Raw genomic sequence first — 56,646 nt, 5'->3', positions numbered from 1 at the left:
CTACCTGATCACCGGCGGGTACGGCACGCTCGGCCTGCTCGCCGCGCGCTGGCTGGCAGGCAGGGGCGCGGCCCGCGTCGTGCTGAACGGCCGGTCGGGCCCCTCGCCCGAGGCCGCCGCCGAGCTGGCGCGCATCGGCGTGGCCGAGGTGGTGACGGGTGACCTCGCCGCCTCGGGAACGGCCGAGCGGCTGGTGGAGGCGGCGACCCGCGGAGGGATACGGCTGCGCGGCGTCGTCCACGCGGCGGGCGTGCTGGACGACCGCCTGATCGCCGACCTGACCGCCGAGTCCGTGGAACGGGTGTGGCGGGCCAAGGCGCTGGGCGGCCTGCGGCTGCACGAGGCCACGCGTGGAGCCGGCCTCGACTGGTGGGTGGCCTACTCGTCGGCGGCGGCACTGCTGGGCTCGCCGGGCCAGGCGGCCTACGCGACGGCCAACGCCTACCTGGACGCGCTGTGCGAGCTGCGCAGGGCCGAGGGTCTTCCCGGGGTGTCGATCGGCTGGGGGACGTGGGCGGGGGCGGCCCCGCTGCCGGCCGTCACGCCGCTGACCCCTTCCGAGGGGATGGAGGCGCTGGAGGCGCTGTTGCGCGGGGAGCTGTCGGCGGGAGTGGTGCGGCTGGACCCCGCGACGGCGGTGGCGGTGTTCCCCCGGGTGGGACGCATGCCGTACTTCTCCATGGTGGTGGAGGGGACGGCGGCACGCGAGGACCTCTCGGCGCTGGGACACGACGAGGCGCTGGAGGTGATCGTGGGGCGGGTCAGGGAGCGGGCGGCAGGGGTGCTGGGGCTGGACGCCCTGGGCCTGGGGGAGGGCGTCGCGCTGACGGAGCTGGGCCTGGACTCGCTGGCGGCGACGCGGCTGAGGGGGACGATCGAGCACGACTTCGGGGTGGCGCTGCCCGCGGGACCCCTGCTGAGAGGCGCGACCCTCGGGGAGATCGCCCGGATGGTCGCCTCGGAGCTCGGCAGGGGGCCGCAGGAGGCGGGGCCGAGGGACGCGGCGGAGCGGCTGGTGGTCAGGGTGGCGGAGGAGGTGCTCGGCCGGGCCCCCGCGATCGGCGAGAGCCTCCCCGCCGAGGCGCTGCCCCTGGTCGCGGAGGGCCTGGCGGAGGAGCTCGGCCAGCGGGCCCTGATCGAAGGGGCGGCGACGGTGGCCGAGGTGGCGGACGCGGTGCGGGAGTGGGACGAGCGCGAGGCAGGCAGAGGGGTCGTCAGAGCGCTCACCCCGGGGACGGCTCCGCCGTCGACCGCGAGGCCGCTGTTCCTCGCCCACCCCGCGGGAGGCACCACAGGGGTGTACACCAGGCTCGCGGCGCTCCTCGACGTCCCCGTGCTCGGGTTGGAGAGGCTGGAGGACACCGCGGATGTCTCCGACCGGGCCGCCGTCTACGCCGACGCCGTCAGGCGCATAGCGCCCGCCCCCTACCGGCTCGGCGGCTGGTCGTTCGGCGGGATCCTGGCCTTCGAGATCGCCAGGCAGCTCGGCGACGACGTCGAGCTGGTCGCGATGATCGACTCGGGGCTGCCCGACGAGCTGGCCGAGGACGAGCTGCGGGCGGCCCACGCGCGCAGGTATGTGGATTTCTCGCGGTACCTGAGCGAGACCTACGGCGCCGCCGTCACCCTCTCCTACGAGGAGCTCGCCCACCTCGGCGAGCAGGCCCAGCTCGACCTGACCGAGCGGCGGATCAAGGAGTCGGGCGTGCTCGAAGGGCTCAGCCCCGCCATCCTGCGCCACCAGCGGACCTCCCACGAGGACACCAGGGCGATCGAGCGCTACCGCTGCCTGCCGTACGGCGGGAAGGTCGTCCTCTACCGCTCCACCGAGCCGACCCCGTGGGCCGTGCGGGACGCCCGTTACGCCCACGAGAACGATCCGGCCAGGGGGTTCGCCCCCTACGCCAAGGATCTCGAGATCGTCCCCGTCGAAGGGGCGCACCATCTCAACCTGCTCGACCCCCCGTACGTAGAGATCGTCGCCGCACACCTGAGAGGTCTCCTATGACGCTGGCACAGGCAGTCATCGAGGGCGCGGACCCGGAGGAGCTCCTGCGAGCAGAGGTTCCGCCCGTCTACAGAGCCGCCCACATCCGCAGGGAGGAGGTCGGCATGTTCGGCCGTGCGCCCCACGGCACGATGGGCGTGGACAAGGACGTGCGCAGGTCGCTGCACGTGGGCGAGGTGCCGATGCCGGAGCTCGCGCCGGACGAGGTGCTCGTCGCGGTCATGGCCAGCGCGATCAACTTCAACACCGTGTGGTCGGCGATGTTCGAGCCGATCCCGACCTTCGCCTTCCTCGAACGCCTGGGCAGGAGCGATCCGCGCCACGACCTGGACACGCACGTGCTCGGCTCGGACGCCTCGGGGGTGGTCGTGCGGAAGGGCGCCGCCGTACGGCAGTGGCACGTCGGCGACAGGGTGGTGACCAGCCCCGCGTACGTGGACAGCGAGGACCCCGTCGCCCACCACGACTCCATGTTGGCCGCCGACCTGCGCGCGTGGGGGTTCGAGACGAACTTCGGCGGGCTGGCGGAGTTCGCGGTGGTGAAGGCGACGCAGCTGCTGCCCAAGCCGCGCCACCTGAGCTGGGAGGAGGCCGCGTGCAACATGCTGTGCGCCTCGACCGCCTACCGCATGCTGGTCGGCGAGCACGGCTCGCGGATGAAACAGGGCGACGTGGTGCTGCTGTGGGGCGCGACGGGCGGCCTCGGCGCGTACGGCGTGCAGCTCGTCAGGAACGGCGGCGGCATCCCCGTCGGCGTGGTCAGCTCCAGGGAGAAGGCCGAGCTGTTACGCGGCATGGGCTGTGAGTACGTCGTGGACCGCACCGACTTCGAGCACCTGGACGACGAGAAGGCCTGGCGGCGCTTCGGCGCCGAGGTGCGCAGGCAGGTGGGGGAGGACCCCGCGATCGTCTTCGAGCACACCGGCAGGGAGACGTTCGGCGCGTCGGTCTACGTCGCGAAGAAGGGCGGGTCGGTGGTCACCTGCGGGTCCTCCAGCGGCTTCGACCACGCCTACGACAACCGGCACCTGTGGATGAAGCTCAAGCGGGTCATCGGCTCCCACGGCGCCAACTACCAGGAGTGCGCCGAGGTCAACAGGCTCATCGCGCTCGGCGCGATCCACCCGACGCTGTCGCGCGTCTACCCCCTGGAGCGGGCGGCGGACGCGGCGCGGGCCGTCCAGACCAACGAGCACGTCGGCAAGGTGGGCGTGCTGTGCCTGGCTCCGGGGGAGGACCTCGGGATCGAGGACCACGCGCTGCGCGAGCGCATCGGCGAGGACAGGCTCAGGCTCTTCCGCTCATGAGGGGCGCGCTCCCTCACGCGCGGCCTGCCTGGCCCGCAGGACGATCTCCAGCTCGAAGCGGATGTCGGGGTCGCCGAGCTGCTCGCCGTACAGCTCCTCGAGCTGGCGCAGCCGGTAGCGGACGGTCTGGGGGTGGACGTGCAGCCTGGCGGCCACCTCGCCCGCGCCCCTGCCGTACCTCAGCCAGGCGAGCAGGGTCTCGGCCAGCCTGTCCTGCTGGGAGGGGCGCAGGTGCGCCAGTGGGGCGAGCCTGCTGGCGGCCAGCGCGCCGACCAGCTCCTCGTCCTTGAAGACGATGAGCGTGGCCATGTGGTCGGAGCAGCGCAGCGGCCCCCGCCCGCCGGGCAGCACACCGCGGCGGGCCAGCTCCAGCGCCTCGGTGGCCCAGCGCAGCGAGGTGGCCGCCCGCTCCAGTGGCACGGCGGGCCCGATCGCCGCGCGCCATCCGCGCAGGCCCTTCTCCAGCATCTGCGGCTGGCCTGGACCGTTGGGGTCGGGGACGAGGAGGCAGGGCTGCGGCCGCTCGAGGCCGACCAGGATGTCGGGAGGCAGGGACGGAGTGCCGTTCTGGTCGTCGAGGGCGACGCCCGCGACGGTGCGCGGCAGCCGCCAGCCCGCCGCCTTGGCCAGGTCGGAGATCGCCTCGGCGGCTGCGGGGGGCTGCGACAGCAGCAGGTCGAGCAGGCGGTGGCGGCGTCGCTCCATTTCGCCCGCCGCGTGAGCCCTCGCCTCGTCGAAGCCTTCAGCGGCCGCGTCGGCCAGCTGGTCGAGGTAGACGAAGATCGCCTCTCCGAGGTCGTAGAGCGACTGGGGCGACAGGCCGAGCGGCCCGGCGATCTCCGTCAGACGCCGCCATCCGACCCTGGCGCCCAGGCGCATGGCGGTCTGGAGCGGCTCGAGGTTGCGGCCCTCGGCGGCCTCGCCCCTGCCGATCATGCGGAACGGTTCGGGGTCCCACGGGGCGTCGGGGTCCTCGATACGGTCGAGGAAGCGGCCGATGGCCTCCTCGACCGCCAGTCGCACGACCTTGATGTAGATCTCGTCGGAGGGCCTGGCGTACTCGGGGATACGGGTCTGGATCTCCTCGATGACCTCGTCGGAGACCTTGGCTATGCCAGGGCGCAGCGCGTGCGCGATGCCGGAGGGCACGGAGTCCCACAACCTGCGCGCGTCACCCAAGTCACCCTTCATGCCCTTTTCCCCTCCCGCCGCTTAGTGTTGCTTATCCGACAGGAGGACTGGAAGCAAGTGCTTGGTCAATTGTCAGTGGAGGAAGCGGGCGAACTCCTCCAGTGAGATGAGGCCGTCGCCGTTGCTGTCGAGCTTCGCCACGCCGGCCTGGGCTGCCTCCAGCGTGATGGGCTGGCCGAGCACCTCCATCAGGCGGACCAGCTCCTCCGCGGAGATGAGGCCGTCCTTGTTGGCGTCGACGAGGTCGAACGTGATCGCATAGTCGCTCATGGCGTGAGGTTAGCCGGATTTGTCGCCCATCGCCGCTCACTCACCCAAGCTCGGCGCCCCAGCGCCCTCATGGCGTGGATACGGCCAGGCGGGCGGCTATCGTCGGATTTCATGGAGTTCATCGCATCCGCCCCCAACCTGCGTGACATCGGCGGCCACGTCACGGCCGAAGGGCGTAAGGTCCGCACCGGGCTCGCCTTCAGGTCGGGCGCGCTCGACCGCCTCACCTCCGCCGACCACGAGGCGCTGCTGGCGGGCGGGGTGCGGCTGGTGTGCGACCTCCGTACGGCCGGCGAGCGCGCCGCCCAGCCCGACCGCCTGCCGGACGGCGTCGACTACCTGGTGCTCGACGTGCAGCGGCAGGGAGGCCACGGCGCCGACATCGCGGCCCTGTTCGACGACCCGACGCTCATCGAGTCGCTGACCTCCCCCGAGATCTCCGAAGGCTTCCTCGTCGAGGTCTACAGGGGCATGGTAACCACGCCCGACGCGCACGAGGCGTACGGCGACCTGCTGCGCGCGCTGGCCCGTCCCGGCACGCTGATGCACTGCACCGCGGGCAAGGACCGCACGGGCTGGGGCGCCGCGCTCCTGCTCACCCTGCTCGGTGTGGACGAGCGCACGGTCATGGACGACTACCTGGCCAGCAACGAGCACCTGGCGGAGTCCGCCGCCAAGATCTACGCGCTGCTCGACGGCACCGGCGTCCGCCAGGAGATCGTCAGGCCCCTCCTGGAAGTACGCGAGTCGTACCTGAACGCCGCCTTCGAGACCGTCACCGCCACCTACGGCGATCTCGACACCTACGTCCGGCAGGCGCTCGGCCTCACCGAGGCCGACGTGGCCGCCCTGCGCGGGCTCTACCTCCACTGACCGGCGAGGAACAGCAGGTGGGACACCGTCTCACCGCCGTTCCCATGAGTGCGAGCCCGTCGGAGGTTTGGCCCTCCGCTACCTGGTCATGAGCCTGGCGATGGAGAAGAGGACAGCCGTGACCACGCGGCGCAGGCCCCACCGGATGCGGCGGGAACTCGACTCCTTCGCCGATGGTGCGGCCCTGCCCCTGCTCGACGGGTCGGGCGGCAGCGTCCTGCTTCCCTGGGAGGGGCCATGGGACGGGGTTGGCGAGCCGGTGACGCGTGTGGCGCGCGCGGGCCGTACGGAGCCTCGATCCGGCGGACGACCACCACGTCCAGCGCATCGGCGCCGCCCTGGCCGCCAGGCGGGTCCGGGTCTGAAGGAGAATGAGCCCCATGCCGACGCCGATCAGGGTACTTCTCGTCGAGGATCACGACATGGTGGCCGAGGCTCTCGGCATGGCGCTCGACATGGCCCAGGGCATCGAGGTGGTGGCCAGATCGGCGTCGCTCGAGGGCGCGATCGCCGATCTGGGCCGCTGGCGACCCGACGTCGTGGTGCTCGACCGCCGCCTGCCCGACGGTGACGGCGTCGAGGCCATCGGCAGGTTCACCTCGGCGACCGAGGGCGTACGAGTTCTCGTGCTGACGGCGGAGGCGAACGCCTCGGTGGCCGCGAGGGTGGTCGAGGCCGGTGGCGCGGGGTTGGTGGTGAAGTCGTCGGGACTGCGGGCGCTGGAGTCGGCGGTTCGCGAGGTGGCCTCGGGCGCCGTGTCGTTCGCGCCCGAGATGCTGCCCGAGGTCCTCGACAGGCTGGCGGGCAGGGCAGGGCCGCACGGCGCCGAGTTGACGGCCAGGGAGAGGGAGACACTTGAACTGCTGGGCCAGGGGGCGAGCACGGTCGAGATCAGCCAGCGGCTCGGGGTCGCCCGAAACACCGCGCGCAACCACGTCCAGCGGGTGCTGGAGAAGCTCGGAGCACGATCGAAGCTGGAGGCCGTGGTCGTCGCTCGCAGGACCGGGCTGCTCGACTGATGCATTTGCACTAGGCCGTAATGGGCCAGTCGCATCTCGTGGTGGCTCCCAGCCTGCCGGACATTAAAGGGATGGCACACCGGACCGAGCAGCGGCTGGCAGAGGAGCTCGACAGCATCACCGCTGCGAGGGAGATCGCCGGGCGTTTTCTGAAGGATGCCGGGTACGGCGGCGCGCACGACGACGTGCTGCTGGTGGTCTCCGAGCTGGTGACAAACGCGTTGCTGCACGGATCGGGGGAGCCGCTGTTCCGCATGAGCGCGAGCGCCACCACGGTGCGTGTGGAGGTGGGCGACTCGGCGGCGAAGCTGCCCGTCCCCCGTGAGCCAGGACCCCGCGACGGCTGGGGCCTGCAGGTGATCCAGCGAGTCTGCTCCTCTTGGGGCGCCTCCCCGCACGAGGGCGGGAAGGTGGTGTGGTGTGAGCTCGTCTCCTCTCCTGCTCCGGCCACGACCAAGGCGGGTGTGGAGCTGGCCTGAACGTCAAGCCGTACCGCGAGTGGGGTCCGGCGTGCGAAGCTGCGGTATGGCCGATGCGGACCGAGACCTTCATCTGCTGGTGCAGAGCGTCGTCGACTACTCCATCTTCATGCTGGATCCCGACGGGCACATCGTCAGCTGGAACGAGGGCGCGCAGCGGATCAACGGGTACACCGCCAAGGAGATCATCGGCTCGCACTTCTCGGTGTTCTTCCCGCCCGAGGACGTCGCCTCGGGCAAGCCGGAGTGGGAGCTGATGACGGCGACCACCGAGGGGCGGGTGGAGGACGAGGGCTGGCGGGTGCGCAAGGACGGCACCAGGTACTGGGCCAATGTGATCATCACCCCCTTCTTCGACGAGACCGGACAGCTGCGCGGCTTCGGCAAGGTCACCCGCGACAGGACCCAGCACCGCATGGCCGAGCATGCTCTTCGAGAGAGTGAGGAGCGCTTCCGGCTGCTGGTGCAGAGCGTCGTCGACTATGCGATCTTCATGCTCGACACCGAGGGTCACATCGTCAGCTGGAACGCGGGCGCGCAGCGGATCAAGGGCTACCGCGCCGACGAGATCGTCGGCTCGCACTTCTCGGTGTTCTATCCGCCCGAGGACGTCGCCTCAGGCAAGCCGGATCGGGAGTTGGAGATCGCCGTCGTCGAAGGACGCCTGGAGGACGAGGGCTGGCGGGTCCGTAAGGACGGCACGAGGTTCTGGGCCAATGTGATCATCACCGCCCTCTTCGACGAGACCGGACGGCTGCGCGGCTTCGGCAAGGTCACCCGCGACCTGACCGAGCGGCGCATGGCCGAGCGCACGCTCGACGAGCGCGGCCGGCTGCTCGCCCACCTGGTGCAGGCCCAGGAGATGGAGCGGCGCCGCATCGCGTGGGACGTCCACGACGACACGATCCAGTCCATGGTCGCCGTCGGCATGCGCCTGCAACTGCTGGCGTCGCGGCTGCCCCCCGAGCACGCCGCCACCGTGGAGAGGCTGGACGAGGCGGTCAGCAGCGCCGTCCAACGCCTGCGCGGTCTCACCTTCCGCCTGCGCCCGCCGGGTCTCGACGGCGACGGCCTGGCCCAGGCGGTCGACGGCTACCTCGCCCAGGCCATCTCGGGCACCGGACTGACCTACACGTTCACGCACGACCTGCGGCGCGAGCCGCCGCCGGAGAGCGCGATCACGATCTTCCGCATCCTCCAGGAGGCCCTGACCAACGTGCGCAAGCACGCCATGGCCACGTCGGTGTCGGTGTCGATGAACGCGGTCGACCACGGCGTGCTCGTGCGGGTCGTCGACGACGGCGTCGGCCTCGCGCAGCCCGTTGAACGGCTCGCGGGCCGCGACCACTTCGGCCTGCTGGAGATGCGCGAACGCGCCGAGACCGCCGGCGGCTGGTGGAGCGTCAGCGGCAGGCAGGGCGAGGGCACCACGGTGATGTTCTGGGTGCCCGCGCTGATGTACGGAGAGGGCGGGGTGTCGTGACCAGGCTGACCGTCCTCATCGGTGACGACGAGCCGATGATCAGAGAGGCGCTCTCCGAGGTGCTGGCCGCCGAGCCCGACCTGGACGTCGTCGCCATCGCCTGCGACGCGGAGGAGTCCATCGCGCTGGCCGTACGACACGAGCCCGCCGTCGCGATCCTCGACATGCGGATGCCGGGCGGTGGCGCGCACGCCGCCCGTGAGATCCGCAACCGCTCGCCGCGCACCAGGATCATGGCCTTCTCGGCCTACGGCGACGCCAGGTCCGTCGAGGAGATGGGCAGGGCGGGCGTCACGGAGTACGTACTCAAAGGGGTGCCGAACAGGGACATCGTGGCAGCGGTGCGCAGGGTGGCGGCAGGGGCCGCCTAGGGCGCGGCCTGTGCCGCGACCGGCAGGCCCGGCTCCTCCACGGTGACCAGCGTGGCGACCCTGTCCACGCCGAGCATGCGCAGGTGCGCGCTCTGCCCGGGGGAGGCGAGGATCGACAGAGGCTCGCACCTGGCCGCGGCCACCAGGCCGAGCTGGGCCATCGACCGCACGTCCAGGAACGACATGCCGCTGATGTCGATGACCGCCTCCCCGTCCGGCAGCGCGCGGGTCAGCGCCTGCCACGCGAGCAGGTTGGTGTGGTCCGCCTCGCCGGTGAAGGTCACACCCCTGCCCGTGGGCCGGTATCGCAGGCAGGCGCCCTGCCGGCCGACGGGGTGGGCCTGGTGGAAGCGGGCGAGCTGGGCGGAGGGGAAGAGCCTGCTGTCGTAGTGGCAGATCGCGGTGAGCCGCCCGTCCGAGAACAGCGTATTCAGCCCGCACTCCGCGGCCACCAGCTCCTCGGGGTCGATCCCGCGCGCCCAGCTCATCTCGACGCTGGTCCACAGGCCCGACAGGCCCTCGGCCACCGCCTGCCGTACCGCCTGGGCGTAGAAGTCCCTGAGGCCGTCCAGCGTGCCCCTGGGCTCGGCGAGCTGGACCCCTGGGAGCACCCGCGCAAGGCGCGGGGCGGCGAGAACGAGCACGCGGGCGCCTGCCCGCCGACCACGCTCGGCGAAGTCGAGCGTGGTGGCGGCGAGCGAGTCGTCGTCGTCGAAGGTGACGCCGACGTGGTCGCCCGGCTGGATGGGCTGCGGATCCGTCACCTTTCGGATATTACGCCCTTACTCATAGTGACGGTCCGACTACCCTCCCGCAAGGGTCACACGACGGCTCCAGAACCCTCGCGCGTGCGGGGATCGCGCCGCTTGGCCGGCTCGGGCGGCGGCTGCTTGCTGTGCCTCTCGAGCTCGATCGCCAGCGGACCCGCCACGAACGACGAGGTCAGCGTGCCCACGACGATGCCGATGAGCAGCGCGATCGCGAAGTCGCGCAGCGAGTCGCCGCCGAACACCGCCAGCGCGGCCAGGATGAACAGCGCGCCGAGACCGGTGTTGACGGTGCGTGGCGCGGTCTGCAGGATCGCCTGGTTGACGATCTGGGGGAAGGGCGTCTTCCTGTGCGCCGTCCACAGCTCGCGCACCCTGTCGAAGACCACGACCTTGTCATTCACCGAGTAGCCGATGATCGTCAGCATCGCCGCGAGGAAGACGCCGTCGATCGGCTTGCCGAGCCACGCGAAGGCGCCGACGACCGCCGCCGTGTCCACGAACAGGGCCAGCACCGCGGCGGCGCCGAAGGTCCACCTGAACCTGACGGCCAGGTAGAGCAGCTGGGCCGCGAGCGCCACGCCCAGCGCGATCAGCGCGTTGCGGCGCAGCTCCTCGCCGAGCGAAGGGCCGATGAGCTCGTCGCGCACCTTGTCGACCCCGCCGCCGAGCGACTGCTGGATGCGGACCACGTCGTCAGCGCTGATCTGTCCCGTGCGGACCGAGATGCCCTCGTCCGAACTCTGTACCACGGCCGAGGGGAAACCGGCGGTCGCGACCGCCTGCCTGGCGGTGTCGGCGCTCATCGGCGTCGCCGTCGTGAACTCCACGAGGCGCCCTCCGGTGAACTCCACACCGAAGTTCAGCCCGCGCGAGAGCAGGCCGCCGACCGCGACCACGACGATCACCGCCCCGACCGCCAGCCAGCGCCGCGCGTGGCGCATCACGAAGGGGTTCTTCGCCGTCAGCCAGGTACGCACCCTGCCGATGGAGCCGAGACCCGAGAGGCGAGGCGGCACCCTGCCGATGATCCACTGGGTGAGCGCCCTGGTGATGAGCATGGCCGAGACGAGCGAGGCGAGCACGCCGATGGACAGCGTCACGCCGAAGCCCTTCACGGGGCCGGAGGCCAGCCAGAACAGCAGCCCCGCGGCCAGCAACGTGGTGATGTTGGAGTCGGCGATGGCGCTCCAGGCGTTCTTGAAGCCCCTGTCGAGCGCCGCCTTCAGGCCCTTCTGCGGGGAGGCGCCGTACTCCTCCCTCGCCCTTTCGAAGACCAGCACGTTGGCGTCCACGGCCATGCCGATGGCCAGCACGAAACCGGCCAGGCCCGGCAGGGTGAGGGTGGCGCCGAGGGCGACCAGCGCGGCGTAGGAGATGAGGCCGTAGGAGGCCAGAGCGATGGCGGCGAGCAGGCCCACCACCCGGTAGACCAGGATGATGAAGGCGCCGGTCAGCAGGACGCCGACCACGCCGGCCTTGGCGCTGGCCGCGATGGCGTCGGCGCCGAGCGTCGGGCCGACCGTCCGCTGCTCGACGATCTCCAGCGGCACGGGGAGCGAGCCGCCCTTGATCAGGACCGCGAGGTTCTGCGCCTCCTCGGGGGTGAACGAGCCGGTGATCTCGGTGGAACCGCCGGGCATGCCGGTACGGCACGGCGTCCCCTCGTTCACCTGCGGCGAAGAGATGATCTTGTTGTCGAGCACGATCGCGACCCTGCGCTTGGGGTCGCCCACGGGCTCGCAGGCCGCCGCGCCCGTCAACTTCTGCCAGGCGGCGGACTCTCGAAAGTCCACGGTGACGAACCACGAGACGCCGCGCTGCGGATCGGTGCGGGCGGCCGCGTCGGTGACGCCGTCGCCGCTGATCACCGCGGGGCCGAGACGGAGCGGCTGACCGCTCTCGTCGGGCAGCCCCTTGGGGTCGTCGGCGCCGAGGACGGCGTGGAAGGAGAGCTGGGCGGTCCTGCCGATCACATCGGCGGCCTTGCGCGGGTCGAGCACGCCAGGCAGTTCGACGATGATCCGCTTCTCGCCGGAGCGGACCAGGGTCGGGTCGACGACGCCCAGCGCGTCCGTCCTGCGCTGGAGCACCTCCAGCGTTCTGTCGGTGGCCGCGGCGTCGGCCTTCACGGTGGGCGAGTCCTTCGTCTCGAAGACGAGCTGGGTGCCGCCGCGCAGATCGAGGCCGAGGCGCGGCGACATGGTCAGGGCTAGGTACAGGGAAGTCGCGATGACGGCAAGCGCCGCCACCGCACGCCACACGGGCGCACGGGACATGTGTCCTCCACAGGGCTCTTACAGGGATGTGGTGAGAGCGGTGGAGGTGGGAGGCGCGCGGGCGGGGGCCCTTCTGTGGTGCTCACGGCCCTGCGCGCGGCGCAGGGCGTCGGGGGCGGCTGACAGGCGGGCGCGCGTGCCGTACGAGAGCCTGGCGGCCAGGACGGCGACGCCGCCCGTGGCCGCGTGCACGCCCTTGCCCGCGTGGGCCTGGGGCCTGGAGGGGTCGGGCAGGATCTGGTGGTGATCGGCGGCCCTGAACGTCTTGGCGTGGACGGCGGGCGCACCGGAGGCGGGCGGAGTCGTCCCGCCGGCCAGGAAGAGCGTGGACAGCAGGAGCAGCAGCGCAGCAGGCAACCTGGTCCGCACGCGTTCACCATACGCCTGATCGGGTAGCGGGGGCGTCATGCGGCTCACGTACACAAGCGACCTTTGGTACAAGAACGCGGTCATCTACTGTCTTGACGTCGAGACCTACAAGGACGGCAACGGCGACGGGGTGGGCGACTTCCGCGGCCTCACCCAGCAGATCGACTATCTGCACAGCCTGGGCATCACCTGCCTGTGGCTCATGCCCTTCTTCCCGACGCCCAACAAGGACGACGGCTACGACATCACCGACTTCTACAGCATCGACCCGCGCCTCGGCACGCTCGGTGACTTCGTGGAGTTCATGCGCACCGCGAAGGACCGGGGCATCAGGGTGATCGCCGACCTGGTGGTCAACCACACCTCCGACCAGCACCCCTGGTTCAAGGAGTCGCGGTCGAGCAAGGATTCGCCGCTCCGCGACTGGTACGTGTGGAGCGACAAGCCCGAGCCCGACGACCCCAGCCAGATCGTCTTCCCCGACAAGGAGAACTCGATCTGGCAGCTCGACAAGAAGACGGGCCAGTACTACCTCCACAGCTTCTACCGGCACCAGCCCGACCTCAACGTCGCCAACCCCGAGGTCCGCGACGAGATCGCCAGGGTGCTGGGCTTCTGGATGGAGCTGGGCCTGTCGGGGTTCAGGGTGGACGCGGTGCCGTTCCTCATCGAGAACGTCGGCGACAAGCTGCCGGACCCGCACGCCTTCCTGGCCGATCTGCGCGCCTTCATGAGCAGGCGCGAGGGAGGCGCGGTCCTGCTGGGCGAGGTCAACATGCCCTACAAGGACCTCGTCGGCTACTTCGGCGACGGCAACGGCGACCAGCTCACGATGTGCTTCGACTTCATCGGCATGCAGCACGCCTGGCTGGCCTTCGCCAGGAGCGAGGCGGGGCCGATCAACCAGGCGCTGGGCGACAGGCCGAAGCCGCCCAAGGACTGCCAGTGGGCGACCTTCCTGCGCAACCATGACGAGCTGACCCTCGACAAGCTCACCGACGAGGAGCGGCAGGAGGTGTTCGACGCCTTCGGCCCCGACAAGGACATGCAGATCTACGGCAGGGGCCTGCGCCGCAGGCTGCCCTCGATGTTCGGCGGCGACCTGCGCAGGATCAAGATGGCCTACAGCCTGCTGTTCTCCATGCCGGGCACCCCGGTGATCTTCTACGGCGAGGAGATCGGGATGGGGGACAACCTCGACGAGGAGGGCAGGATGGCCGTCAGGACCCCGATGCAGTGGTCGCAGAGCGGCGGTTTCAGCGACGCCCCACCGGTGCGCGGGATCCCCGGCGGCTCTTTCGCACCCGAGCGAGTGAACGTGGCCGACCAGAAGCGGGACCCCGACTCGCTGCTGCGCTGGTTCCAGCTGCTGATCGAGCGTTACAGGGAGTGTCCCGAGCTGGCGTGGGGCGACAACACGGTGCTGGAGACCGGCCACCCCTCGGTCTTCGCGCACCGCTGCGACGCCGACGGCGCGACCGTGGTGGCCGTCCACAACCTGTGCGACACCGCGACGGAGATCGACCTGGCGCTGGAGGGGCTGGACGGCTCCGTGCTCACCGACCTGCTCGCCGACGAGACGATGGAGGTCGCCGACGGCACCGTGCGGCTGCCGATGTCGCCCCACGGCTGCCGCTGGCTGCGTGCGGCCCCGCGCGGTGACATGCCTCCCGAGGACGCCTCGATCATCGCTCACTAGCGGGGTAGGCCAGCATGGCCAGCTCCGCCACCCTCTCCAGCTCCTCGCGGGTGGCGCCGTCACGGGCCTGGGTGGACATGCCCTGGATCACCGAGGCGTAGAAGGTGGCCAGGGCGGGCGCGTCGGGGCCGTCGATCCTGGCCTCCAACGCCGCCTTGGCCGCCTCCCTGAACCCGCGTAGCCACTCCTGCACCTCGGCGGATTCCGGCCCGCAGTTCACGGCCCCCGAGATGATCAGGCAGCCGGGCGGGTGCGCGGGGTCGGTGTACTCCGCCGCCGTCTCCATCAACAGCCGCCGGATCGCCTCGCGCCCGGTGGTCTCTTCGGCCAGCGCCCGCGTGCTGAACGCGCCGTGCGTCTCCCTGTAACGCAGGACGGCCTCCTGGAAGAGCGCCCGCTTGTCGCCGAAGGCGGCGTACAGGCTGGGCGGGCGGATGCCCATCGCCTGCGTGAGGCTTGCCACCGAGGTCGCCTCGTAGCCGTGCCGCCAGAACTCCTGCACCGCGCTCTCCAGCGCCTGGTCCCTGTCGAACGACCGCTGTCTCGCCATGGGTTCATTCTATAGCGATCGCTATGCTATGTTTCTGTATCGATCGCTAAAGAAAGGTGCGCGAGATGAGAACTGCCCTGGTGACAGGTGCGAGCAGGGGGATCGGAAGAGCCGCCGCCGTACGGCTGGCGCGTGACGGATTCCACGTGGTCGTGAACTACGCCGAGGACGAGGTGGCGGCCTCGGAGGTGGTGTCGTCCATCGAGCGGGAGGGCGGCAGCGCGGTCGCCGTACGGGCGGCCCTCGGCACGCCCGGAGCCGTCACCGCGCTCGCCTCCGAACTGACCTCCCTCGACGTGCTGGTCAACAACGCGGGGGTGGGGCTGCCGAAGCCGCTGTCGGAGGTGACGCCCGAGGAGTACGACCGGGTGTTCGCGGTGAACGTGCGCGAGCTGTTCTTCCTCACCCAGCGGTTGCTTCCCCTGATCCCCTCAGGAGGCCGGATCATCAACGTGACCTCGGGGGTGACCAGGATCTCCTACCCCGAGGGCATCGCCTACGCGATGACGAAGGGCGCCGTCCAGACCTTCACGCTCGCCCTGGCCAAGGAGCTCGGGCCGCGCGGCATCACGGTCAACAACGTCGCTCCCGGCATCATCGACACCGACGCCAACGCCTCATGGCTCGACGAGGGCGGCAGGGCCTACGCCGCCTCCCGCCACGCGGTGAACAGGGTGGGAGAGCCGCACGAGATCGCCGACGCGATCGGCTTCCTGGCCTCTCCGCAGGCCTCGTTCATCACCGGCACCACCATCGACGCGACCGGCGGAGGCAACCTGTGAACCTCGTCCTCGTCCACGGCACCGGCGGCGACCCCGCCACCAACTACGGGCACCTGGTGGACGGCTTCGCCGACGTCCGCCACGTGATCACCCCCGACTACTCGCGGCTCACCGGCGAGCTCAGCGTGGACCAGCTCGCCTCCCACGTGACCGCCGACCTGCCCGACGAGCCGTACGACCTCGTCGGCTTCTCGCTGGGCGCGGTCGTGGCGGCGGCGATCGCGGCAGGCGACCCTGCCAGGGTGCGCAGGCTCGTGCTCATCGCGGGATGGGCCGACAACTCCGACTTCCGCCTGCACCTGGGCTTCTCCACCTGGGCCAGGCTCGCGGCCACCGACCCTACGTCCTTCGCGGCCTTCGGGCCTCTGGTGGCCTTCAGCCCGGCGTTCGTCAGCGCGATGGGGGAGGGCGCGACCAAGGGCACCCCGCCGCCCGGGACGGTGTCGCAGATCGAACTGGACGCGCGGGTGGACATCCGCGACCGCCTCCCGCTGATCACCGCGCCGACGCTGGTCGTGGGGTGCTCGCAGGACCATCTGGTGCCCGTGTCGAACGCCAGGGCGTTGCACGAGGGGATCGCGGGCAGCTCCTACGCCGAGCTGGACAGCGGACACGTCGTCCTCCTCGAACGCCCCGCCGAGATCACCACCCTGATCCGCGACTTCATCCTCACCTGACCCCACCTTCAAGGAAGCCCCCCCGGGACCTCACACCCGTGACCGCCCGCTCAGGTGCGGGTGGGTGTGGGGTGAGGTCCCTCGGGGGCGAGGGGCGGGGGCTCAGAGGTAGGACGGGCCCGTGACGCGGGCTCGGAAGGTCCACCAGACCCACGCCTGCGCCGCCACCAGGAACGGGATCAGCGCCAGCGTCACCGGCACCAGGAGCGACAGCGTGGTGGCGTCGGCGGCCGAGGCGGCGAGGTCCAGGTCGGCGCCCGCCAGCACCCCGAGCGCCGTCAGGGCCGCCGCCGTCAGCGCGTACGTGCGGCCCTCGCCGGACCCGCCGGTAAGCCGTACGGCCCGCTCCCGCAGCTCGCCCGTCAGCCGCAGCCCCGCGAACGCCAGCCCGTGCATGGCGAACAGCAGCGCCACCATCACCGCCGCCACGAGGGGCACCGGCAGGATCTGGGTGAAGATCACACCCCAGGCCAGCGCCAGCGTCCACGAACCGCCGACGACGGCTCCGTCCCAGAAGGTCTGCCAGCGCGCCCCCGGCATCCTGCCGCGCAGCCACAGCCCCATGTCACGGATGACCCAGCCGACCAGCAGCGCCACCACCGCCAGGTAGTTGCCGCTCAGCAGCTCGCCCTCCAGCAGGGGGAACAGCCCCGCCAGCACCCCTGCCGCGGCGACCAGCCACACCTCGTTGCCGAGGAAGAAGGGGGCGATGGCGGCGATGACCGTCCTGCGCTCGGCGGCGGTCCTCCCGAGGTACGGCAGCAGCATGCCCACCCCGATGTCGGCCCCCGCGAGGATCAGGTATCCGAGAGCGAAGAAGCCCAGGATGAAGATCTCCACGATGTCTCCTCAGAAGGTCAGGGCGGGGGCGGGGGTCTCGGCGGGGCGGCTGCCCAGGGCCACGGCGTCGGGCCCGCGCCTGGCGTGCCTTGCCAGCAGCCAGTAGTTGACGACGATGAGCAGGCCGAAGACGGCGCAGAAGGCGATCAGCGAGACGCGCATCTCCAGCGGGGTGACGTGCGACATCGCATGCTGGGTGGTCAGCAGGCCGTACACGACCCAGGGCTGGCGGCCGACCTCGCGGAAGACCCAGCCCGCCAGCATGGTGACGAACGGGACGGGGATCATCGCGGTCAGCAGCCAGTGCCAGATCCGCAGCCTGCGCACGGCGGGCCTGAACAGCATGAGCAGGAAGCTGACAGCCGAGAAGACGAGCATGACCACGAACAGCAGCATCATCACGACGCCCGCGGTCCGCACCAGCTCGACGGGTGGCAGGTAGTCTCCGGGGCCGAAGCGCGCGACCATGTCGGCCTGCACCTGGGCGAGCTCCTTCGCGCTGCCCGACCAGGCCGCCGCCTTGGTCGGCTGCATCGTGGCGAAGCCGAGGCCGCCGAAGACCCCGGCGACCAGCGTGGCGGGCAGCGCGACGGCGAGGCCGATCCGCAGCGACTTGCGGAAGAACTCCTGCTCTCGGGTGCGCCTGCGCAGGTGGTAGGCGCTCACCCCCGCCATGAAGAAGCCTCCGACGACCATGGCGCCGCTCAGGACGTGGCCGAAGGCGACCAGCGAGGCGGGGTTGGCCGTCAGCGCGCCGAAGTCGTTCAGCTGGAGCACGCCGTTCACGACCTCGTGGCCGACGGGGTTCTGCAGGAAGCCGTTGGCGATCAGGATCCAGAAGGCGCTGGCGTAGGCGGTCAGCGTGACGACCCAGATCAGCGCGAGGTGCGCCCAGCGGTTCAGCCGGTCCCAGCCGAAGATCCACAGGCCGAGGAAGGTCGACTCGATGAAGAAGGCCACCAGCGTCTCGATCGCCAGGGCGGCGCCGAAGACGTTGCCCGCGAAGTGGGTCAGGCCGCTCCACGACATCCCGAACTGGAACTCCATCACCAGCCCCGTCACGATGCCCATGGCGTAGTTGATGATGTAGAGCTGGCCCCAGAACCTCGTCATCCGCAGGTGGATCGGGCTGCGGGTCAGTGTCGCCCTGGTCTGCAGGACCGCGACCAGGGTGGCGAGGCCGAGCGTCAGCGCGACGAAGAGGAAGTGCGCCCCCGCGGTCAGCGCGAACTGCAGGCGGGCCAGGTCTACCGTTTCCATACCTCAGACGATCCGGGTACGGCATGGCCCGCCGCGTCAGCCCACGGTTGTGCAGGCCGTACACCCTAGGGTGTAAGCCATCCGGGGGTGATGACGCCCGCCTCGTAGGCGAGCACGACCAGCTGCGCCCTGTCGCGCACGTCGAGCTTGGTCATGATGCGGCTGACGTGCGTCTTCGCGGTCGCGGGGCTGAGCACGAGCCTGGCCGCGATCTCGTCGTTCGACAGGCCCTGCGCGACCAGCTCCATGACCTCCCTCTCGCGCTCGGTCAGGGCGTTCATCTGCGGCCCTGGCGCGGGCCGCTTCACCCTGCCGGCGAACTCGGCGATCAGCCGGCGGGTGATGGAGGGCGCGATGAGCGCGTCGCCGCGCGCCACGACCCTGACGGCGTGGATGAGCTCGGCGGGCTCGGTGTCCTTGACCAGGAAGCCGCTCGCTCCGGCCTTGAGCGCGCCGTAGACGTAGTCGTCGAGGTCGAAGGTGGTCAGGATGACGACCCTCGTGCCGCTCAGCCGGGGGTCGGCGGCGATCTGGCGGCTGGCCTCCAGCCCGTCGAGCTCGGGCATCCTGATGTCCATCAGCACCACGTCGGGGCGCAGCTCGCGGGCCTTGGAGACGGCCTCGCGGCCGTTGGCGGCCTCGCCGACCACGTCGAGGTCGTCCTCGTCGGACAGGATGGACCGGAACCCCGCCCGCACCAGTGTCTGGTCGTCGGCCAGCAGCACGCGGATCACAGCGGCAGCTCGGCGACGACCCGGTAGCCGCCCTCGGGACGGGGGCCCGCCACGAGGGTGCCGCCCAGCGCGGCGGCCCGTTCCTTCATTCCCTGCACGCCGTACCCGCTTCCTCCCGCGAAGACGACGGAGGGGCCGTCGTCTTCAACCGTGATGACCATCTTTCCGGATATCTCGGCGACTGACAGCCGCGCCCTGCCCGCCGAGGAGTGGCGGGAGACGTTCGTCAGCGCCTCCTGGATGATCCTGGCCGCCGCGAGATCGACCTCGACGGGCGGCGGCTCCCCGACGCTGATGTCGCTGTCGACGGCGAGGCCGCTCCTGCGCACCACCTCGTCGAGCTGCCCGAGGCTCGCGGTGGGGCTGGTCGGGGCGCCTTCGTCCACCTGGCGCAGCACGCCCAGCGTGGCCCGCAGCTCCCTCAGCGTCTCCTTGCTGGTCTCCTTGATCGCCTGGAGCGCGGTCTCGGCATCCTCCGGACGCTTCCTGATGCCGTGCAACGCGGCCCCCGCCTGCACGTTGATCAGGGAGATGTTGTGGCCGAGCACGTCGTGCAGCTCGCGCGCGATGCGCAGCCGTTCCTCCGTCGCCCTGCGCCTGGCCTCCGCCTCCCTGGAGTGCTCGGCGTCGGCGGCCCGCCGTTCGACCTCCTCAAGGTAGGCGCGCCTGTTGCGGGTGACGCCTCCCGCCGCGACGGCCGTCGCCAGCCAGCCGGCGATCATGAGGAACAGCCCGTTGTCGACGTGCCTGACGCCGCCGGCTTCACCTACGCCCATGCCGAGCAGCAGCGCCCCCGCCACCGTTCCCGCCGCCACCAGGTGACCGAGGTCGGCGGCGGTGTAGAGGGCGAGCAGGGCGCCCAGGAGGATGGGGCCGTCGTAACGGGCGAAGGGGTAGTAGGCAGCGCAGGCGATCATCACCACCAACAGCACCGCGACGGGATGCCTGCGTCGCAGGAACAGCGCCCCGCAGACGACCAGCGGCAGGATGAGGTCGAGGGCGTTGGGGCTCACCCCCGGCCTTGTCAGCACGGCCACCACGCAGCCCACCGCTATGACCGCCACCACGCCCGCCGTCACCTTCACAGGTCCATTCTGTCGCGACTCCTGTAGACGATGTACGGCCTGAAGAGATAGCCGATCGGGGCGGAGAAGGCGTGCACCAGGCGGGTGAAGGGGAACAGCGCGAACAGCAGCATCCCGATCAGCGCGTGGAGCTTGAAAGGCCAGCTCGCCAGCGACATCGCCGCCGCGTCGGGCTGCAGCGCGACGACGCCGCGAAACCAGGGCGAGACCGTCTGGCGGTAGTCGTGGCCGTGCTCGAACTGGCTGGCGACGGTCGTGAACAGCCCGGCGACGATCGCGGCCACCAGCACCACGTACATCGTCTTGTCGTTCTTCGTCGTGGACAGGAAGACGGGGCCCGTCCGCCTGCGACGGTAGATCAGCAGGGCGATGCCCGCCAGCGTGCAGAAGCCCGCGATGGCCCCCACCACCAGCGCGTTGAGGTGGTAGAGCCGGTCGGAGATCCCCACCGCCTCGGTCCAGCTCTCGGGGATCAGCAGGCCGACCACGTGACCGAGGATGACGAACAGCAGCCCGAAGTGGAACAGCGGGCTCCCGACGCGCAGCAGCCTGCTCTCGTAGAGCTGCGAGGAGCGCGTGGTCCAGCCGAACCTGTCGTAGCGGTAGCGCCAGATCAGCCCGCCGACCAGGATCAGCAACGTCAGGTACGGCCCGACGATCCAGACTGCCGTCTCGCCCCAGCTCATCGGTAGACCCCCACCGACTCGGCGGGCGGCCCGGCGGCGGCGAGCCGTTCGGCGGCCCGCAGGTCACCGGCGCTCGCGGGGGGCAGCGTGGCGCACACCGTCGAGACCACCGACTCGTACGGCGAGCCCTCCTCGGCCAGCGCCGCGCGCAGCAGCTCGAGCCCCGCCCTGTGCTCCTTCAGCACCTGCTCGCCCGAGGGATCGAGCGCGGCGAACTCCAGCACCACCGGCAGGAAGTCGGGCAGCTCGTCGTCGCACAGCTCCCAGCCCGCCGCCCGGTAACGCGCCTTCAGCCGCGCCAGCGACTCGCCGCGCCGCCGGGTGTCGCCGTCGGCGTAGTAGGTCAGGTAGAGGCAGCACCTGCGCTTGAGGTCGAAGACCTCGACGTAGTGCGCGGCCAGCTCACCGTGGCCCATGCGGGCCACCCGGTCGAGGAAGGCGGGGAAGTGCGGCTGGGCGGCCTCGCGGACGAGCGGGAGCCTGGCCCAGAAGCGGTCGTCGGGATAGGCGAGCAGGTGTGCGGCGGCCTGCCGTACGACGGGGTGGTTCATAGCTTCTCCGGAGGTGTGCCCTTGCCGTCCCAGTTGAGGAGCTGAGGGCGGTCGTGGCTGATCTCCTCGCTGGTCTGGCGCTGTTTGAGACCGTGGAAGCTCTCGATCGAGACCGGCACGGGACCGCCCGACGCCTCCCCGAAGGGGCCCTGGGCGCCTGGGCCGCCGTCGTAGTCGAGGCTGCAGCCGATCTCGTCGACCGAGCCGGGCGTCACGCCCGCCGCGGTGGGGATGACGTAGCGCTCCTCGTACTTGGCCAGGGCGAGCAGCCGGTACATCGCGTGCAGCTCCTCGTCGGGGATGCCGACCTGGGGCGGCCGCGTGCCGAGGTTGACCGCGCGCATGTACGAGCGCATCGCGGCCAGGCGGCGCAGCGAGGCCGTCACCGGGGCGGGGTCGCCCGCCGTGAAGAGCTCGGCGAGGTAGTCGACGGGGATGCGCAGCGACTCGATGGCGGCGAACAGGTTGTCGGCGTCCTCGCCGTCGTGGCCGGAGGTGGCCAGCGCGTCCACGACGGGGGAGAGCGGCGGGACGTACCAGACCATCGGCAGCGTCCGGTACTCGGGATGCAGGGGGAGCGCCAGGCGGTACTTCACGATCAGGTCGCGGACCGGCGATCTGCGGGCCGCCTCGATCCAGTCCGCAGGCAGGCCTGACCCTGCGACGGCCGGGTCGTCGGGGTCGACGAAGAGCGACAGCTGCGCCTCGTAGAGGTCCTTGTCGTCGGGGGTGGCGGCCACCTCCGACACGCGGTCGGCGTCGTAGAGCATCACCCCGAGATAGCGCAGCCGTCCGACGCACGTCTCCGAGCAGACGGTCGGCAGGCCCACCTCCACTCGCGGATAGCAGAACGTGCACTTCTCGGCCTTGCCGGTCTTGTGGTTGAAGTAGACCTTCTTGTACGGGCAGCCGGTCACGCACATCCGCCAGCCCCTGCACCTGTCCTGGTCGACCAGGACGATCCCGTCCTCGCTGCGCTTGTACATCGCGCCGGAGGGGCACGAGGCGACGCAGGACGGGTTGAGGCAGTGCTCGCAGATGCGCGGCAGGTAGAACATGAAGGCGTTCTCGAAGTCGAGCTTGACCTGGTCCTGGATCCTGCCGAGCAGAGGGTCCGGCGAGGGGTCGCCGCCCAGGTTGTCGTCCCAGTTGGCGCTCCAGCGCACGGTGGTCGGCTCACCCGTGATCAACGAGCGGGGCCTGGCCACGGGGACGTCGTCCGACAGCGGGGCCCTGGTCAGGTTCTCGTAGTCGTAGGTCCACGGCTCGTAGTAGTCGTCGATCGAGGGCATGAGCGGGTTGGCGAAGATGCCGAGCAGCTTGCGCAGCCTGCCGCCCGCGCGCAGCCTCAGCCGTCCCTTGGCGTCGACCTGCCAGCCGCCGCGCCAGCGCTCCTGGTCCTCGTAGCGCCGGGGATAGCCCTGTCCCGGGCGGGTCTCGACGTTGTTGAACCAGACGTACTCGACGCCCGGCCTGTTGGTCCAGGTCTGCTTGCAGGTGACCGAGCAGGTGTGGCAGCCGATGCACTTGTCCAGATTCATGACCATGGCGATCTGCGCCATCACCCGCGGGCTCATCAGTACGCGACCTCCTGCGATCGGCGGCGGATCACGGTGATCTCGTCGCGCTGGTTGCCCGTGGGGCCGAGGTAGTTGAAGCCGTAGGACAGCTGCGCGTAGCCGCCGATCATGTGCGTCGGTTTGATCAGCACCCTGGTCAGCGAGTTGTGGATGCCGCCCCTGCGCCCCGTGGCCTCGGACTTCGGCACGTCGATGACCCGCTCCTGCGCGTGGTACATGTACACGGTGCCCTCGGGCATCCGATGGGAGACGACGGCCCTGGCCACCACCACGCCGTTGCGGTTGACGGCCTCGATCCAGTCGTTGTCGGCGACCCCGATCCGCTCCGCGTCCCGCACCGACATCCAGATCGTCGGCCCTCCGCGTGACAGCGTGAGCATGATCAGGTTGTCCTGGTACTCCGAGTGGATCGACCACTTGGAGTGCGGCGTCAGGTAGCGCACGACGAGCTGACCGGCGCCGCCCTCGCCGAACAGCGCCGCCATGTCGAGCGGCGGACGGTAGACGGGCAGGGCCTCGCCGTACTCGTGCATCCAGTCGTGGTCGAGGAAGAAGTGCATCCGCCCGGTCAGCGTGTGCCACGGCTTGTCGTGCTCCACGTTGATGGTGAAGGGGGAGTATCGCCTGTCGTGCGACTCCTTGCCCGACCATTCGGGGCTGGCCGCGACGTGCTGCGGCCTGGCCTGGGTGTCGGAGAACTCGATCCGGTGACCCTCGTGCGCCAGGCCGCCGAGGTCGGTTCCCGTCCGCTCGGCCAGCTGCGCGAACCCCTGGACGGCCAGCCGCCCGTTCGAGGTGCCCGACAGGGCCAGGATGGCCTCGCACGCCTTGGCGTCGGTGTCGAGCAGCGGCCTGCCCTTGGCGGGGCCGTGGGCGGCCAGCCCGTTGCGCTGCCCGAGCCAGGCGACCTCGTGGTCGGGACGGAACGTCACGCCCTTCACCGGGAGGCCGAGCCGTTCGGTCAGCGGCCCGAGCGCCGCCAGCTTCGCCGCGACCGCCCCGTAGTCACGCTCGACCACCACCAGCTTCGGCGCCACCTCCGCGGGCGCGCGCCCGCCGGGCTGGGCGGTCTCTCCAGGCGTGTCGTGCTGGTACGGCACCGCCACCACGTCCCTGCGCGTCCCGAGATGGTCGCGGGCCAGCCCGCTGAAGGCTCTGGCGATCGCGTGGAAGGCCGAGAAGTCGGTCTTCGTCTCCCACGGCGGGCTGATCGCGGGGTTGAAGGCGTGCACGAAGGGGTGCATGTCCGTGGAGGACAGGTCGTGCTTCTCGTACCAGGTCGCCGCGGGCAGCACGATGTCGGAGAACAGCGTCGTGGAGGTCATCCTGAAGTCGAGCGTGACCAGCAGGTCGAGCTTGCCTCGCGGGGCCTGCCCGTCGGGCTCGGGCAGGTTGGAGTCGGCGCCCAGCAGGTGGTGCAGGAAGTACTCGTTGCCCTTGGCCGACGAGCCGAGCAGGTTGGAACGCCAGATTGTCACCACCCGAGGCCAGTTGCGCGGATCGTCGGGCTGCTCGGCCGCGTAGCGCAGCCTGCCCGAGCGCAGCTCCTCCAGCGTGAACGCCACGGGGTCGGCGGCCTCACCCAGCTCCAGCGGGTTGCGGTCGAAGGTCGGCGCCATCGGCATCCAGCCGTTGCGCACCGCCTGCGCCACGAGGTCGGCCGTGCGCAGCCCCGCGAACCTGCCGGTCCCGAGCGGCGAGCACAACTCGTCCGCGTCGAACCTGTCGTAACGCCACTGGCCGGTGTGCAGGTACCAGAACGGCGTGGCAGGCGTCTGCCTCGCCGGCCTCGACCAGTCGAGCGCCCCCGCCAGCTGCGCCCACCCCGTCTGCGTGCGGCACTTCTCCTGCCCGACGTAGTGCGCCCAGCCGCCGCCGTTGACGCCCTGGCAGCCGGTGAGCAGCAGCAGCGTCAGGAACGAGCGGTAGATCGTGTCGCCGTGGAACCACTGCGTGGTGCCCGCGCCCAGCACGATCATGCACCGCCCGCGCGTCGCCTCGGCGGTTCTCGCCAGCTCTCTGACGATCTTCTCCGCCCTCCGCGCGGGCACCCCCGTGATCGGCTCCTGCCAGGCCGGCGTGTACGGCTCCGCCGCGTCGTCGTAGCCCTGGGGCCAGCCGCCCGGCAGCCCGGGGCGCCCGACGCCGTACTGCGCGAGCATGAGGTCGAAGACGGTCGTGACCAGGTGCCCGCCGACCCGCGTGACCGGCACGCCCCTGCGGAGCACGCCCTCCTGGTCGAAGCGCGGGAGCAGGACCTCGGCCGTCTCCCCGCCGAGAAGGGTGAGCCTGGGCAGGTTGTCCAGCCTGAGGTTCCACCGGCCCTTGCCCGAGTCGGTCCAGCGGAAGCCGACCGAGCCGTTGGGCGCCACGGGCTCGCCCGCCGCGTCGAGGAAGACGGTCTTCCACTCGGCGGCCTCGTCGGTGGAGCCCAGGTCGGCGGCGGTGAGGAACTTGTCGGGCACGTGGGCGCCGTCGCGCTCGGCCAGCCGGACGAGGAAGGGCAGGTCGGTGAAGCGGCTGACGTAGTCGGTGAAGTACGGCACCTGCCGCTCGACGAAGAACTCCCTGAGCAGCACGTGGCCCATCGCCATGGCCAGCGCGCCGTCCGTGCCGGGATTGACCGCAAGGAACTCGTCGGCGAACGTGGCCGCGTCGTTGTAGTCGGGAGCGACCACGACGACCTTCTGGCCCCTGTAGCGCGCCTCGGCCATCCAGTGGGCGTCGGGGGTGCGGGTCACAGGGACGTTCGCGCCCCACATCATCAGGTAGGCGGCGTCCCACCAGTCGGCGGACTCCGGCACGTCGGTCTGGTCGCCGAACACCTGGGGGGAGGCGACGGGCAGGTCGGCGTACCAGTCGTAGAAGGAGAGCATGGTCCCGCCGATCAGCGAGACGAACCGCGAGCCGATCGCGTGGGAGACCATCGACATGGCCGGGATGGGGGAGAACCCGGCCACGCGGTCGGGGCCGTAGGTCTTGATGGTGTGGACGTGCGCGGCGGCGATCAGCTCCGTGGCGAGGTCCCAGGTGATCCTGACCAGGCCGCCCTTGCCGCGAGCCCGCTGGTAACTGTCGCGCTTGTCTCGGTTCGTGGTGACCTCGGCCCAGGCTGCCACCGGGTCCAGCCCCGCGGCCCTGGCCCGGCCGTACAGCTCGACGAGGACGCCTCTGGCGTACGGGTAGCGGATCCTGGTGGGGGAGTAGGTGTACCAGGAGAAGGCGGCGCCGCGCGGGCAGCCGCGCGGCTCGTACTCGGGACGGTCGGGACCCATGCTCGGGTAGTCGGTCTGCTGGGTCTCCCAGGTGATGATCCCGTCCTTGACGTAGACCTGCCAGGAGCACGAGCCCGTGCAGTTGACCCCGTGCGTCGAGCGGACGACCTTGTCGTGACTCCACCTGTCGCGGTAGAAGGCATCGCCCTTCCTGCCGCCCGACAGGTGGACCGTCCGCAGATCGTCGCTGGTGACCGACCTGCGGAAGAACCTGCCCGTCTTCAGTAGGAGATCCTCCGCCTCACTCATGGACCCACTTCATCACACTGAGTGATGATCTGTTACACAGGGTGCATGTACAAAGGTCAAACGGTCAATCTGGTTCTCGCCACGATCGCCTTCGCCGTCACCTTCTGGGCATGGAATCTGATCGGGCCGTTGTCGGGCACCTACAGCAGGCTGCTGGAGCTCTCACCGACCCAGACCTCGATGCTGGTCGCCATCCCCGTGCTGGTCGGCTCGCTGGGCAGGATCCCCGTGGGCGTGCTGGCCGACAAGCTCGGCGGGCGACTGATGTTCGCGGCGCTCTGCTTCATCACGATCGTGCCCGTCCTGTTCGTGGGCTGGTCGGACTCCTACGGGGCGCTGCTGTTCTGGGGGTTCGTGCTGGGCGTCGGCGGCACCTCGTTCGCGGTCGGCATCCCCTTCGTCAACGCCTGGTACGAACCCGCGCGGCGCGGCTTCGCCACCGGCGTGTTCGGCGCGGGCATGGGCGGCACCGCGCTGTCGGCGTTCCTGACCCCGCGTCTGGTGGAGTCCATGGGCCGCGCGCAGACCCACGTGCTGATGGCCGCCCTGCTCGCGCTGATGGGCGTCGTCGTGCTGGCCGCCGGCAGGAACGCGCCCGCATGGTCTGCCTCGAAGGAGCCGGCGATGCCGCGCATGCGGGAGGCCATGAAGGTCAGGGCGACCTGGCAGTGCGCCTTCCTCTACGCCGTGGCCTTCGGCGGGTTCGTCGCCTTCTCCACCTACCTGCCGACCCTGCTGCAGAACGTCTACGCCTTCGCCCAGACCGAGGCGGGCCTGCGCACGGCCGGATTCTCCGTCGCGGCGGTGGTCGCCAGGCCGCTGGGCGGCATCCTGTCCGACAGGGTGGGGCCGGTGCGGGTGCTGCTGCTGTCCTTCGCGGGCACGGCGCTGATGGTTGTCGTGCTGGCCTTCAAGCCGCCCGTCGAGATCCCCGCGGGCATCAGCTTCGTCGCCGTCGCCTTCTTCCTCGGGCTCGGAACGGGCGGTGTCTTCGCCCTGGTCGCCAAGCTCGTCGAGCCCTCGAGGGTCGGCACCGTGACCGGTCTGGTCGGCGCGGCGGGCGGGCTGGGCGGCTACTTCCCGCCCCTGGTCATGGGCGCCGTCTACACCGCCACCGACGCCTACACGATCGGCTACCTGCTGCTCGCCCTCACCGCCCTGGCGGCGCTGCTCTACACATTGAAGGCATTTCGCTCGGGTAGAGGTGGGAGATGAGCACACAGGACGAACTTCGCCAGCTCGAAGAGGACCTGGCGAGGTTGAAAGCATCGACCGCGGACCTGCGCAGCCAGATCAGTGACATGGGCGCCACGGACGCGGTGGAGAGGTCGGCCATGCTGAGCATGGCCGACGAGCAGGACGGTCTGATCGCCGAGCTGGAGTCGAGACGTGACGAGCTACGCTCGCGCCTTGACCTTTCGTAGGGGCTCGCCGACCTCGTGAAGGTGGCGGAGCGCCTGGCCGTAGGAGCTGATCAGCCCCGACTCCAGGTAGTCCACGCCCAGCTCCGCGCAGTGGGCCATGACGATCGGCTTCGCCTTGCGCAGGTTGGGCGTGGGCATGTTCGGGAACAGGTGGTGCTCGATCTGGTAGTTGAGCCCGCCCAGCGCCACGTCCACGATCCAGCCGCCCCGCACGTTGCGTGAGGTGAGCACCTGCTTGCGCAGGAAGTCGAGCTCGTCCTCCTTGGTGAGGATGGGCATGCCCTTGTGGTTCGGCGCGAACGTGCAGCCGAGATAGACGCCGAAGACGGCCTGGTGCACCAGGGTGAACACCACGGCCTTGCCGAACGGCAGCACGGTGAAGATGAGGCCGAAGAACCAGACGAAGTGCACCACCAGCAGCGCGGCCTCCAGGCCCCTGTGCCGCATCGACTCCTTGGCCAGCGCCTTGAAGCTGGCCACGTGCAGGTGCCAGCCCTCCAGCGTCAGCAGCGGGAAGAACAGCCACGCCTGCCTGCGGGCGACGAACCTGGGCAGTCCCTTCACCCGCTCCGCCTGCTCCACCGACCAGACGATCACCGCGGGCGACACGTCGGGATCATGGTCCTCGTGGTTGGGGTTGGCGTGATGCCTGGTGTGCTTGTCGGTCCACCAGCCGTAGCCCATGCCGATGAACAGGTTGCCCGCGATCCTGCCGGCTATCTCGCTCGGCCTGCGGTTGCGGAACACCTGCCGGTGCGCCAGGTCATGGGCGACCAGGGCGAGCTGCGCGAAGGCGACAGCCGACGCGAAGGCGACGAGCAAGGTCCACCACGAATCACCCACCAGGGCGAACGCCACCCAGCCGCCGACGAAGGCGACGGCCACCAGGCTCAGGCGGAGTGTGTAGTAGAGGGGCCGTCTGTCCAGCAGGCCGGCTTGGTTGATCTTTCGTGCCAGTCGGGCGAAGTCGCTGCCTCGGGCTTCGACGGTGACGGGTACGTCGGTCACGGGGCTCCTCATGAGCGTTGGGCAATGGCCCCACACTGACGTGCCACACCATATGGGGGCAATAGATCGTCAGTTCGGTGACTGATGTCTCCCCCGAATCATCGCACTTCTTGGCATGTGCTCGGTCCCGCCGACGTGCGCTTGCCGTCCTGCAGACTGTTGGAGTGATCTACGCAGACATTCCGCTGACCTTCGCGATCCGCCAGGCTGTCGCCGTCACCTGGGGCGTGTCCGACGGCGAGGGCGTGCGCCTGCACGGCGGGGAGGAGTCGGCCGCCTACCTGCTCGGCGAGCACGTGGTGCGCGTGGGCCCCACCTGGCGCACCACCGCGGAGGCCGAGTGGTGCCACGCCATCGGCCGTGCGGCCGCCGAACGGCTCCCCGAGGCGGTGGCTCCCCTTCCCACCCCCTCGGGCGACACCGTCATCCGTGTCGCGGGCCGTCCGATCTCGCTGTGGCCGTACGTCGAGGGTTCCTGGCCCGACTCCGACCTGCCCGAGCAGCGCGTCCAGGGCGCGCGCCTGCTGGCCAGGCTGCACACCGCGCTGGCCGGCGTCCGCCCGCCCCCGCGCCCGAGGCCCGCCTTCCAGGAAGAGGGCCTGGACGGCACGCCGCCCTCCGACGCCGCTGACCTGGCCGACCCCACGCTGGACCGCTGGCTGGCCGCCTTCCACAGGGAGCGCCCGCGCCGCCACCCCCTGCACGGCGACTTCTACACCGGCAACACCCTCGCGAGGAACGGCACGATCGTCGCCGTGCTCGACTGGGACGAGACGTTCGTCGGCGCCCCCGAGCTCGAACTGGCCGCCGCCGCCCTCGAATGGGGCGACGACGAGCTCGGCCCGAGCAAGGAGTTCGTCGAGGCCTACCTCGAGGAGGGCGGCACCGCGGCACCGCTGACGGAGGAGGAGCTGGCCCAGCTGGTCAGGCACAAGCTACGCAGGGAGTACGCCTACTTCCACAAGGCCGTCGCCGCCGGCGTCGTCCACGACGAGGACGACCTCGACTACCACGAGCGCCGCGTGGCGCTCTTCCACTCGCTGGCCCGCTAGCCTGCCGTCAGGCGGCGACCTGGAGCCTGCGGAACAGCACCGAGTCCCAGATCGCGACCGCCCAGACCACCAGCATCCCCGCCGTGCTGATCACCAGCGGCGGCGCGACCAGGGCCAGCAGCCCCAGCGCCGCCAGCGCGGCCACGGCCGCCACCCGGTTGACGGGCACGTAGCCGAACACCGCCCGCTTGAACATCGCGTGCCCGACCAGGAACAGGGCGGGACCGCCCAGCACGGTCAGCGCCGTGGCGAGCGAGGTGTGCCCGCCGGGATGGGCGATCACCAGCTCGTCGCCGACCGCCGAGACGATGATGCCCAGCACCATCGGGATGTGGATGTAGGTGTAGGCGGAGCGGCCGAGCCGTCCAGGGTCGTCGGAGTCGGCGATGGCCTCTGCGGCGGCCTCGGCGGTGCGGTCGAAGTACACCCACCACAGGGCCACGCTGCCGAGGAAGGAGACGACGAAGGCGGCCACCGCGCCGGCGTTGAAGTCGTGTCCCGCCAGCGTCGCCCCGGTGACCAGCACGGATTCGCCGAGCGCGATGATGACGAACAGCTGGCAGCGCTCGGCCATGTGCGAGCCGTCGATCGTCCAGTCGGTCGTGACCGACCTGGGCATGAACGGGGTGGGATAGCCGATCGCCGGCGCGGCGTACTCGACCGCCAGGGCGGCCAGCCACAGCAGGACCTGAGCGGTGCCGCCGACCAGGGCTCCTGCGATCCAGAGCACGGCCGACAGCAGGAGCCAGACCAGGACCCTGATGAAGACGGCCTGCAGAGCGGTGCCCCTGGACAGGACCGTGACCGCGATGGTCCGCCCCACCTGGATCATCACGTAACCGCCGGCGAACCACAGGGCGTGCTCGCCGAAGGCGTCCGGCAGCGCCGCCGCCATCACCAGCCCGCCGACCATCACGCCGACGAGCGTGAACCGCATCCCCGGGTGGTCGGGCTGCAGGTAGTTGGTGCTCCACGCGGTGTACATCCACGCCCACCACACGGCCAGCGCCAGGATCAGCGTCAGGCCCACACCCTGCAGGTCGAGATGCTTGAGCAGCAGGTGGGAGAGCTGGGTGATCGCGAAGACGTAGACGAGGTCGAAGAACAGCTCGATCGGCGCGACCCTGCCGCCCACATTGCTCCGGGACCTCAGGATCTCGATCGCCACAGTGTCGCTCCTCGCCCCGCATGGGAAACCTAGCGGGGTATTTCTACTTCCATGGCGGTATGCCCGTCTACCGGGTTGGACCTCCAGCTCGGCCGAAGCGTTCAGCTCAGGACGAAGTCGGCGATGTCGGAGGCGAAGCGCGGGTGGGTGAAGCTGCCCATGTGGCTGGCGCCGGGGTAGACGATGTGGCGGCAGTCCGGGATCCCCTCGGCCGTCTCGCGGAAGATCTCGGGGGTGTAGGCGAGGTCCCTGTCGCCGTTGACGACCAGGGTGGGCGCGGTGATCTCCGACAGGCGGTCGCGGATGGAGAAGGAGTCCTCGGCCCTTGCGAAGGCCAGCGGGTCCGCGGGGTCGCTCGGGCGCATCATCGGGTCCATGAGCCAGAGCGCGGGCGTCAGGGCGAGCTGCCCGAGCCTCGACCCGGTCATCAGGGGCGCGAGCAGGTGCAGGCTGCGCCGGCCCGTCGCCGCCACCTCGGTGTAGCGGCGCTGCACCCGCCGCGTCAGGTCGGTGAGCCGGTGCCCCGCGCCGGCCACGACCAGCTTGCGGACGGTGTGCGGGTGGTCGGCGGCCAGTTGCAGCGCCAGCGAGCCGCCCGAGGACAGGCCCAGGACGTTGACCGGCTCGCCGAACTCCTCCATGAGCGCCTCGGCGTGCTGGGTCGCGATCTCGGCCATCGTGGTGCCCTGGCGCATGCCGGGGGCCCTGGTGACGGCGTGGACCCTGAAGCGCTCGGCCAGCGGCTTGACGATCTTCAACTCCAGCGGGCGCTCCATCCCCTTCGGGTTGGCGTGGTTGGCGGCGAACCCGCGCAGGACGATCAGCGGCTCGCCCGACCCGAGCGAGAAGCGGGGCAGCCCGTGGGGGAGCGTGCTCTGCTCGATGCGAAAGTGGGGCATGACCCCGATGCTCGCACGCGGGGGTGGGGGACCAGAAGGGGACCTCGTCGACTGCTCGCCCGCGGGAGCGGGTCTAGAAGGCGACCTCGTCGACCTCGACGACGCGCCCGCCCGCCTCTGACAGCTCCTTCTCGACCGCGAGCGAGACCTCGTGGGCGGGGCGCGGGTCGTCGTAGGTGGCGTGGGCCCCGCGCACCAGCGTGACCTCATGGCCGAGCGCCAGCGCGGTGAGCGAGGTCTCGCGCACGCACCACTCGCTCTGCATGCCGGCCACGACCACCTGGCTGGAGGGCGGCAGCAGGTCGCCGAGGTCGGTGTTGGCGAAGGCGTCGGGGACCGACTTGTCGATGACCACCTCGCCCGCCGCGGGTTCGTGGACCAGCTCCCAGCCTCGCGTGCCGCGGACGTCGGGGTCGCCGGGCCCACCGTTGTTGCGGACCCACACCACGGGCTCACCCGCCGCGCGGGCGCGTTCGAGCAGGGTGGCGATCGCCGCGGACACGTCCTTCCACGCGGGCACGGGCTGGGGAGGCTCGAGCATGTTCCGCTGGACGTCGATGAGGAGAAGCATGCGAACATTCTATCGAATGAAAGGGATCACCGCAGCCTTCTGCCCATCCTGAAGACCGCGAAGGGGCGCTGGAGCGCGCTGATGTCGGCCAGCGGGTCGCCGCTCACGGCCACGAGGTCGGCGTCGTACCCCTGCATGATCCGCCCCTTCCTGTCGGCCACCCTGCACGCCCTTGCCGCCCTGGAGGTGACCGAGCGCAGCACGTCGAGCGGCGCGTATCCGAGGTCGACCAGCATCCGCGCCCCGTACGGCAGGACACCGTGCGGCTTGCCAGGCCCGATCCCCGCGTCGCTGCCGATCACGAAGGCCACGCCTGCCGCGTGCAGCGCCATGAGCGCCGCCATGATCCCCGGCATGCGCTTCGCGATGCCGGGCGGCGGCGGCCCGCCCGTGGGCACGATGCCCGCGGTGAGCGAGACGATCACGTCGGAGGCGGCCAGCCTGGCGATGATCGTCTCGTCGTGCTCGGCCGCGTGCTCGGTCATGAACGAGCAGTGCTCGATCGTGTCGAAGCCTGCCGCCAGCGCGTCGGCGATGCCCTCGCCGGCGTGCGCGTGCGCGGCGATCGGCAGGCCGTGCGCGTGGGCCTCCTCCACCGCCGCGCACAGCTCGGCCAGGCCGTACTGCCTCAGGTGGGAGAAGGTGCCAGGGGTCATCTCGCCGCCGGTCACCATCATCTTCACCACGTGGACGCCGCGCTCGGCCCGCTCGCGCACGGCCGCGCGCACCCCCTCCACGCCGTCGGCCTGCCCGCCGAGGAACCAGCAGTGGCCCCCTGTCGTGGTGATCGGAGGCCCCGAGGCGAGGATCTCGGGCCCTTCTGTGACACCGAGCTTCTCGGCGAGCCTGAGCGCCAGGTAGCCACGGTCACCGAGGTCTCTGACGGTCGTGACGCCCGCGGCGACCGTCCTGGCCGCCTCCTCGCGCATCCTGTCGAGCACCTCCTCGTCGCTCGACTCCCTCAGGTGGCCGACGGGGTCGGCGCTGGCGTCGAAGACGAGGTGGACGTGGCAGTCGATGAGCCCGGGAAGGAGGGTGACGTCGCCGAGGTCGAGGTCGGCGGGGCCGTCCACGGTGACGGCGGTGATCTTTCCATCGGTGACGTGGACGACCCGCTCGCCGAGCAGCTCCCTGCCGTCGAACAGGCGTCGTGCGCGTATGGCTGGCATGGCCTGACTGTCGCAGCGGCCCAGGCGGGCGTCATGAGTAGCCCGTACTCACCCCTGGCGCCCGGGTGGGGAAGGCGCGGCGACGCCTCCCTCGCGGCCTGGCCCATGAACCTGACCTAGGCGTGCGGTCCCACGGTGATCTTGTCGATCGTGAGCCGGGGGACGCCCTCCATGATCTCGCCGACCCGCTCGACCTGCTCGCCGAGCCGCGCCATCTGCCACGCGTCCAGCTCGGCGAGCGGCTCGACGGTGATGTCGATCTTCCGGCCCGAGCGGCGCTGGTGCCAGACCCCCGCCACGACGCCGTCGACCAGCAGCACCGGGTAGTTGCCCGCCTGGCCGCGCGCCAGCGCCCGCTCCCACGCCTGGCCGGGGAAGAGCTGCTCGCGCGGGTGCGAGCCGACGACGAAGGCGTCGAAGTACGGCAGCAGCCGTACGCCCCTCACCGGCTCGTCCGGCGCCCTGGTGTCGCCCCGGTTCACCCAGCCGCCCTCGACCTTCTCCGGCGCGACCTCCTCGAACAGCCTGGAGGCCCAGGTGACGGGGGCCGACAGCCAGCGGGCGAAGTGCTGAGGGGTGGAGGGGCCGTAGGAGTGCAGGTAGTGCCTGAGCAGCTCGGCCTTCGCGCTGTCGCTGTCCGCGGGCTTGACTCCCGGGTTGATGTAGGTGACCTTGCGGCCCCTGGCGGGGCCGAAAGCGAGCACGCCCCTGTGCGCGGCCAGGTGGACGGCCTGCCGCCAGCGCGGCCACTTCGTCTGGAACGCGTCCATGACCCTGTCGCCCGCCCACGGTCCCGCGATGGCGGTGACGGCCTCGTCCAGCTCGTCGATGACGAGCGCGCCGTCCTTCAGCGCCACGCCGACCGCCTCCACGACCCGCTCGATCTGGTCGGGGGTGAGCAGGTCGATCCTGCCGGCGGGCAGGCTGGACAGGGCGCCGGTCCACATGGCCAGGTCGCGGGCGGGAAGCAGGTGCACGGTGCCGCGCGGGCCGTAGGTCTTCACCAGGCTGCGCTCCTCCCACAGCGCCTCGCGGACCTCCACCCTGGTGACGCCCGGCATCCGCAGGCCGATCGACAGTTCGGCCGCCGACATCACCTGCGCGTGCGCGCCGCACATCGCGGCCACCACATCGGCGGCGGTCGCGGGGTTGTCGGGGAAGTGGCGGGCCAGACGGCGGGCGTTCCAGTTCATGGTTGCAGCGTAGAAGCCAATGCGGCACATTCCGTTCCGCATTGGCCCGCGGAGCCGCCACGACCTCGCGGGCCTGATGCTCCGTAGGGTGGGTGGCATGAGAGCGATCGTGATGGAGGAGTTCGGCGGCCCCGAGGTGCTGAGGGCGCGCACGGTGGAGGATCCGGTGCCGGGTCAGGGCCAGGTGCTGGTCAGGGTGGAGTTCGCGAGCATCACGTTCGTGGAGACCCAGGTGCGGGCGGGCAAGGGGCCGTTCGCGCCGCCGTCGCTGCCCCGCATCCCCGGCAACGGCGTGGGCGGCACGATCGTGGCGGTCGGCGAAGGGGTCGACGAGGGCCTGGTCGGCACCGTCGTCGTGACCACCACGGGTGGCACGGGCGGCTACGCGTCGCTGGCGAGGGCCTCCGCCGCGGACGTGGTGCCCGTCCCCGAGGGGGTGGCGTTGCGCGACGCGGTGGCGCTGCTGGCCGACGGGCGGACCGCGGTGATGCTCCACGAGCAGGCGAAGATCCAGCCGGGTGAGCGGGTGCTGGTGCTGGCGGCGGGAGGCGGGGTCGGCGGGCTGCTCTTGCAGCTGGCCGCCGCCGCGGGCGCCGAGGTGGTCGGCGCCGCGCGCGGCAAGCGGGAGCTGGTGGAGCGCTTCGGCTCCTACGTCGACTACTCCGAGCAGGGCTGGGCGCGCTCGGTGGAGGCCGACGTGGTCTTCGACGGCGTGGGCGGGGCCGTGGGAACCGAGGCGATGACCGCCCTGCGCCCCGGCGGCAGGGCCAGCATGTACGGCATGGCCAGCGGCTCGTGGTCGGAGGTGGACGGCCTGCCGATCACCGTGCTCGAGCGCCCGGGGCCGCCCAGCCCCGAGGAGCTGAGGGGGCTGGTGGCCACGGCGCTCGAGCTGGCCGCGCAGGGCCGTCTGCGCCCGACGATCGGGCAGACCTATCCGCTGGAGGAGGCGGCCTCGGCGCACAGGGCGATCGAGGCCCGCCAGACCACGGGCAAGACGCTCCTGGTCATCTGATCGCGCCGAACGCGACCGCGGTGGTCGAGGCGATCACCGTGGTCAGCACGACCATGACCAGCACCGAGCGCATCGGGTTGCGCCGAGCCGGCTTCGGCCTCTCGGCCCTGACATAGGTGCGCGCCTGCGGGACGGGCGTCTTCGGCGGTGACGGCGTGACCCGCGGAGGCTTGGGCGGCACGACCACGGGGCGCGGAGCCACGGCCGGCTGGGGCACGGGCCTCGGGCTGACGACCCTGGGCGGCTGGCTCGGCGGAACCGGGGGTGTCGGCGGCATCGGCGGAACAGGCGGGACCGGGGGCATCGGTGGCGCCGGCGGCACCGGGGGTACCGGGGGTACCGGGGGTACCGGGGGTACCGGGGGTACCGGCACAGGGGGAACCGGCGGAACCGGTGGCATCGCGGCGGGTGGCGGCGTGGGGCTGGGCGTGGATGCCGGAGGGTGGCACTCACCCACCTCGACGACCACGACCAGCAGGCCGACGCAGACCGAGACCTCCACGGTGACGGGCAGCGTGATCGGGTCGAGGTGGGCCACGGGAGCCGGATGCGGAAGAAGGCTCGCCTTCGGAAGGGGGTCGACTTCGACCTGGCTCGGCGCGCTCGCCTTCGTCACCGGGTCCTGCGCGAAGCTCGCCTTCGTCACCGGGTTCGGCGCAGGGCTCGTCTTCGGGCCGGGGTCCTGTGGGGGGCTCGCCTTCGTGGCAGGGTTCGGCGCGAGGCTCGTCTTCGAGAGCAGATCCGGCCTGGCGACGAGGCTCGGCTTCGTGGCCGGACGGGGTTGAGGGGCGGCGTTCGGCTGGGGGACGGGGCTCGGGTGAGAGACGGGGACGGGGACGGGGTCCGAGGCGGGGGTGGGCGCGGGGGCGAGGGCGGGTTCGGGGGTGGCGGGCAGTCCGGCCCCGACGCAGAGGAGCGCGCCCGCCAGCAGCGCCGCCGCCGCCCTCACGCGCCCTCCGCGATCCTCTGGAACTCCTGCAGCGCCGCCTGCAGGGCGTCGGGGCCCACCGCCAGCGCTCCCGCGAAGGCGTAGGAGATGTTCCAGGTGAGGTAGACGCCGACGCCGAGCATGCCCGCCATCACCATCAGCGGTGCCAGCGTCAGCCCTCGAGGTCGCGCGCCCGCGAGGAAGGGGAAGATGATCACGACCACGCCGGTGAGGATCGTCAGCGGCAGCAGGCCCGAGGGCGGAACGGTGCCCGCATCGGCCGCTCTCCTGCTGCGCGCCGCCGACATCTCCTCCACCTTGTCGAGGACGGCCGCCTTGGTGTCGTCGTCGAGCTTCGACTGGTCGACCCTGGATCGCAGGGCGTCGAGCCTGGCGCCGCCCTCGGGCGACATCTTGCCCTCGGCCATCAGCGGCCACTCGTCGCGCACCACGAAGGCGACGTAGTCGCGCAGGCTCTGCCGTACCCACGCCTGGTCCTCGTCGGGCAGGTCGCCGGCGGCCCAGTAGGTCTCCACCGCCGCCTGACCCTCGGCGAAGGTGTTCTGGCGGGCGGCGTCGGCCGTGGTCCACGGCACGATGATGGCGATCGCGAACACCAGGAGGAACAGCGCCGAGAGCATCGCGCCCGCATGGCCCGTGGAGGGGCCTCCAGGGTCGCGGTCTTCGGTGCCGAGCTTCCTGAACAGGAAGGCGGTGAGCGCTACCACGCCGACTGCGGCCGCCACGGCGGCAAGGAGGGCAAGCATGGCACAAACACTAGTGACTACTTACCGTCACGTCGTGAACACACAAAGAAATTGTACGTGTCGTGTCGAGAAGCAGGCGACCACTCCGACCAAAGGGCATGAACTACCTGCTGATGATCTACGCGAACCAGGAGACGTGGCCCGCGCTCACCGACGAACAGCGTGAGCGACTCAGCGAGATGATCAGCGACGACCGTCAAGAGGAGCACCAGGCGTGAACACCATCCAGAAGACCATTGACACGCTCGTCGAGTCGGGCGTCGAGAGCGGCGTCCAGGTCGCCGTCTACCGTCACGGCGAGCTGGTCGTGGACGCCACCGCAGGTCCCCTCGCCGCGTCCGCGCCGGTCTACAGCGCCTCCACCGGCAAGGCCGTCACCTCCACGGTCGTCCACGTGCTGGTGGCGCGTGGAGCGCTCTCCTACGACACGCCCATCGCCTCCCTGTGGCCTGAGTTCGGCGCGCACGGCAAGTCGGCCGCGACCGTACGGCACGCGCTGACACACACGGTCGGCGTGCCCGCCGTACCGGACGGCACCACGATCGAGGACCTGTGCGACTGGGACGGCATGTGCCGCGCCATCGCCGACTCCACCCCCTGGTGGGAGCCTGGCACCAAGACCGGCTACCACTCCCAGACCTTCGGCTGGATCCTCGGCGAGGTCGTCAGGCGCGCCACCGGCAAGCCCGTCTCCCAGGTGCTGCGCGAGGAGATCGCCGAGCCGCTCGGCATCGCCGACGAGCTCTACCTCGGTGTCCCCGTCCCGGAGCTGGACAGGGTCGCCACGCTCGATAACGCGCCCGGCAACGCCGCCATGCTCGCCGCCATGGGCGACTTCCCCGGCACCCCTCGCGGCCTGCTGCCCGACGCCGCCTACGGCAACAGGCGCGACGTGCTCGCCGCCGACATCCCCGCAGGCGGCACGTTCTCCGCGCGGGCCGTCGCCAGGATGTACGCCGCGCTGCTCGGCGAGGTCGACGGCGTGCGCCTGCTGTCGCAGGAGCAACTCGACGCGGCGACCGCTCCCGCGTTCACGGGCATCGACCAGCTCATGGGCAACCCCGTCACCTGGGCGCTCGGCTACGCCAAGGGCAGGCCCGACGGCTCCTTCCCCGACAGCTCCTTCGGCATGGTGGGCATCAACGGCAGCGCCGCCTTCGCCGACACCTCCTCGGGCCTGGCCTTCGCGCTGACCAAGACGAGGTTCTCGATGGGCGACATCAGCACCGTCCAGCAACTCCTGCCCCTCCTCGACTGAGCCGCCCCCTCAGACGGTGGACCTGGGGAATACGCGTTTCGCTTAGTTCCGGCCTCTATGAGGACAGGTGGCGCAGGGTGTAGGCGGGTGAGGCGAAGTCGCCGCCCTGGAGGTCGAGGCCGCCGGTCTGGGGGATGCGCCCCGCGTAACGCTCGGCGTCGTCCTGGGGCTGGTAGCCGTCGCTCAGCCGCCAGAAGCGGCGGGTGTTGGCCGAGACCGCGTAGAGGGCAAGGAAGGTGACGTCCTTCCTGGTCAGGGCGTCGAGGAAGAACCCGCCGCAGTCGCGCGGGCTCAGCCACGTCGACAGGTGACGTTCCTCGGTCGGCTCGCTCTCGAGGCTGCCGATGCGCAGGCACAGCACCTCCAGGCCGAACTTGTCGGCGTAGAGCCTGCCCAGCGCCTCCACCGCGACCTTGCTGACGCCGTACAGGCCGTCGGGGCGGGGTGGCAGCTCGGGCGAGATCTCCTGCGCGGCCGGATAGCAGCCGGTGAGGCGGTTGCTGCTGGCCAGCACCACGCGCCGTACGCCCGCGCGCCTGGCCGCCTCCAGGACATGGTGGGTGCCGAGGACGTTGCCCTCCAGCAGGTCGGGCAGCGGGGCCTCGTCGGGGACCCCCGCCAGGTGGACGATCGCGTCGGCGCCCTCGACGAGCGCGGCCACGGCCTCGGGGCTGTCGAGCTCGGCCTGCCGTACCCGCTCGTTGGGGGCGCGCGCGGAGCTCCCTGCGATCGACCAGCACCAGCTGCTCGGCCCTTCCGCGAAGCGCCTCGCGCACCACACCGCCGACCTGCCCGGCCGCGCCTGTCACCACAACCGTTCCCATGCTCACTCACCCATGTTATTGACAAGCAGATTTTTTACGTACAACATTGTTTTTGCGATGAGAGACGTTCTGCACATAGAAGAGATCGAGCAGGCAGAGGCTCTGCTCAAGCCGCAGCGCATCGAGGTGCTGCGGCAGCTGGCCGAGCCGCGCACCTGCACCGAGGTTGGCGGGCGGCTCGGCCAGACCGCGCAACGCGTCTACTACCACGTCAAGAAGCTGGTGGAGGCGGGCCTGGTCGAGCAGGTGTCCGAGCGCAGGGTGCGGGGCATCAGCGAGGGCATCTACCAGGCTCGTGCCCGCTCCTACTGGCTCTCTCCGCGGCTGGTCGGGCGCCTCGGGCTGCGCAGGACGCAGGACGAGCTGTCGCTCGGCTACCTCCTCGACCTGATGGAGGAGGTGCAGTCGGACATCGCGGCGCTTGACCGCACCGCGCCCGAGCTGCCCTCGATCGGCGTCTCGGGGGAGATCAGGGTGCCGCCCGAGCGGCGCCAGGAGTTCGTGAACGACCTACGTGAGGTTCTGCAGGACCTGTTCACCCGCTACGGCGGAGCCGAGGGCGATGCCTTCAAGCTGGCCGTCGCCTGCTACCCCAAGGGAGAGACCCATGTCTGAGCCGATGATCCTTCGCGCCCGCGTCGCCGCCCCCGTCAAGGAGGTCTGGCACGCCCTCACCGACCCCGCCGCGCTGCGCACCTGGCTGGCCGAGCACGCCGAGGTCGATCTCCCCGGCCGCTTCGAGTTCTGGGGCCGTTTCACGCCCGACGGCGACGCGCCGCGCCAGCGGGTCCTGAACGTCGGCGACCACACCCTGCGCCTGGAGTGGACGCTCGGCGGCGTGGCGACGACCAGTGAGATCTCCCTGGAGGAGGAGGGCCCCGAGTCGACGATCGTCACGCTGAACCAGAGCCACTTCGACTTCCAGGACGTCATCACCGGCGCGAGCGTCAGGGGCAACCTGCAAACGTTCTGGGGCCTGTCCCTGGCCAACCTGACCGACCACGTCGAGGGCCGCCCGCTGACCCCGAAGGTCGACTACACCTCCGCCACCATGAGGGAGGAGGTGCTCATCGACGCGCCGATGGCCGAGGTCTACGACTCGCTGGTGGACTCGGAGAAGGCCACCCGCTGGTTCGGATACAAGATCGAGATCGAGCCCCGCGTCGGCGGCCGGTGGGCGATGGGCGGTTTCGACAACCCCGACCCCGCGAAGGTCATCGACCTCGACGAGGGCCGCGCGATGGCCGTCGACTGGGGGCCCATAGGCATCACCAGCTGGGAGCTGGCCGAGTCCGGGGGCAGGACCAAGCTCACCTTCGTCCAGTCCGGCTTCGACGAGGCCCGTCCTCCGCACGCGGGGTGGGCAGGCTGGCTGTCGGGTCTGGCGGAGCTGCGTCGCTTCCACGAGCTGCCCGACTGGAAGCCGATCTGGATCGAGGCCTCGTGAGCTGATCGTGCAGCCGGCGTAGCGGCCGGGGCGCCCACCAGTTGGCGTCCCCGGCCAGACGCATGAACGCCGGCACGAGGACGGCCCTGATGACCGTGGCGTCCACGAGGATCGCCACCGCCATCCCCACCCCGATCATCTGCACGAACAGCACCCCCGCCGTGGCGTAGACGGCGAAGGACAGGGCGAGGATCGCGCCGGCCGCCGTGATGAGCGGGGCGCCCCTCTGCAGCCCGACCGCGACGGCCGCGGTCGTGTCGCCCGTCCTGACGTACTCCTCCCTGATCCGCTCGATCAGGAAGACCTCGTAGTCCATCGACAGCCCGTAGGCGATGCAGAACATCAGGATCGGGATGCTCGGGTCGATGCTTCCCGTCGAGGTGAACCCGAGCGGGCCCGACAGGTTGCCCTCCTGGTAGACCCACACCAGCGCGCCGAACATCACCGCCATGCTCAGCAGGTTCAGCACCGTGGCCTTGAGCGGGATCAGCACGCTGCCGGTCATCAGGAAGAGGATCACGAACGTGACCGCGAACATCAGCCCGATCAGGAGCGGCAGCCTGTCCACCACCGACGAGCGGTAGTCGGCCAGCTCCGCCATGTACCCGCCGACCAGCACCTCGAACGGCGCGGGCGCCGCGCGCACCCGGGAGACCAGCTCGATCGGATCACCCTCCATCTGCGCGGCCGTGGGCACGACCGACAGCCAGGTGCCCTCCCCGCTGCGGAACCTGGCGGTGTCGCCCCCGCTCACCCGGGTGCCCGCCACGTAGGAGCCCTCGGACGAGTCCACCTGCGCGACGCCTTCGAGCCGCGAGAGCGTGGCGGCGTACCCGGCGACGCCGGAGGCGGGGGAGACGGACACCACCTGCAACGCGTCCGTCTCCTCGGCGGGGAACTCGGCCCTGATGATCTCCTGGGTCTGCCTGGCGGGCGCCGAGGCGGGCAGGACGCGGTCGTCGGCCACGCCGAAGTTCAGCCCGAGGAACGGCGAGCCGAGCAGGAGCAGCAGGGCGGTCGCCGCGCCGCCGTACAGCACCGGCCTGCGCATCACGCGGACGGCCACCGCGTGCCAGAACCCACCGGCGCGCCTGTCCCGATCCGCCTTGGGGATCACCCTGCCGCCCACCGAGGCCAGGACGGCCGGCAGCACCACGACCGCTCCCGCCACCCCTCCGGCCACGACCGCGATCCCGGCGTAGGCGAAGGAGCGAAGAAAGTCGAAGGGCAGAGCCAGCAGGACGGCCAGCGACGCCGCCACCGTCATCCCGCTGAAGACGACCGTGCGGCCCGCCGTGGCCACGGCCGCCACGACCGCCTGTTCGTGGGTGGCGCCGCGCCTGACCTCCTCCCGGAAACGGGTGATCACGAACAAGGAGTAGTCGATGCCCAGCGCCAGTCCCATGGCCAGCGTGATGTTCAGCGCGAAGGTCGAGATGTCGACGAAGAGCAGCACGCCGCGCAGCATCGCCAGCGTCGCGATCATCGCGAACACCCCGACGAGGATCGGCAGCACCGCCCCCAGCACCCTGCGCGAGTAGACCCACAGCAGGACGAACACCAGCGGGAAGATGATCATCTCGGCCCGCAGGAAGTCCTGCCTCGCCTGGGGGACGGTCTGCCTGAACACCTCCTCGCCGCCGCCCGACCGCACCGAGATCGTCTCGCTGCCCTTGGTGACCTGCGGCACCAGCGCCGGCAGGATCCGCGAGCGCACCACGGTCGCGTCACCGGGGATGCGCGCCACGACCAGGGCCCGCCTGCCGTCCTCGCTGCGCAGGGTGGCGGGTCTTCCCCTCGTCCAGTACGACGCCGCCTCCGCCACGCCCTCGAACGCGGCCACCCGGCGGGTCAGCTCCCTGCCCTCGGCCTCGACGTCGGCGTCGTCGACAGTGCCGTCGCGCGCGGTGACCAGCAGGATCAGGTCGACGCTGCCCGTGCCGAACCGCTCGGCCAGCTCGGCCCCCGCCCTGTCGGACTCCGAGCCGGGCGCCTCGAACCTGGCCAGCGAGAGGGCGTTCACCGTTCCCGCGCCGAGCACCCCCATGACCAGCGTGGCCAGCAGGGCCAGCAGCATGACGAGGCGGCGGCGCCGTACCAGAAAGGACCCCACGGCTCGCTCCCAAAACTCGGTAATGTACTCGTGTTTCTGAAGTCATGAATACAAGTGATTACTCGTATTTGTCAACGTTAGGCAGGCGCGGGCGCGGCCGTCGGTCTCCGCTGACCGTGGGCCGTGGCCGCCCGGTGAATTCTCGGCGGGCTGCACGTGAAGACATGCGATCGCACCGAATGATCGGGTTTGTGCCGCCCTACTGTGCCGTACATGTATAGACAGTTGGTGCATATCGTGCGCACCGCGACGCTGCTCGCGGCGGTGATGGCGGGGGTCGTGGTGTGCGCAGGACCAGCGTCCGCGCACCTGACGAGGGAGCACGGCGAGCTCGTCGTCACCACCTCCGGCGGTGTGACCGGTGGCCGGTTGATCGTCCACCGCGACGTGGTGACCGCGGAGCGGGCGGGGGCCTGGGCGAGCGCCCTGCTGGCCGGTCCCTGCCCGGTGAGCGCCCACGGAGTGGCGGGTGACGACGGCGGCGTCCCTGACGGCGTGGTCGTGGAGCTGGCCTGGGCGTGCGCGGTCGACAGCCTTGATCTGAGCGCCCTGCTCCGCGAGGCCGGCCTGACGGAGGTGATCGCCGAGTTCGACGGCACCGCTGCCGACGTCACCGCCGTGCTGCCGGTCCTCGACGTGACCGGTGCGCATACGCCTGGCGCGTCGAGGTCGACGGCCCCGTGGGCGCCGTTCGCCCTCGGGGGCCTTGGACTGCTGGCGGTGCTGGTGCTGGTGACGCGGCGCCGTACGAGGGTGGCGGTGGTGAGCGTGCTCACGGTCGCCGTCCTGGCGCCGCAGGCGGCGCTGGCCGATGTGACACCGGAGCCCGGCGCCCGTACGGCCGCGGCCACCGGGACCCTCACGCTCACCACGTCCAACCCCAGGGCAGGGCAGCCGGTCTCCTTCAGCTATCAGACCGACCGTCCTGGAACGCTGAACTGGGTCGGCCTCTACGGTCCGGGCGAGAAGCCGGGAGTGGCCCAGTCCAGGGTCTGGGTCCGCGCCCCCCAGGCCTCGGGCACTGTCTCGCTGAACACGACCGCGCTCGGCGAGGGCAGCTGGATCGCCTACTTCATGCTGAACGACGGCTACGAGATGCTGAGCGCTCCTGTCACCTTCACCCTGTCGGGGACGGGCGCCGATGTGGTGACCGTCCAGGGGACGGTGTTCGACGACACCGACGGCGACGGCGTCAGAGAGCAGGGGGAGAAGGGGCTCGAAGGGGTCTCGGTGACCGACGGCGCGGCGTGGGCGACCACCGGAGCGGACGGCGCCTACACCCTGAGGACGGATCGCGCGCGAAGGGAGACCGACCTGGTCAACGTCGTCTCGCCGAACGGGTACACGCCCGTGCTGCGCGACGACTACATCCCCGCATTCTTCCGCGAGGTGCCCCAGGGGCAGGGGCCGCTGACCGGCCTCGACTTCGCGCTGGTGCGGAGCGCCGCGGCGGCCGACCCCAAGGAGAAGTGGCTGATGATCTCCGACGTCGAGGTGGGCAACCGCACCGACGCCGAGTACAGGAGCTCGCTGCCTCGATGGAAGGGGCAGGTGGAAGCGATGGCCGAGGTGGACGGCGCCACCCTGACCATCTCCACGGGAGACCTGACCGTCACCGACTACGCCGACGTCGCGCGCCGGCAGGGCGGCTACGACCTGCTGCGCGAAGGTCTACGGCAGGGCAGGCTCGGGCACCCGTTCTACCCGGTGATCGGCAACCACGACCTCGGCGGCACGCCCACCAGCACCGGCTACGCGGGCATCCTGGAGTACTGGCGGCGCAACGTCGGCCCCGAGTGGTACAGCTTCGACCGGGACGGCAGGCACGTGGTCGTCCTCGAGGACAACGACTCCCGCGGACTGAACGCCCAGCTGGAGTGGTTGCGCGAGGACCTGCGCAGGCACGCCGTGGGCAAGCAGGTGCTCGTGTTCGCGCACCGCTCGCTGTTCACCCGCTGGGGGCCGGGCGCCGGCATGCAGCCGACCGTCGACGAACTGGCCAAGTACGACGTGCGGATGTTCGCCGCGGGCCACAACCAGCAGGCCGAGTACCGCAGGGGCGCCTTCGCCCGCTCGGTCGAGGTCAACAACATGGGGATGTACGGCATCGACGCCGCCAGGCCCGACTACAAGATCCTCGACTTCACCGGCATCACCGGCGAGGACAAGGGACACGTGGTCAGCACCCACCGCCAGTTCGGCGTGAACGACGACGTGGCGCTGGTCAGTCCCGCGCCCGGCAGCGTCCACGGGGCCGAGGCCGGTGTCCCGCTGGAGATCTACGCCGAGGACGACGGCCGTACCCCCGCGAGAGCGACGCTCACGGTCAGGTTCAAGAACGGCAGGATCGTCTGGCAGCGTGAGGCGATGCCGTTCGGCGCCAAGCGGAACCCCGAAGGGATCGTCAACTGCCATCAGGGCGAGACCTGTCCCCAGGCGCACGTGTCGTGGACGCGGGCGGGCGGCAGGATCACCGGTCTGCACCCCGGCGCCTACACCGCCGAACTGGTCGTCGCCGACACCAGGGGCAGGGCCTTCCCCACGGTACGGGCCGCCTTCCAGGTGCTGGCCGACGCTCGCGTCTCGAAGCCGCGGCTCGGCCAGGAGTGGACCCGCCAGGGCGGCGACGAGCAGGGCAGGTCGGCCGCGGCGGACGACCCCGGTTCGACGCTAGACCTGCGCTGGGCGGCCAACACCGGCGAGCAGTTCCACCTCAACGGCGCGGCCGTGTCGGACGGCAGGGTGATCGTCGCCTCGCAGGCGTTCGACTCGCCGTACAGCATGATGCTCGCCTACGACGCGCTCACGGGGAAGGAGATCTGGCGCACCTACCTCGACGGCGACGCCGAGTCCCACCCCACCGTTCACGGCGGCAGGGTCTACCTGACCACCGGCGTGGGCAGGGTCTACGCCCTCGACGCCGCCACGGGCAAGGTGGCGTGGGAGAGCATCGACGCCGAGCAGGTCAACCCCACCAACGTGCGCCGCTACGGCCGGGCGGGCGGCCCTGTCAGCGTCTTCGACCTCCCAGGGGGCCGCGCGGTCGCCGTGTACCACGAGTGGGAGGGCGTGCGCTGCAGGGACGCCGCGACCGGTGAACGGCTGCCCGGCGGTTTCTCCGCCCCCGCGGGATGGGGCGAGTTCCACAGCACGGCGATCAGGCGGCCGGGCTCGACCACCGCGTGGCTGCACTCGGGATCGAGCCAGTCGCTGATCTCCATGGACCTCACCACCTGTCGGCAGGTGTCCGCCGTGGACACCGGAGGCGATCTCTTCTCGCAGTCGTCGCCCGCGTTCACCGACAAGGGCCTGGTCACCTCGACCTGGACGGGGACGAGGGGACACGACGTGAGCGCGGGGGGCAAGGTGCTCTGGCACGCCAAGCTCGGCACCTCCGCCACCTGCGAGTACGGCCCCCCGCCCGTCACCGGCCCCGCCACCTGGGACTCCATGGCCTACGTGGCAGGCCAGGACGGCGTGGTCCGCGCCTTCGACACCGCGGGGCCGGACCCGGCCAAGCCGGTGTGGGAGACGCCGCTGGGCTACCTGCCGGGGGAGAGCCCGATGGAGGACAGGTGGCGCGCGGGCACGATGTGCACGGCCAACGGCCTCGGCTCACCCGCCATGCACGCGCTGGTCACCCGGAGCACGGTCTATGCCGGCACGTGGGACGGCAGGGTCGTGGCGATGGAGCGCGCGAGCGGCAGGGTGCTCGCCCAGCACGACCTGGGCGGCGGCGTCGCCTCCTCCCTGTCGATCAGTGGCGACGTGCTGTACGCCCTGACCGACGACGGCTCGATCCACGCGCTGGCGACCAGGTGACCTCGAGATGACCAAGGTCCTCGCACGCGTGCTCGCGGTCGCGGGCACGGTGGCGCTGGTCCTGCTGGGGGCGGCGGGCACGGGGTGGGCACACCCCTTCGGCCCGCCGCCCGTGGCGAAGGTCCGCGCCGAAGGCTCGACGGTGGAGGTCACCTGGTCGGCCGCCGCCGACGACGTGGCCGCCCTCGAGCAGGCCGCCACCGCCGGTGGCGGCTCGGTCGCCGACTACCTGAGGAGAGGCGTCGGCGTCCAACAGGAAGGAAGGGACTGCGCGCCGGCCGAGGTGAGCGCGCAGGCCCTGGCCACCACGGGCGCGGTGCTGCGCTTCCGCTGCCCGGGCGAGGTCGGCGAGCTGCGGCTGCGCGTGAGCCTGCTCACCGACCTCGACCGCGCCTACCGCACCGTCTCCGTCACGCCCTCGGGCTCAGGCGCCCTCCACACCGCCGTCGCGCCCACCCAGACCATCAGCCTGTACGGCGCCGCGGCGTCCGCGCACGCCGACCTCGACAGGCTCTTCCCGCTGGCGCTGCTCGCCGCCCTGGTCGCGGGCGCGGCCCACGCGTGCGCACCCGGCCACGGCAAGACCCTCACGGCCGGATACCTCCTGGGCGGACAGGCCCGCGCCAGGGACGCGGTCCGGCTCGGCGCGATCGTCGCCCTGATGCACACGGCGTCGGTGGCGGTGCTGGCGGTGGTGTGGTGGGTGGCGATGGAGTACGCGCCCGACCTCGGGGCGATCACACGATGGCTCCAGCTCGCCGCGGCCCTGGCGGTGCTCGCGGTGGGCGCGGGCCTCCTCCACCGCCACCTCCGCCCCTCCGCGAGCCACGGCCACGGGCACGGGCATGGGCATGGCCACGGGCATGGGCACGGCCACGATCTCTTGACCCGAAGGGGTGTGGTGACGCTGGGGATCTCGGGCGGGCTGCTCCCCTCGCCCTCGGCGTTCCTGCTGCTGCTGACGGGTCTGCTGACCGGCAGAGCGTTCGCCGCGTTGGTTCTGGTCGCGGCGTTCGGGCTCGGCATGGCGCTCACGCTGGCGGGGGTGGGCCTGGCCGTCCTGCGGGGCCACGACGTGCTGGCAGCGGCGACCCGCACGCCCCGCCTGCGCGCCCTGGCCGGCAGAGTCCCTCTGCTGGCCGCCCTCATGGTGGCGACCGGCGGCCTGATCACCACGGGCCTGGCGGTTGCCGAGCTGCTGCGCGCATGATTTGGGCATTGACGAAAACTTCTTACATGCTATTCATGGATCAAGTCAGAAAGTTTCAGTACCGCTGCACCTTCATCGGGGGACCACCAGAGCCCACCTAGGAGGACGCGCATGGCGCGCAGCCAGCCCACTGACCCGCCGCCCATCGACTTACTCGGCCCCGTTCTGGGAGAAGTGTCCTGGTTCTGCTGCGGAACGGCCTGGGGGCCGTGCAGCAGCACCGGCAAAGGAGCCTGCGGCACCTGCAACTCAGGGAACATGCAGCACGCATGGCCCAACACCTCCGACGCCTGCTGGTCGATCACCCGTCCGGACCGATGCGGAGACTCGCTCTCGAGGCGGACCTGCGGTTTCCGTCACAAGACCACGGCGCTGTGCAGCGGCGCCAGCGTCATCACCGCCATCGCCGACTGCGGCCCGCAGACCGACCTGTTCTGCGGGGAACGCAGCTGCTGCGGTTCGACCTGCGCGAGCAACCGCCTCATCGACCTGACGCCCGCGGCGTACAGCAAGATCGCCAGTCTCTCCACCGGCCTGCGACCGTGCGAGATCTCGACCGCCTAGGGGGGACGGCAATGACCAGCAGACGGAACATGCTCAAGTCCGCCGTGCTCGCGGGCGGAGCCGGAATCGTGGGCGCGACCGCGCTCGGATCGCTCGGCGCCGAGGCGGCCTTCGGCGCCACCTCACCACAGGTCGAGCCAGGAACCCCCGACCCCGACTTCGCCGAGGGCAGGATCCGTTCCATCAAGGGCAACACGCTCCTCGTCCTGGGCTCCGACATGGTCTTCCACAACATCCGAGTCGTCGACGGCACGAGCCTGTGGAAACTCGGCCCCGTCGGCTTCGAGCAGGCCCAGCCCGGTGACGGCCTCTACGCCAGGGGCGTGCGCATGCCGGACGGCGTGCTCGCCGCCGAGTCGGTGTGGCTCAACATCGTCAACATCAAGGGCCACATCAGGAACATCACCAGCGACAAGCTGCACCTCGACCACAACGGCAAGGAGATCCTCTGCCATGTCGTGCCCGGCAGGTCGGTCGCCGTGCACTCCGACGCGCCCGCCTCGGCGGACCTGTCGTCGCTGCGTGTGAGCCAGCACGTGCAGATCCTGGGCGCCTGGCGACCGGGAACCAGCGAGGTCGACATCGCCACCGTCTTCTCCCCTCACTAGGAGCGACACATGCAAGGGATCGCCGCGCTGCAGCCGTACGTGATCGCTGCCTTCCTCATCTGGGCGGCCGTACTGAAACTGTTCACCCGACGGATGCGATCGCAAGCCGGGCGGACCGCCCTGGCCCGGCTGGTCGGCACGGCGCGCGCGATCTCCACGCTCCGCCTCATCGGACTGGCCGAGCTGCTGGTGGCGGCGGTGCTCCTCCTACCGCCGGTCTCACCGTGGGAAGGCACGGCCGCCGCCGCGCTCTCCGCCGGCTTCCTCGCCTATCTCGCCTACTCCTACCTCGCCGCACCCGCGTCGTCATGCGGCTGCCTGGGCGCCCACTCCCAGCCCGTCAACTGGCGGGCCTTCGCCCGTGCGGGGCTCCTGCTCGCCATGAGCGTCACCGCCATCTGGGCGCTGCCGTTCCACCCGAGCCCCCCGCTCCTGCTGCTGGGCCTGGCCGAAGCCCTCGCCCTGCTCGGGCTGTCGCCGGAGCTGGACCGTCACTGGCTGATCCCTCTCCGCCGCCTCTCCGTACGGCTCCGCAAGCCGCTCGCGGTACGGCCGTCGCGGGATGTCCCGCTGGAGGCCTCGTTGCGCGTCCTCTACCTGAGCCCGGCGTACTGCACGGCGTCCGCGCGGCTCACCTCGGACGTTCAGGACGTGTGGGACGAGGACGGCCTGCGGTTCGCGAGCTACGCGGCCGGCCACCGAACGGCGGTCTTCGCGATCCCGCTGTCCGGCGACGACCCGAGGACGGTCCGCGTCGCCCTCGTCGAAGAACCCACCCCCGCCTGACCACCCTCGTCCGGGCCGCATCCACCTGGGCGAAGGACGCGCCTGGGCGCTCTAGTGAGCTGGTCCGGAGATCCTGTCGCAGTAGCGGCATGGGGTCGCGTCGGCGCGGCCTGGAGTCGTCGGAGTTCCTCCGTATGGTGGACGCGTTCAAGCTCCCTGTCTCGCGCCCCACGCGCCGGAGGATTCCGTGGCCGTCGCCCGTCTTGTCGCCACCGTCGCCGCACCGCTGGACCCTGCGTCCGCGGACGCTCCCCAGGTGCTGCACCGGTCCGGACGCAGGCTGCTCGTCCAGCGCGGTGACACCGAACTGGTCGTCCTCGGTCTGGACGTGGCCACCGCAGGCGGGCGGCTCACGGAGACGCGCTTCCCCGCCCCGTGGCCGCGCCGCTTCGGATCGGTGACCGTCTCGCCGGAGGGTGAGGCCGCGGTGTTCGCCGGCGCTCACGCGGTGCGCTGCGTGGAGGCGACCGGGGCGACGCGCTGGGAGGTACGGCACGGCTGCTGGGAGGGCGAGGACCCCCACACGCACACGTCGTTCGCCGAATACACCGACGACGAGGACCACTGGTCCGCCGACAACGGATCAGCCGCCTTCTCCGCCGACGGCCAGCTCGTCTGGGCGCACGTCCGCGGCCCGTCGGGTGACACCGAGGAGACGGAGGACGACCAGGAGCTGTGGCTCGTCATCGACGCCACGAACGGCAGGGTCATGGGACGCGCGACCACCATGACCGTGGCCTCCAGCTCCGAGCACACCCCGCACCCGGACCCCGCGCAGATGGGACTGAGCGTCGGCGAGGGCGAGGAAGGCTCGCCCGTGCTGTGGGGACGCTGGGACGGGCAGCGGCTGACCACCGAACAGCTCGACATCGAGCGCATTCTGCTGGCCGTGAGCCCATCCGGCCGACACCTCCTGACCGTCCCCCTCGAGCAGGGGACCCTCTCCCTGCACCGGGTGGAGGACGGCACGGTCCTGCGGGAACTGGACGCCCAGGGCACAGTGACGCCACACCGGGGGAACATCGGCGGCGACAGGATCTACTGGGACCACGAGGCGGCCTTCGTGGACGAGGACACCGTCGTCGCCGGCACCTCCGTGTGCGACGCCCGGTACGGCACAGTCCGCCACTGGCTCGTCGACGTGCGGGAAATGACCCTGCGCGGCGAGATCTCCTACCCCTTCCCCGTCTCAGGGCCTCCCCGCTCAGCGGGCGGCGGCACCTGGTACACGGTCTCCGAGGACCGGACGTCCCTGCACCTGTGGCGGCCGTGAGCGGCTTGACATACCAGCCGGTTATATAAACAATCGGTTATGTGAGTGTGGATGCCCTTGACGTCACCTTCGCCGCCCTCGCCGACCCGACGCGCCGCGCGATCCTGGCCCGGCTCAAGACCGGCGAGGCCACGGTGACGGAGCTGGCGGCGCCGTTCGACATGACGCAGCCGGCGATCTCCAAACATCTCAAGGTCCTGGAGCGCGCCGGGCTCATCTCCCGCGGTCGGGACAGGCAACGACGGCCCTGCAGGCTGGAGACCGCCGCGCTCAAGGAGGCCACCGACTGGCTGGAGGGTTACCGGAGCTTCTGGGCGGACCGCTACGACAACCTCGACACGCTCCTGAACGAGCTCAAGGAAGAGGACACCCGTCATGAGTGAGACAGCCGACCGCTACCGGCGGCGAGCCGACGCGTTCGAGCGCAAGGTCGTGGCCGTGCGCCCGGACCAGTGGGCGAACCCGTCCCCTTGTGAGAAGTGGACGGCCAGGCAGGTGGTGCGGCACATCCTCGACATGCACGCCGTCATGCTGCGCCCGCTCGGTCGCTCCCTCAGCCCCGCGCCCTCGGTGGACGAGGACCCGCTGGCCGCGTTCCGCGCCGCCCGCGCGGACGTGGAGGCGATCCTGGACGACCCCGCTCTCGCGGGCCAGGAGTGCGACACACCCTCCGGCAGGGTGACCGCGGAGCAGCACATCGACCAGGTCGTCAGTGAGGACCTCCCGATGCACGGCTGGGACCTCGCCCGCGCCACGGGCCAGGACGACACGATCGACCCCGAAGACGTCGAGCGAGCCTGGGCGGCCATGGAGGCGCTGCCCGCCGAGCTGGTGGAGAAGTTCCGCACGCCGGGCGCGTTCGGGCCGGACGTCGAGGTGTTCGGCCCGGAGGTGAAGGTCGAGGAGGACGCCTCCCCGCAGGACAGGCTGCTCGCCTTCATCGGCAGGGATCCGCGGTGGCGTCCATGACAGCGGAGCTGACCGTCGCCACGCCGTCGGAGCGCGCCATCGTCATGACCCGGTCGTTCGACGCCCCCCGTCACCTGGTCTTCGCCGCCTGGACCAGGCCGGAGCTGATCAGACGGTGGTACGGCGCGCGCGGCTGGGACATCGTCGAGGCGCGGATCGACCTGCGGGTGGGCGGCGCCTGGCGGTTCGTCTGGCAGGGGCCCGACGGAGCGGTCATGGCCTCGGGCGGCGTCTACCGCGACATCGTCCCACCCGCCGTGCTGTCCTACACCGAGTCCTTCGACGACCACTGGTTTCCTGGCGAAGCGTTGGTCAGCCACGACTTCACCGAGCAGGACGGCACGACGACCCTCACCACGACGCACCTGTTCGCCTCGAAGCAGGTGCGTGACCTGGTGATCGCATCCCCCATGGAGCGCGGGGTCCGCGAGGGATACGAACGGCTCGACGAGATCCTGCTGACCCTTCCCTGAGTCCTAGTCCTCCTCCGTGAACATGACCTCGCGGCGCCTGCGAATCGTCGGGAGTGCGGCGGCGACGAGCGCCGCCACGGCCAGCACCAGGAGCACCGCGGAGATCGGCCGGGTCAGGAAGACCGAGGGGTCGCCGCGGGAGATGATGAGCGCCCGCCGCATGTTCTCCTCGAGCAACGGCCCGAGGACGAAGCCGAGCAGCAGCGGCGCCGGCTCGCAGCCGCACTTGATCAGGACGTAGCCCAGGAGCCCGAAGAACACGATCGCGTAGACGTCGTACGCGTTGAACCCCAGGGAGTACGTGCCGATCGCGGCGAACAGGATGATCATCGGGAACAGCACCTGGTACGGGATGCGCAGCATGCGCACCCAGACGCCGATCAGCGGCAGGTTCAGCAGGACGAGCAGCACGTTGCCGATCCACATCGACGCGATCAGGCCCCAGAACAGCGCCGGTTCGTCGGTGATGACGTTCGGGCCTGGGGTGATGCCGTGGACGATGAACGCGCCGACCATCAGCGCCATGACCGGGTGGGCGGGCAGGCCCAGGGTGAGCAGCGGGATGAACGACGTCTGCGCGGCGGCGTTGTTCGCCGACTCGGGGCCCGCGACGCCCTCGATCGCGCCGCGTCCGAACTCCTGCGGCCGCTTCGAGATCCGCTTCTCCACGGCGTACGAAGTGAACGAGGCCAGCACGTGGCCACCGCCGGGCAGGACGCCGAGGGCGGCGCCGAGACCGGTGCCCCGCAGGATCGGGCCGACGATCCGGCGCCGGTCCTCGCGGGTCGGCCAGAGGTTCTTGACCTTGCTGACGATCGCCGTGCGGGTCTGCTCGTTCTCCAGGTTGCGCAGGATCTCGGCCACCCCGAACATGCCGACGGCGACCGAGACGAAGTCGATGCCGCCGTACAGCTCGCGCTGGTCGAACACGAACCGGGGCGTGCCGGTGTAGATGTCCTGGCCGACCGTGCCGAGCAGGACGCCGAGCGCGATCATCGCCAGTGCCTTGAGCGCCGAGCCACGCGCCAGCGCGATCGACACGATCAGGCCGAGCAGCACCAGCGAAAAGTATTCGGCAGGGCCGAACTTCAACGCGACGCGGGCCAGCGGTGGGGCCGCGACGGCCAGGACGACGGTGGCCACCGTACCGGCGATGAAGGATCCGACCGCGGCGGTCGCCAGCGCGGCGCCGGCCCGGCCCTGCCGGGCCATCTCGTGCCCGTCCAGCGCGGTGACCGCCGCCGACGACTCGCCGGGCAGGTTGATCAGGATGGCGGTCGTCGAGCCGCCGTACTGTGCGCCGTAATAGATGCCGGCCAGCATGATCAGCGCCGTCACCGGCTCGAAGCTGAACGTGATCGGCAGCAGCATCGCCACCGTCGCCGTCGGCCCGATGCCGGGCAGCACACCGACCGCCGTCCCGAGCAGCACTCCCACGAAGCAGTAGAGGACGTTCTGGACCAGGAGGGCGGTGGCGAAGCCCAGCGCGAGGTTGTCGAGAAGTTCCATGCCTCAATCCGGATGCCGCGTCAGAACCCCAGCCACGGGCCCCAGAGAGGGATCCGCAGCTGTAGTCCGACGACGAAGATGAGCGTGCTTGCCACGGTCAGCCCTGCGGTCACAGCCACGGCCATGAGAGGCCGTACGCGCGAGCTGGCCAGCGTGGTGAGCAGGGCGGTCACCGCCGACGTCGGCACGAATCCGAGGCCCCGGACGGTGAATCCGAAGAACAGGAGCGCGAGCACGATGAAGACGACCGCGCGCCAGGGGATCGGGCCGAACGCGACCACCTCGCCGGCGATGAGTCCCTTGACGACGATCGCCAGGCCCAGCACCGCCACGATCGCGCCGACCAACAGCGGGAAGGCGCCGGGGCCCATCCGCAGTGGGGTGCCCAGCTCGTAGCCGAGCGACCCCACCACGAACGCGCCACCGATCAGGACGAAGATCGCCCCGGCGAGGACGTCAGGCAAGGACCGGCGGCGCTCCATCTCAGGAAACCTTGACACCGGAGTCGGCGATGACCTTCGCCCAGGTGCCGAGCTGCTCTTCGAGCTTGGCCCGGTGCGCCTGCGGCGTCGCGTCCTCGGCCGGGACCGGCGCGGTGCCGAGCTTGGCCATCTGGTCGATGACCTTCTGGTCGGCCAGTGCGACCTTCAACGCCTCGGACAGCTTCTGGACGACGTCCTGCGGCGTGCCGGTCGGGACGTAGAGACCGTGCCACACGCTGACCTGGAGTTTGGGCAGCCCGGCCTCGGTCGTGGTGGGCACATCGGGCAGGCTCTTCACCCGCTCCGGCGTGGTGACCGCGTACGCCTTCACCTCACCCGCGGAGATCTGGCCGCTGGTGTTGGTCGTCTGGTCGCACATGAAGTCGACCTGGCCGCCGACGAGGTCGGTCAGCGCGGGGCCGGTGCCCTCGTACGGGACCTCCTGGAGCTTGACCCCTGTGGCGGCCTGGAACAGCAGGCCGCACAGGTGGGACGCGGCGCCGATGCCGGCGTTGGCCAGCGTGACCTTGTCGGCGTTCGCCTTCACATGGGTCACCAGGTCCTGGAGCGTCGCGGGCGCGAAGTCCTTGCGGGCGACGACCGTCATCGGCACCTCGGTGACGAGCCCGACCGTCTGGAAACTCTCGAGCGGCTTGTAGCCCAGGTTCTTGTACAGGGCGGGCGCCGTCGACATGCCGATGTGGTGCATGAGCACGGTGTAGCCGTCGGGTTTGGCCCGCGCGACCTCGCCTGCGCCGACCGTGCCGCCGGCTCCCTCGACGTTCTGGACGACGATCTTGCCGCCCAGCTTGGCGGCCATCGGCTCGGCGATCATTCGGGTGACGGTGTCCGTCGGGCCGCCCGCGCTGAACGGCACGACGATCGTGATGTTCTGGTCCGGGTAGCCTCCGGCTTCGCTTCCGCCGGTGGCGCCTGTTCCGGTGGTGCCTCCGTTGCCGGAACAGGCGGCGAGGAGCGAGACGACGCCGATCGCGGCGACCATCCGCGCGGCGGCCCGGTACCTGCTGGTCGTTCTCATATCGCGGCCTCCTCGTCAGCGCATGCGCTGCGTCGGTGAGTGCTCGATCTCAGTCTCGGACGGAAGGGACGCGGATAGTGTCAGGGTAATCCCAAGAACTGAAGGACTGCCGCTAGCGTGGAGCCGGGCCGTACAATCCGCCGGTATGCGGATCACCATCATCGAGGATGACGACCGCGTGGCGCGGGGTCTGGTGACCGTCCTGGCGCAGGCGGGCTTCGAGGTCCACCGCATCGCCACGGCCGCGGAGGCCGTGCGCGCCGCCCCGTCCGACGTGGTCCTCGTCGACCTGGGTCTGCCCGACGGCGACGGGCTCGACGTGATCCGCAAGCTGCGTGACCGCCCGGAGACCGCCGTCATCGCCGTGACGGCACGGTCGGAGGAGCACGAACGGGTCCGCGGCCTGCGCGCCGGCGCCGACGACTACATCGTGAAGCCGTTCGGCATCCCGGAGTTGCTGGCCCGGATCGACGCCGTCCTACGGCGCACCCGGGTGGCCCGCGCACTGAGCCACCCGGACGAGCCGCTCGCCGTCGGCCCGATGCGGATCGGCGTCGGCACCCGCGAAGTCGCCGTCGACGGTGCGCCCGTGGCGCTGACCCGCAAGGAGTTCGAGCTGCTCCTGCTGCTGGCCAGGCGGGCGCCGAACGTGGTGAGCCGCGACGTCATCCTCGACCAGATCTGGGGCGCG

General features: G+C 70.8%; 53 protein-coding genes and 1 pseudogene (2 of these 54 running past the window's edge). 27 read left to right on the top strand and 27 right to left on the bottom strand.

All coding sequences use genetic code 11. The features are described 5' to 3' along the window. Positions 1-2,008, top strand: partial view of an SDR family oxidoreductase gene (locus ABFX50_RS11360; protein ID WP_346145663.1) — the final stretch only. 3,737 nt of this gene lie to the left of the window's left edge; only the last 2,008 of its 5,745 coding nucleotides appear in the window; its start codon lies beyond the left edge, outside the window; its stop codon occupies positions 2,006-2,008. Next, a complete protein-coding gene (ccrA, locus tag ABFX50_RS11355; RefSeq protein WP_346145661.1) occupies positions 2,005-3,315 on the top strand; it encodes a crotonyl-CoA carboxylase/reductase in 1,311 nt (436 codons plus the stop codon). Before ABFX50_RS11360 ends, ccrA begins: the two co-directional genes overlap by 4 nt. Here ccrA and ABFX50_RS11350 read toward each other — a convergent pair. Continuing rightward, complete coding sequence (locus tag ABFX50_RS11350) at positions 3,310-4,506, bottom strand: PucR-like N-terminal domain-containing protein (protein WP_346145659.1); 1,197 nt, start codon at positions 4,504-4,506, stop codon at positions 3,310-3,312. The two genes, ccrA and ABFX50_RS11350, sit on opposite strands and share 6 nt — an antisense overlap. A gap of 72 nt (positions 4,507-4,578) precedes the next feature. Continuing rightward, positions 4,579-4,776, bottom strand: a complete 198-nt coding sequence (locus tag ABFX50_RS11345; RefSeq protein ID WP_346145657.1) for an EF-hand domain-containing protein — start codon at positions 4,774-4,776, stop codon at positions 4,579-4,581. 111 nt (positions 4,777-4,887) lie between these two features. On the opposite strand from ABFX50_RS11345, the gene ABFX50_RS11340 reads away from it, so the two are divergent. The 5 genes from ABFX50_RS11340 to ABFX50_RS11320 all read left to right on the top strand — a co-directional run bounded on the left by ABFX50_RS11340 (position 4,888) and on the right by ABFX50_RS11320 (position 9,001). After that, a complete protein-coding gene (locus ABFX50_RS11340; RefSeq protein ID WP_346145655.1) occupies positions 4,888-5,649 on the top strand; it encodes a tyrosine-protein phosphatase in 762 nt (253 codons plus the stop codon). A 380-nt stretch (positions 5,650-6,029) separates the two neighbouring features. Continuing rightward, positions 6,030-6,668: a response regulator gene (locus ABFX50_RS11335; protein WP_346145653.1), complete on the top strand. Its 639-nt coding sequence runs from the start codon at positions 6,030-6,032 to the stop codon at positions 6,666-6,668. A gap of 71 nt (positions 6,669-6,739) precedes the next feature. Then, a complete protein-coding gene (locus ABFX50_RS11330) occupies positions 6,740-7,147 on the top strand; it encodes an ATP-binding protein (protein ID WP_183654765.1) in 408 nt (135 codons plus the stop codon). A gap of 46 nt (positions 7,148-7,193) precedes the next feature. Beyond that, positions 7,194-8,630: a PAS domain-containing sensor histidine kinase gene (locus tag ABFX50_RS11325; protein WP_346145652.1), complete on the top strand. Its 1,437-nt coding sequence runs from the start codon at positions 7,194-7,196 to the stop codon at positions 8,628-8,630. Continuing rightward, positions 8,627-9,001 carry a response regulator gene (locus ABFX50_RS11320; RefSeq protein ID WP_183654769.1) on the top strand — a complete coding sequence of 125 codons (375 nt, stop codon included), beginning with the start codon at positions 8,627-8,629 and terminating at the stop codon, positions 8,999-9,001. Before ABFX50_RS11325 ends, ABFX50_RS11320 begins: the two co-directional genes overlap by 4 nt. Here ABFX50_RS11320 and ABFX50_RS11315 read toward each other — a convergent pair. Genes ABFX50_RS11315 through ABFX50_RS11305 form a run of 3 tightly spaced genes read right to left on the bottom strand, consistent with a single transcriptional unit; the run spans position 8,998 to position 12,416 of the window. Beyond that, positions 8,998-9,765, bottom strand: a complete 768-nt coding sequence (locus ABFX50_RS11315) for an MEDS domain-containing protein (RefSeq protein WP_346145650.1) — start codon at positions 9,763-9,765, stop codon at positions 8,998-9,000. The genes ABFX50_RS11320 and ABFX50_RS11315 overlap by 4 nt on opposite strands. Positions 9,766-9,821: 56 nt before the next feature. Beyond that, positions 9,822-12,047: a protein translocase subunit SecD gene (secD, locus tag ABFX50_RS11310; protein WP_346145649.1), complete on the bottom strand. Its 2,226-nt coding sequence runs from the start codon at positions 12,045-12,047 to the stop codon at positions 9,822-9,824. 18 nt (positions 12,048-12,065) lie between these two features. Then, positions 12,066-12,416 (bottom strand): hypothetical protein, encoded by a 351-nt coding sequence (locus ABFX50_RS11305; RefSeq protein WP_346145647.1) that lies wholly within the window; start codon positions 12,414-12,416, stop codon positions 12,066-12,068. Positions 12,417-12,453: 37 nt separating this feature from the next. On the opposite strand from ABFX50_RS11305, the gene ABFX50_RS11300 reads away from it, so the two are divergent. Continuing rightward, positions 12,454-14,115 (top strand): alpha-amylase family protein, encoded by a 1,662-nt coding sequence (locus tag ABFX50_RS11300; protein ID WP_346145645.1) that lies wholly within the window; start codon positions 12,454-12,456, stop codon positions 14,113-14,115. On the opposite strand, the gene ABFX50_RS11295 is transcribed toward ABFX50_RS11300, so the two are convergent. Next, the gene (locus tag ABFX50_RS11295) at positions 14,102-14,665 is read right to left on the bottom strand and encodes a TetR/AcrR family transcriptional regulator (RefSeq protein WP_346145643.1); all 564 of its coding nucleotides are present in this window, start codon (positions 14,663-14,665) and stop codon (positions 14,102-14,104) included. The genes ABFX50_RS11300 and ABFX50_RS11295 overlap by 14 nt on opposite strands. A 65-nt stretch (positions 14,666-14,730) precedes the next feature. On the opposite strand from ABFX50_RS11295, the gene ABFX50_RS11290 reads away from it, so the two are divergent. Beyond that, entirely contained in the window at positions 14,731-15,447 is a 717-nt protein-coding gene (locus ABFX50_RS11290) for an SDR family NAD(P)-dependent oxidoreductase (protein WP_183654785.1), read from the top strand. Continuing rightward, the gene (locus ABFX50_RS11285) at positions 15,444-16,124 is read left to right on the top strand and encodes an alpha/beta fold hydrolase (RefSeq protein WP_346145641.1); all 681 of its coding nucleotides are present in this window, start codon (positions 15,444-15,446) and stop codon (positions 16,122-16,124) included. Before ABFX50_RS11290 ends, ABFX50_RS11285 begins: the two co-directional genes overlap by 4 nt. A gap of 102 nt (positions 16,125-16,226) precedes the next feature. Here ABFX50_RS11285 and ABFX50_RS11280 read toward each other — a convergent pair whose 3' ends face one another. The 8 genes from ABFX50_RS11280 to ABFX50_RS11245 form a co-directional block, all read right to left on the bottom strand. Continuing rightward, positions 16,227-16,964 carry a cytochrome d ubiquinol oxidase subunit II gene (locus tag ABFX50_RS11280; RefSeq protein WP_346145639.1) on the bottom strand — a complete coding sequence of 246 codons (738 nt, stop codon included), beginning with the start codon at positions 16,962-16,964 and terminating at the stop codon, positions 16,227-16,229. Between the two features lie 9 nt (positions 16,965-16,973). Continuing rightward, complete coding sequence (locus tag ABFX50_RS11275; protein ID WP_346145637.1) at positions 16,974-18,224, bottom strand: cytochrome ubiquinol oxidase subunit I; 1,251 nt, start codon at positions 18,222-18,224, stop codon at positions 16,974-16,976. Positions 18,225-18,289: 65 nt separating this feature from the next. Next, complete coding sequence (locus ABFX50_RS11270) at positions 18,290-18,958, bottom strand: response regulator (RefSeq protein ID WP_183654797.1); 669 nt, start codon at positions 18,956-18,958, stop codon at positions 18,290-18,292. Then, a complete protein-coding gene (locus tag ABFX50_RS11265) occupies positions 18,955-20,043 on the bottom strand; it encodes a sensor histidine kinase (protein WP_346145634.1) in 1,089 nt (362 codons plus the stop codon). Before ABFX50_RS11265 ends, ABFX50_RS11270 begins: the two co-directional genes overlap by 4 nt. After that, positions 20,040-20,729 carry a respiratory nitrate reductase subunit gamma gene (gene narI / locus ABFX50_RS11260; RefSeq protein WP_346145632.1) on the bottom strand — a complete coding sequence of 230 codons (690 nt, stop codon included), beginning with the start codon at positions 20,727-20,729 and terminating at the stop codon, positions 20,040-20,042. Before narI ends, ABFX50_RS11265 begins: the two co-directional genes overlap by 4 nt. Then, positions 20,726-21,280: a nitrate reductase molybdenum cofactor assembly chaperone gene (narJ, locus tag ABFX50_RS11255; RefSeq protein WP_346145630.1), complete on the bottom strand. Its 555-nt coding sequence runs from the start codon at positions 21,278-21,280 to the stop codon at positions 20,726-20,728. The genes narI and narJ overlap by 4 nt, the downstream gene beginning before the upstream one ends. After that, positions 21,277-22,857 (bottom strand): nitrate reductase subunit beta, encoded by a 1,581-nt coding sequence (gene narH, locus ABFX50_RS11250; RefSeq protein ID WP_346145629.1) that lies wholly within the window; start codon positions 22,855-22,857, stop codon positions 21,277-21,279. The genes narJ and narH overlap by 4 nt, the downstream gene beginning before the upstream one ends. Beyond that, the gene (locus ABFX50_RS11245) at positions 22,857-26,384 is read right to left on the bottom strand and encodes a nitrate reductase subunit alpha (protein WP_346145627.1); all 3,528 of its coding nucleotides are present in this window, start codon (positions 26,382-26,384) and stop codon (positions 22,857-22,859) included. Before ABFX50_RS11245 ends, narH begins: the two co-directional genes overlap by 1 nt. Before the next feature lie 45 nt (positions 26,385-26,429). Here ABFX50_RS11245 and ABFX50_RS11240 point away from each other — a divergent pair, with 45 nt between their 5' ends. Together ABFX50_RS11240 and ABFX50_RS11235 are read left to right on the top strand one after the other, a co-directional pair. Further along, positions 26,430-27,599: an MFS transporter gene (locus ABFX50_RS11240; protein ID WP_346145626.1), complete on the top strand. Its 1,170-nt coding sequence runs from the start codon at positions 26,430-26,432 to the stop codon at positions 27,597-27,599. Continuing rightward, positions 27,596-27,808, top strand: coding sequence for a hypothetical protein (locus tag ABFX50_RS11235; RefSeq protein WP_183654814.1), 213 nt, complete (start codon positions 27,596-27,598; stop codon positions 27,806-27,808). The genes ABFX50_RS11240 and ABFX50_RS11235 overlap by 4 nt, the downstream gene beginning before the upstream one ends. Here the strand turns inward: ABFX50_RS11235 and ABFX50_RS11230 are convergent. Further along, a complete protein-coding gene (locus ABFX50_RS11230; protein WP_346145623.1) occupies positions 27,782-28,816 on the bottom strand; it encodes a fatty acid desaturase family protein in 1,035 nt (344 codons plus the stop codon). The genes ABFX50_RS11235 and ABFX50_RS11230 overlap by 27 nt on opposite strands. Before the next feature lie 164 nt (positions 28,817-28,980). Here ABFX50_RS11230 and ABFX50_RS11225 point away from each other — a divergent pair, with 164 nt between their 5' ends. Next, the gene (locus ABFX50_RS11225) at positions 28,981-29,868 is read left to right on the top strand and encodes a phosphotransferase enzyme family protein (protein ID WP_346145621.1); all 888 of its coding nucleotides are present in this window, start codon (positions 28,981-28,983) and stop codon (positions 29,866-29,868) included. Between the two features lie 7 nt (positions 29,869-29,875). On the opposite strand, the gene ABFX50_RS11220 is transcribed toward ABFX50_RS11225, so the two are convergent. From ABFX50_RS11220 to ABFX50_RS11200, 5 genes are all read right to left on the bottom strand, one after another. After that, positions 29,876-31,036, bottom strand: coding sequence for a low temperature requirement protein A (locus ABFX50_RS11220; protein WP_346145620.1), 1,161 nt, complete (start codon positions 31,034-31,036; stop codon positions 29,876-29,878). Between the two features lie 101 nt (positions 31,037-31,137). Further along, positions 31,138-31,935, bottom strand: coding sequence for an alpha/beta fold hydrolase (locus tag ABFX50_RS11215; protein WP_346145619.1), 798 nt, complete (start codon positions 31,933-31,935; stop codon positions 31,138-31,140). Between the two features lie 73 nt (positions 31,936-32,008). Further along, entirely contained in the window at positions 32,009-32,506 is a 498-nt protein-coding gene (locus tag ABFX50_RS11210; RefSeq protein WP_183654827.1) for an isochorismatase family protein, read from the bottom strand. Positions 32,507-32,532: 26 nt separating this feature from the next. Next, positions 32,533-33,675 carry a metal-dependent hydrolase family protein gene (locus ABFX50_RS11205; RefSeq protein WP_346145617.1) on the bottom strand — a complete coding sequence of 381 codons (1,143 nt, stop codon included), beginning with the start codon at positions 33,673-33,675 and terminating at the stop codon, positions 32,533-32,535. Between the two features lie 116 nt (positions 33,676-33,791). Then, complete coding sequence (locus tag ABFX50_RS11200) at positions 33,792-34,868, bottom strand: winged helix DNA-binding domain-containing protein (protein WP_346145615.1); 1,077 nt, start codon at positions 34,866-34,868, stop codon at positions 33,792-33,794. A gap of 97 nt (positions 34,869-34,965) precedes the next feature. Here ABFX50_RS11200 and ABFX50_RS11195 point away from each other — a divergent pair, with 97 nt between their 5' ends. Then, positions 34,966-35,883: a zinc-binding dehydrogenase gene (locus tag ABFX50_RS11195; RefSeq protein ID WP_346145613.1), complete on the top strand. Its 918-nt coding sequence runs from the start codon at positions 34,966-34,968 to the stop codon at positions 35,881-35,883. Here ABFX50_RS11195 and ABFX50_RS11190 read toward each other — a convergent pair. Both ABFX50_RS11190 and ABFX50_RS11185 read right to left on the bottom strand, forming a co-directional pair. Continuing rightward, a complete protein-coding gene (locus tag ABFX50_RS11190; protein WP_346145612.1) occupies positions 35,876-36,832 on the bottom strand; it encodes a hypothetical protein in 957 nt (318 codons plus the stop codon). The genes ABFX50_RS11195 and ABFX50_RS11190 overlap by 8 nt on opposite strands. Then, positions 36,829-37,578 (bottom strand): bestrophin-like domain, encoded by a 750-nt coding sequence (locus ABFX50_RS11185; protein ID WP_183654838.1) that lies wholly within the window; start codon positions 37,576-37,578, stop codon positions 36,829-36,831. The genes ABFX50_RS11190 and ABFX50_RS11185 overlap by 4 nt, the downstream gene beginning before the upstream one ends. A 214-nt stretch (positions 37,579-37,792) precedes the next feature. Here ABFX50_RS11185 and ABFX50_RS11180 point away from each other — a divergent pair, with 214 nt between their 5' ends. Next, complete coding sequence (locus ABFX50_RS11180; RefSeq protein ID WP_346145609.1) at positions 37,793-38,836, top strand: serine hydrolase domain-containing protein; 1,044 nt, start codon at positions 37,793-37,795, stop codon at positions 38,834-38,836. Positions 38,837-38,891: 55 nt separating this feature from the next. Here the strand turns inward: ABFX50_RS11180 and ABFX50_RS11175 are convergent, their stop codons facing one another. Then, entirely contained in the window at positions 38,892-39,617 is a 726-nt protein-coding gene (locus ABFX50_RS11175; RefSeq protein ID WP_346145607.1) for an NAD-dependent epimerase/dehydratase family protein, read from the bottom strand. Positions 39,618-39,717: 100 nt separating this feature from the next. On the opposite strand from ABFX50_RS11175, the gene ABFX50_RS11170 reads away from it, so the two are divergent. Both ABFX50_RS11170 and ABFX50_RS11165 read left to right on the top strand, forming a co-directional pair. Next, positions 39,718-40,275, top strand: a complete 558-nt coding sequence (locus ABFX50_RS11170) for a helix-turn-helix domain-containing protein (RefSeq protein ID WP_183654844.1) — start codon at positions 39,718-39,720, stop codon at positions 40,273-40,275. Continuing rightward, a pseudogene (locus ABFX50_RS11165) lies at positions 40,223-40,993 on the top strand (SRPBCC family protein); the annotation flags it as partial. The gene ABFX50_RS11170 and the pseudogene ABFX50_RS11165, both read left to right, overlap by 53 nt. On the opposite strand, the gene ABFX50_RS11160 reads toward ABFX50_RS11165, so the two are convergent. Continuing rightward, on the bottom strand, positions 40,971-43,220 hold the full coding sequence (locus ABFX50_RS11160) for an MMPL family transporter (protein WP_428834690.1): 2,250 nt from the start codon (positions 43,218-43,220) through the stop codon (positions 40,971-40,973). The pseudogene ABFX50_RS11165 and the gene ABFX50_RS11160 overlap by 23 nt on opposite strands. A gap of 213 nt (positions 43,221-43,433) precedes the next feature. Between ABFX50_RS11160 and ABFX50_RS11155 the strand changes: the two genes are divergently transcribed. The 9 genes from ABFX50_RS11155 (at position 43,434) to ABFX50_RS11115 (ending at position 52,925) form a co-directional block, all read left to right on the top strand. After that, a complete protein-coding gene (locus ABFX50_RS11155) occupies positions 43,434-47,042 on the top strand; it encodes an outer membrane protein assembly factor BamB family protein (RefSeq protein WP_346145603.1) in 3,609 nt (1,202 codons plus the stop codon). A gap of 7 nt (positions 47,043-47,049) precedes the next feature. After that, entirely contained in the window at positions 47,050-48,252 is a 1,203-nt protein-coding gene (locus tag ABFX50_RS11150) for a hypothetical protein (protein WP_346145601.1), read from the top strand. Positions 48,253-48,363: 111 nt separating this feature from the next. Further along, positions 48,364-48,816 carry an RlpA-like double-psi beta-barrel domain-containing protein gene (locus ABFX50_RS11145; RefSeq protein ID WP_346145599.1) on the top strand — a complete coding sequence of 151 codons (453 nt, stop codon included), beginning with the start codon at positions 48,364-48,366 and terminating at the stop codon, positions 48,814-48,816. Between the two features lie 11 nt (positions 48,817-48,827). Continuing rightward, the gene (locus ABFX50_RS11140) at positions 48,828-49,424 is read left to right on the top strand and encodes a cell wall protein (RefSeq protein ID WP_346145598.1); all 597 of its coding nucleotides are present in this window, start codon (positions 48,828-48,830) and stop codon (positions 49,422-49,424) included. 9 nt (positions 49,425-49,433) lie between these two features. Further along, entirely contained in the window at positions 49,434-50,210 is a 777-nt protein-coding gene (locus ABFX50_RS11135) for a MauE/DoxX family redox-associated membrane protein (RefSeq protein ID WP_346145596.1), read from the top strand. 187 nt (positions 50,211-50,397) lie between these two features. Next, positions 50,398-51,483, top strand: a complete 1,086-nt coding sequence (locus ABFX50_RS11130) for a hypothetical protein (RefSeq protein WP_346145594.1) — start codon at positions 50,398-50,400, stop codon at positions 51,481-51,483. Between the two features lie 41 nt (positions 51,484-51,524). Beyond that, entirely contained in the window at positions 51,525-51,866 is a 342-nt protein-coding gene (locus ABFX50_RS11125; RefSeq protein ID WP_346145592.1) for an ArsR/SmtB family transcription factor, read from the top strand. After that, a complete protein-coding gene (locus ABFX50_RS11120) occupies positions 51,859-52,452 on the top strand; it encodes a TIGR03086 family metal-binding protein (protein ID WP_346145590.1) in 594 nt (197 codons plus the stop codon). The genes ABFX50_RS11125 and ABFX50_RS11120 overlap by 8 nt, the downstream gene beginning before the upstream one ends. Then, positions 52,449-52,925, top strand: coding sequence for an SRPBCC family protein (locus ABFX50_RS11115; protein ID WP_346145588.1), 477 nt, complete (start codon positions 52,449-52,451; stop codon positions 52,923-52,925). The genes ABFX50_RS11120 and ABFX50_RS11115 overlap by 4 nt, the downstream gene beginning before the upstream one ends. Before the next feature lie 3 nt (positions 52,926-52,928). On the opposite strand, the gene ABFX50_RS11110 is transcribed toward ABFX50_RS11115, so the two are convergent. The 3 genes from ABFX50_RS11110 to ABFX50_RS11100 are packed head-to-tail and all read right to left on the bottom strand — an operon-like array spanning position 52,929 to position 55,955. Then, positions 52,929-54,434, bottom strand: coding sequence for a tripartite tricarboxylate transporter permease (locus ABFX50_RS11110; protein ID WP_346145586.1), 1,506 nt, complete (start codon positions 54,432-54,434; stop codon positions 52,929-52,931). A gap of 20 nt (positions 54,435-54,454) precedes the next feature. Continuing rightward, positions 54,455-54,898, bottom strand: coding sequence for a tripartite tricarboxylate transporter TctB family protein (locus ABFX50_RS11105; RefSeq protein WP_346128620.1), 444 nt, complete (start codon positions 54,896-54,898; stop codon positions 54,455-54,457). A 19-nt stretch (positions 54,899-54,917) separates the two neighbouring features. After that, complete coding sequence (locus tag ABFX50_RS11100) at positions 54,918-55,955, bottom strand: tripartite tricarboxylate transporter substrate-binding protein (RefSeq protein WP_346145584.1); 1,038 nt, start codon at positions 55,953-55,955, stop codon at positions 54,918-54,920. A gap of 145 nt (positions 55,956-56,100) precedes the next feature. On the opposite strand from ABFX50_RS11100, the gene ABFX50_RS11095 reads away from it, so the two are divergent. Continuing rightward, positions 56,101-56,646 carry the 5' portion of a response regulator transcription factor gene (locus ABFX50_RS11095; RefSeq protein WP_346145582.1) on the top strand. It continues 138 nt past the right edge of the window, so only the first 546 of its 684 coding nucleotides appear in the window; the start codon lies at positions 56,101-56,103; the stop codon falls past the right edge of the window.

This window comes from Nonomuraea recticatena (genome assembly GCF_039533245.1).
Classification (GTDB): domain Bacteria; phylum Actinomycetota; class Actinomycetes; order Streptosporangiales; family Streptosporangiaceae; genus Nonomuraea; species Nonomuraea roseola.
Note: the sequence above shows the minus strand (reverse complement) of the source record. Positions and strands in the feature narration are given on the sequence as shown.

Bases quoted from the DNA above. Each gene is read 5' to 3' on its own strand.
- ABFX50_RS11205 (WP_346145617.1), bottom strand. From the start codon at position 33,675: ATGCCAGCCATACGCGCACGACGCCTGTTCGACGGCAGGGAGCTGCTC.
- ABFX50_RS11135 (WP_346145596.1), top strand. From the start codon at position 49,434: ATGCAAGGGATCGCCGCGCTGCAGCCGTACGTGATCGCTGCCTTCCTC.
- ABFX50_RS11210 (WP_183654827.1), bottom strand. From the start codon at position 32,506: ATGCTTCTCCTCATCGACGTCCAGCGGAACATGCTCGAGCCTCCCCAG.
- ABFX50_RS11325 (WP_346145652.1), top strand. From the start codon at position 7,194: ATGGCCGATGCGGACCGAGACCTTCATCTGCTGGTGCAGAGCGTCGTC.
- ABFX50_RS11340 (WP_346145655.1), top strand. From the start codon at position 4,888: ATGGAGTTCATCGCATCCGCCCCCAACCTGCGTGACATCGGCGGCCAC.
- narJ (WP_346145630.1), bottom strand. From the start codon at position 21,280: ATGAACCACCCCGTCGTACGGCAGGCCGCCGCACACCTGCTCGCCTAT.
- ABFX50_RS11155 (WP_346145603.1), top strand. From the start codon at position 43,434: ATGTATAGACAGTTGGTGCATATCGTGCGCACCGCGACGCTGCTCGCG.
- ABFX50_RS11350 (WP_346145659.1), bottom strand. From the start codon at position 4,506: ATGAAGGGTGACTTGGGTGACGCGCGCAGGTTGTGGGACTCCGTGCCC.
- ABFX50_RS11330 (WP_183654765.1), top strand. From the start codon at position 6,740: ATGGCACACCGGACCGAGCAGCGGCTGGCAGAGGAGCTCGACAGCATC.
- ABFX50_RS11345 (WP_346145657.1), bottom strand. From the start codon at position 4,776: ATGAGCGACTATGCGATCACGTTCGACCTCGTCGACGCCAACAAGGAC.
- ccrA (WP_346145661.1), top strand. From the start codon at position 2,005: ATGACGCTGGCACAGGCAGTCATCGAGGGCGCGGACCCGGAGGAGCTC.
- narH (WP_346145629.1), bottom strand. From the start codon at position 22,857: ATGAGCCCGCGGGTGATGGCGCAGATCGCCATGGTCATGAATCTGGAC.
- ABFX50_RS11120 (WP_346145590.1), top strand. From the start codon at position 51,859: ATGAGTGAGACAGCCGACCGCTACCGGCGGCGAGCCGACGCGTTCGAG.
- ABFX50_RS11300 (WP_346145645.1), top strand. From the start codon at position 12,454: ATGCGGCTCACGTACACAAGCGACCTTTGGTACAAGAACGCGGTCATC.
- ABFX50_RS11140 (WP_346145598.1), top strand. From the start codon at position 48,828: ATGACCAGCAGACGGAACATGCTCAAGTCCGCCGTGCTCGCGGGCGGA.
- ABFX50_RS11215 (WP_346145619.1), bottom strand. From the start codon at position 31,935: ATGCCCCACTTTCGCATCGAGCAGAGCACGCTCCCCCACGGGCTGCCC.
- ABFX50_RS11200 (WP_346145615.1), bottom strand. From the start codon at position 34,868: ATGAACTGGAACGCCCGCCGTCTGGCCCGCCACTTCCCCGACAACCCC.
- ABFX50_RS11195 (WP_346145613.1), top strand. From the start codon at position 34,966: ATGAGAGCGATCGTGATGGAGGAGTTCGGCGGCCCCGAGGTGCTGAGG.
- ABFX50_RS11295 (WP_346145643.1), bottom strand. From the start codon at position 14,665: ATGGCGAGACAGCGGTCGTTCGACAGGGACCAGGCGCTGGAGAGCGCG.
- secD (WP_346145649.1), bottom strand. From the start codon at position 12,047: ATGTCCCGTGCGCCCGTGTGGCGTGCGGTGGCGGCGCTTGCCGTCATC.
- ABFX50_RS11110 (WP_346145586.1), bottom strand. From the start codon at position 54,434: ATGGAACTTCTCGACAACCTCGCGCTGGGCTTCGCCACCGCCCTCCTG.
- ABFX50_RS11170 (WP_183654844.1), top strand. From the start codon at position 39,718: ATGAGAGACGTTCTGCACATAGAAGAGATCGAGCAGGCAGAGGCTCTG.
- narI (WP_346145632.1), bottom strand. From the start codon at position 20,729: ATGAGCTGGGGCGAGACGGCAGTCTGGATCGTCGGGCCGTACCTGACG.
- ABFX50_RS11290 (WP_183654785.1), top strand. From the start codon at position 14,731: ATGAGAACTGCCCTGGTGACAGGTGCGAGCAGGGGGATCGGAAGAGCC.
- ABFX50_RS11235 (WP_183654814.1), top strand. From the start codon at position 27,596: ATGAGCACACAGGACGAACTTCGCCAGCTCGAAGAGGACCTGGCGAGG.
- ABFX50_RS11115 (WP_346145588.1), top strand. From the start codon at position 52,449: ATGACAGCGGAGCTGACCGTCGCCACGCCGTCGGAGCGCGCCATCGTC.
- ABFX50_RS11150 (WP_346145601.1), top strand. From the start codon at position 47,050: ATGACCAAGGTCCTCGCACGCGTGCTCGCGGTCGCGGGCACGGTGGCG.
- ABFX50_RS11275 (WP_346145637.1), bottom strand. From the start codon at position 18,224: ATGGAAACGGTAGACCTGGCCCGCCTGCAGTTCGCGCTGACCGCGGGG.
- ABFX50_RS11335 (WP_346145653.1), top strand. From the start codon at position 6,030: ATGCCGACGCCGATCAGGGTACTTCTCGTCGAGGATCACGACATGGTG.
- ABFX50_RS11245 (WP_346145627.1), bottom strand. From the start codon at position 26,384: ATGAGTGAGGCGGAGGATCTCCTACTGAAGACGGGCAGGTTCTTCCGC.
- ABFX50_RS11185 (WP_183654838.1), bottom strand. From the start codon at position 37,578: ATGCTTGCCCTCCTTGCCGCCGTGGCGGCCGCAGTCGGCGTGGTAGCG.
- ABFX50_RS11100 (WP_346145584.1), bottom strand. From the start codon at position 55,955: ATGAGAACGACCAGCAGGTACCGGGCCGCCGCGCGGATGGTCGCCGCG.
- ABFX50_RS11240 (WP_346145626.1), top strand. From the start codon at position 26,430: ATGTACAAAGGTCAAACGGTCAATCTGGTTCTCGCCACGATCGCCTTC.
- ABFX50_RS11145 (WP_346145599.1), top strand. From the start codon at position 48,364: ATGGCGCGCAGCCAGCCCACTGACCCGCCGCCCATCGACTTACTCGGC.